Origin of the sequence: Shewanella sp. SR43-8, from assembly GCF_014163775.1 — a bacterium.
In the GTDB taxonomy this organism is placed as follows: domain Bacteria; phylum Pseudomonadota; class Gammaproteobacteria; order Enterobacterales; family Shewanellaceae; genus Shewanella; species Shewanella vesiculosa.
The window spans coordinates 173014-230684 of the sequence record NZ_JACJDX010000007.1 but is presented as its reverse complement, the minus strand read 5'-3'; the positions used below and the strand labels follow the sequence as shown (position 1 = coordinate 230684).

Sequence of the window (57671 nt, the reverse complement as noted above, 5' to 3'; positions counted from 1 at the left end):
CCTGGATGAAAGCGGTAATGAAATACCGCATTGAGATTATTGCCTTAAAAGGGGTGTGCTTGTTTGGCGTATCGGTTGTGTCGAACATCAAAGCGCAAAAACGCGCTCAGGCAAAAGAATTGGCCGAGGAAGAAAAAGCCAAAAAAGCCGAGGCGGTAAGCTATGACGAATAATCCCGATTTTACCAAAGACGTGCAATTTGATGTGTTATCGGGTTTTCTCTCCGGTTTAACGCTTAACGGTGCGCTGATTGATTTTGAACTTGAGTATGTCAACGGCACGTTAACGGTACTCATTGCCGGCGAACGGCGCAGCTATTCGCCAGAAGTGATCGCCCAAATACAGCGGGAGGTGATAAAAAATCATGGCCATTAATAAAAACAACCAACTGAAAGCACTTCATTGCTGTTACACGGCAGGGACGGGCGGCGGTAAGTCTGTTGCTGTGCAATATGCCGAAATGATGCCTAAATCGCCCTGTCTCGCGATTTTTGACCCTTATGGTGATTATGTTTACCAAACAGGCTCAAAGCTTGATATCGGCTTTGCAGGAAAGCGTGTGTATCACTATTCGAGCCGTAAAGCGTTTGCTATTGCCTTTTTTGATGCCTGGGGAACAAAAAGACCATTCCGAATTGCATACAAGCCGGCTAAACCGAGTCGAACTGAAATGCTGTGGTTCTGTGAATTGATGTGGCATGCCGCAGACGGAACACGCCGCCTTGATGTAGTGATTGAAGAGGTTGCCAAATGGTGTGATACCACGGGCAAAGAGCAAAGCGCCCTTGGTGAATGTTTAACCGGTGGCCGAAAATTTGGTTTAGTCATTCATACCGTGTTTCAGCGGTCGACCGAAGTACCGAAAACTGTGCTTAGTCAATCACCCTATAAGATCATCGGGATCCAAGAGGCTAAAGCCGATGCTAAACGCATGGCTGAAGAATGTTCGATAGAGATTGAACAAATCGCCGCCCTCGAACCGTTAACCTATATCAAAAAGTTACCAGGATGGGGCAATGTCGAACAGCTAGACTTGCGAAATGTGTTTAATTGATGTTACCGGTCACCAAATTAAAAGCCGCATTCAGCGGTTTTTTTATGTCCGATTATCACTAAATGCACCGAATTTTACCGAATACATGCCCCCATTGACCGAATCTAGCTGGTTATTTAACCAAACGTCTTGCTATTAATTCCACTGCATATTGCTCATATAACAGAGGCTTTTTAGCTATGAAAACACATGATTTTTACTTGCTAGGTGGTGCAGCACTCATTTCGGTTGTGCTGATTTATCTATCAAACAATAACGCGACAGTTCGTCGCTCAATCGGCTAAGGGGGCATTTATGGCACGTACAACCAAGCTATTACCCTCGTTTTCACTTGTTGCACCTGGCAGCACGGCAACGTTGCAATTACCACTGGGTCGCACATTTGACAAAATCCATGTTCAATACGCCGGTGTCACCCTGGCGCAGATGAAAAACATTCGCGTTGAAGTCAACGGAAAGGCCATTGTCGAATATCACTCAGCAGTTGAGTTAACCGACTTTAACAAACGCTTAGGTCACAATGTTGAAGCCGGTGTCATCGACTTTAATTTTAAACGTGATGAAATGAAAACCTTAGCCGAGGCGCGTTATTTCGGTTTAGGCACTGCCAGCTTTGACAGCCAAGGTAATCCATTCCCAGATCCAATCAATGGCGTTGTTATCAAGATGGACATTGACGCAGCCGCAGCAGCTCCAACGTTGACAGCGACCGCAATTTTGTCGAATGCCGCCCCAATCGGCATGATCACCAAAGTGAAAAACATCCCAATTTCACTTAATCCAGGCATTAACCAGATTGATAAAATTTTACGTCCGGTCACCGGTTCAATTGCAGCGATTCACATTGTCACCGCCGCAGACATTGAAGAAATGGACGTTGAAATGGACTCAATCCGAGTTTATGAAGCCAAGACGCCACTTGCTGAAAAAATCCAGCGTGATCATGGCCGTGTGCCGCAGGCTGGCATTGTATCGGCTGATTTTGTGTTAGAAGGTGATCCAGCCCAGGCATTAACCATGGCCGGCTTACAAGATTTTCGCGTGTTAGTTCATGCTAATTCTGGCACAACACCTGGCACTCTGGCTTATGTGTTTGTTGAATACTTTGACGTATTCGCCGGTATTTAAGGGGGTGACCTATGGCACCAACTTCACGAAATAGCATTAACACGCCGCTAAATAATTTAGCGGTGTTACCTAAGCAAAATTCACCATTTACCGCTGATTGGCTAGGTGGATTCAATAGTCTGTTAACCAACGGTCTTGATTCTTACATGAAGTATGAACAGATCCAGACCATGAAAGACTATACAGGTCAAGGTCAGCGCGAACTGAACACAACCACCGAAACGGTCAATCCAAACAATAGCATCACTACGGCCAACGCTGCGCAAACACTGGCAGAAAAAGCTGCAATGGGGTTAAAAATTGGCACCGGTACATTGTTTGGAGCCGTTGCATTGATTGCCATTTTGTTTTGGCTATCGCGAAAGTAACCAGGGGGCGGCATGAAACAATTTTTCACAACTGTTGCCGCCGCTGTTACTGCAGGGCTGATTATTTACGTTATGACTAAACCAAAAGAGGTCGAATAATGGGACCAGAGGGCGGATTGTCAAACAGCAGCGCAGCAAGTAGCGGCACGGGCGACCAAGTTAATAATGCCGCATTTCAAGGCGGCAATGTCTCATTTGGAATGGGCAGCGGAGGCGGGGCGAATTCATGGCTATTGATAGCAGCATTAGCAGTAGCAGTGTTGATCATCTTAAAGAAAAAATAGCCGCAGCATGGCAAAAACTCGCGCCGGCCTTGGGTGATGATTTAGCAATAATTCAGCACGAAGTTAACCAGGGCAACGCGCAGTTAATCATGTGGGGTGATGGTGAATTTTACACAGTCACCCGTGGTGAGAAAGCGGCCAACGGTAATGAGTTAGTCATTGTCGCCGCCGCTGGCCGTAACTCAGCGCCTTATTTGGACAAAATACACGAGCAAGCCAAAGCACAGGGATTTTATAGCGTCAGACTTCACACAACGCGCCCGAATGCAATGCTCAGAATGGGTAAACGTTTCGGCTATAAACCAGCTGAAACCATTTTAAGGGCGGTATTATAAATGGGTTCATCTTCTCGAAGTGCCTCAACACAGGCAACAGAAAACAACTCGACAACGTTTGGCATTCAGGGCGCAAATAACGGCCTGATTTTGAATGGTAGCGGCAACACAGTAACAGACGGCGGTGCGTTTAAGCTTGTCGGGGATATCGTGGATGCATTACCTATCTTTTTCAGCCAGGGCGCCGGCATTATCAGCGACGGTTTTAACGCTGTCTCGGATTTCACCATGTCTAGTGAACGCCAGGGTGAAAATGTCATCAATGGTGCAGTGGATATTTTTAATCGCGGAACTGATGCAAATATTGAAATGATGCGCTTAGGCTCTGACACCCTGACTGAAACAGGCGATATTTTGAGAAGTGGCCTTGATGCTGCTTATGATTTTGGCTCAGATGCGATGCAAAATGTCAGCACCAACGCTGATATATCAATGCAATTAGGTCGTGATTTAGCCAGCGATTCAATGAATAACAATTACAAATTGTCAGAACTAATCACCGATGCAACATCAAAAGCGAACGACAACAACACCTTTTTATCTGGTCGCTCAATGGACAACAGCGCCTATTTAGCCGAAACACTGGCTAAAACAGCAATGGACAGTGGCAATGAGGCCAACAAACAAGCGACTAACCAGCTTATATCAGGGTTTGAGGATATGCTCAATTTTGCCGATGGGTATAGCCGTTCAGATGGTTCTCAGCTGGCAAAAGACAACAACAACACCATGTTGTTAATGGTTGGCGGTTTCGCCGTGGTGGTATTGGGCGCGGTGGTTATCGTGTCAAGGAGACATTAAAAAATGCTTTATAGAATGACGTTACAAGCGGGTCAATATAATAGCGTTAACGGGAAAGGCCGTTATTTTTATCTGTTAACCGCCGCTGACCAGGTACGGGTTAAATTTTTGGATAGAGCGACATCAACCGTCGATTTAACAACTGATTTACGCGAGGGCATGGCCGCTGAATTTCCGTTAACAATTGATGAATTTCAAATTGTCAGTGATACCGCGCAATATGTCGAATTTTGGCTATCAAATACCCGTCTAGATTATTCAAGATTAGCAGGCGGAGGTTCAGCCGCAAACGTTAACGGCGGGACAGTTTTCTGTCCAGCGGGGAAGACACTTGCTATACCTGCCGATTTTCGCCGCAAAGCGGTATCAATAAAAGTCAGTGATGTTTGTCAAATTGGCGGGCTAGATGTTGATTTGTTTAATGGGTTTACATTAGAACCAAACGAAAAAATCAAGGCAGACTCTCGCGGTGATATTTGGGTATATCGTGAGCCTGCAAAAGTAACAATTGCAGCAGGAGCAGTAGAAAAATCAGCGCCAAAATGGCAAGATTTTGTCACGCCACCAAGCGGGCTAGATTATGAAATTAACGCAATGAAAAAGCTATCGAATGGGATTTTAGTTGCACATAAAAATGAAGTACCGATATGGTCTGATGATGACGGTTTAACGTGGACTTCATGCCGCCGTCCAGATGATGTAAGGGTGTGGGGTTGTGTGTGGTTAGAGACTGACGAGGACGCCGTTTACGTTTCAGAGGATTTCGGCAGAATTTACAAGATAACAGACGGAAAAACGCTAGAGCATGTTGTAACTGTGCAGCAAAGCGTTTTAACAGATGGAACCCCAGTAGATAAGGGGCAGTATTTTGGCGTAGGCGATGCAGGCGGGAGCGTATCGGATGATGGGCAGACAATTGTATACGCCAGTTACAATTTAACGTTTGTCAGCTTTAATGGTGGCAATTCGTGGCGAGAACTGCCTATCGCACCAATAGAGCAGTGCCGAAATGCGTTTATTTCCCAAGATAGAAAAAAGGTGTTTTTAGCATTTGCGGACAGCTTATATTATTACGATTTGACCAAAGAAGACGGATGGTTTTTTTGCTTTGACAGGGTAGAACTAGGCAATCAAAACAGTATAGCGTTTGTGGGCGATAATGGGTTTTGTGTGGGTTACGATAGGGGCGCATCAAAGGTGTGCATATTATCATCAGGTGACGGCGGAGAAACGTGGTCAGTATTTGATAAACAGTTGCCAGAAACCTTGAATTATATCAGTCGAGTTATCGCCATTGGTGCGACAGTGATTTTTTCGGGGAAAAATGAAATCGGGGTAATCAGTGACTCGACAAAGTCGGCTGTAATAAGCTGGTATTCAAGCGGGATAGTGTTAGCGGAGCCAGAAAGTGACCACCCGACAGCAATACACTATGACAAAACAGACCAAACGATAAACGTATTTCAGGGTGGAGTAGGGATGACGCCGACAACAACGATTATCAGTTATCCGATCGAAGTGGCTGGCGGTTATCTTGATGGCGTGACCGTTTCTTGGTTGGCGGAAATTAACTAATGCGCGGCCTTGCGTTTGGCCTCGCTGTTATCGCCTCCCTGGGGGCTTGGGTGTTCGTTAGAGCATCCAGGCAACCAACTCAAATGCCTGTTACCAATTCCCATGTGCAGGGAACAACCGCGACAACCCAAACCCCGAGACAACCCGACTTCCTCAATTTTGATTTAAACAATCTGTTGTTCCCCTGGGACAACATGGAGCTAGTCATCATGCCAGAACAAAAACCTTATCCAGGCTTAGGCGGCACAATGGAGCCAACCAAGGGGGTCCGCAACAATAACCCGCTAAATGTAGAGTATAGCGCCAGTAATCCATGGAACGGTCAAACCGGCTCTGATGGGCGTTTTGCTACATTTAGCAGCGTTTTTTATGGTATTCGCGCCGCAGCTAAAACGATGAAAACCTATCGTGATAAATATGGGCTAAACACGGTTCGCGGTATTGTTAACCGTTGGGCACCGCCTAGCGACAATAACCCAACCGGCAACTATATCGACTTTGTAAGCCGTAAAGCTGGAGTTTCTCAAAGCCAGGTATTAACTCAATTAGATTATGTGCAAGTTGTCGCAGCAATGATCAGTTTTGAAAACGGATATAACCCTTATGACATCAACGAAATTAGTGCAGCAGTTAGCGCCGGCTTTAATTAAAGCCCAAAGCGCCGTTATAGCCGTAGCCGTCATTTATGGCCTGTACACGCTTAATAAAATGTATCGCGCCGGCGACAAGCTAGCAGAACAAGCCACGGCACCATTGGGGCAAGCCTGGTCTGATGTTGCAGCATGGGCGGGTGGTTATCAGCCGGTCGAACTGACGTCATTAGTCATTCAGCCCTGGTACTTGGACGACTATAACCGTATAAGTCAGGACGCCTGGAACGTGCTGTATAAAGCGCCTGAATATCAATCATTGCTCAATGCACTATTTGATGACCGTTTTCTAAAAACCAAATACACACACTTGATCGGGCGACCGATAACAAAAGGGGATCTCTAATGGAAAAGCTAAAAAATTACTTAACACAATGGTCAACCTGGCGCGGTATCGCGTTAATCGGTGCAGCTGTGGCCGGTATTCATCCAGATGCAGCCAACGCAGTTATCAACCTAGGTGATGCAGTGGTATCAGGGCAGGGGCTAGGCGTGGCAGCTGTTGGCGCTGTTGGTGCCTGGGAAGCGTTTCGCAATGAGCGAAAAAAAGAAGTAACCAAGGTTTGGCGGGGCTAAGTATGGATAAAAACGAGCTAATCAAAGGCGCTGGAGCCGGCGGCTTTGGTTTGGCCGTAGTGTTCTTATTGATGAACATACAAACGGCAATCAACGAGCAACGCCTCGAACTCAGTGAGCTAATAAACAATATTGACCGGCGCGTAACCATATTGGAAACCACTCACACGATTAAAGACAAGGAGATAGCGGCCTATGTTCAACGATCTACCCACTGACTTTGCTGTTGATGTACGAACGCCAGATCCTGTTGTGGTAAGACTGCAACCAAGTAACGAACTGATTGCCGTATTAGCGTTTTTGGTTGTCGTGCTTGCAGCTTGGGTAAAACGTAGATAATTAAAGCAAAATATTAATAGTGTTATTTCGTGAGTATAAATATTATACTTAACAGGTAATCGATAAGTGAAGTCTAAAGGTTAAATGAGACATCCTATGACAGCAGCTACAATTCATGACCATTTATTAGGTATTTTTTTACCGTTTTCTACTATGAAAGCGATAAAACAAAATGCCAAAAAAGCAAATGCTAAACGCAAACTTGATAAAGGAATAAAGTTGATCCTTGAAGGGTTGCAGCTTTCTTTAGAGGGTTTAAACGAATTTCTTGAAGACACAATAGAAACACTAATGAGAGAGCAATCTCCAAGTCTATCTGATGCTGACTTAGCTGAAGCAATTGAACTTTTAGATCAGATGAGCAGCTTTAAAGCTTTGCTTCAAGAAGAAGCTGGTTTTCCAAAATTATTAATCAACGAGTGCTCTAAGTGTATTGAACGATATAATATGTATCTTAATATTGAGCGTCAAATGCATGATAATTTGGCAGTACCAACAAAAATTGATATTGAAGAGTTACATAAGGTTATAAAAAAAGAGAAAAAGGAATTTGCTATAACATGGGTAGAGGCATAAAAGTTTTTAAAACCGAATGGCCTATTTGGAATACCCCTACAATAAAGCCAATCGTTGATCAATTTAAACAATACAAATTGAATCGTAATACACCTGTAACATTTGGTAGAGATGCGCCATTAGTTAGACCAAGTGACGCTAAATTTGCTGGTTTACATCATGTGCATTTAGGTAGCTTTAATGCAATAACTTACCAGTACAGTAGAACATCTGACGATTGGTTGATTTATGCAACAGGTTTTATAAATCATGATCACTTTCTCTTAATAGACATTTTAGCACCTGATGCTCACAATAAAGCCGAAAACATTGATTTGATGAACAGGTACATACAAATTGCAAATAAGTTCAGAGAAGAACATTAAAGCCGCATTCAGCGGCTTTTTTATTACTCTTGGCGTAGCTTCTTCACAAACTCAGGCTCACGATCACGCCAGGGTTTAAAATTTCTGGTCTGATTCATTACCTTAAAAGCGGTTGGATCACGTCCAAGCGTTTCGCACATCGAATCTAATTCCCATGCAGACAGCACAAAACCCGATTTAGTGATCAATCGGTCATTGAAGATAAAATAACCATTCCATGCTAAATTACAGGGTAAATAACCAGAAGCAGCAACGTCTAAAAGCCTCAAAGCGGTTTTATTGCCAGGTAAACCTGCTTTTATCCAACGGTAAGCCGTGGCCTTGTTCACATCAAAATAATCGCAAATCGATCTATAATCATTGTTGAAAAGGGTTAAAAACTTCTCTTTGTGGCTGTGTAAATACAAATAATTGTGGGCATTCTTAAAATTTCTGATCATTTTTTTATGTTCTCATTATAATATTTTCGTATAAATAAACGAAAAAAATAATCATAAGGTTATAATCATCAAAGCTAATAAAAGTTATGTTTTTGACGGTTATTAGAATAAAACAATATCAACGTGTCAAAACATACGATTAGACTATAAACACTATATATAATGGGGGGTTAACATTGGATTATGATAAATCGACTAAAGTCAATGGCTTGCGCATATCCTATTTAACATAATATACATTGTGCGCATACTTATGTGAGGTGATATATATGCGCACATTTGCAGTTATGTTCAATAACGAAACGAATCAACAGTATGTTTCATTTACATGGGCATTCTAATCAAAACCTAGCATACATATATCAATACTGTGTTTAACATCGTGCTGAGATTGCATACTTTAATTTTTTACGGTCTGTTCCTAGCAATTATTTAATCTCAGCGAGATGATTTAATGGTTTATTGAATGCACTTTGATGTCGTTCAGTTTGTGTGGTGTGCAAATACTGTGATGTTGTGTCGATGCTCTCATGACCAGCGTCGGCCTGGACATGTGATAATGGCCGCCGGTTGATATTGATATCATGGGTGATCCCAGTGTGACGAATATTATGAGCACTGAGTTTTCGCATAAGTTGACTGTCATGTTCAAAACCATCTTTAGCGGCATTGTCTGCAGCTAAGTTAATGAGCTTGTCTATTTCGTCTCGTATATGTCGAATACCAAGATTGGCGTTGATGACACCAGATTCTCGTCCGTGGGCTGCGGCTTTGTGCCTGACAAATATAGGATGTTGATCGTTGATATTGGGTAAATCGCTGAGCTTTAAATAACGTCGATAATCAACTAATCCAGCCAGCAAGGCTTTTGATATGGCAATATTACGGGCTTTGCCGCTTTTGGAAAATGGCACATGGAAATACCAAATACCAGAATGTGGATCTTGTCTGAACTGGCTCATGATGGGCGCATAACCTGCACGGGCACTGATTTCAGATATGCGTAAATAGCAGCTATATAATAGTGTAATGAGAAATAAACTGCGTTGATGTTGTTCCGGCTGAGTGCTGGCCAATTGGCTAACGGTGCTAATAACATAAGACCACTGTAACTCGGTAAATGCGTGATGATTATTGTCTTCATCGATAGTAAATTTACGTTTTATGGCAAACCGACTGTGTTTAAGCCATAACTGAGCTGGGTTTCGCTCGGTATATTCCTCGCTAATGAGATAGCCATAAAATGACGATAATATGGCAACTTTGGTCTTAAGTGCATTATCACTTAGTTGATATGGTAAACATTTCCCAAGTTGTTTTTTGCCTATAAATGGTCGCCATTGTGGGTTTGGTGACCGCTCTCCAGAGGCTTTATTGAGTTTAAATTGCGCAACATTAAAATACCCGATTAATGCTTTTGGTGGTGATTGGCAGTAATCGATGTATTTGGCAATGTCTTTTCGTGTGACTGATATAGGCGATAATGCCACAACATCGAAACACCAATGTAGAAACGTAGTTAATTCGCTACGATAGGCTTTATAGTTATTTTCAGACTGCTTTTGCTCAAATAACCAATCAGCACAATGCTCTATTATGAGTCCTGCATCAGCAACTTTTTCGATTGATATTTTGGTAATATATTGATTTATGTAAGCATTACCTTGAAGTACATACTCTGCCGCATCAAATAGTGGCAATACTGGCGGTAACTCATCACTTATGTTCTTTGGCATATTCTTAAATATAGGTTATTGATTACATTCGTTTATTATACTATTTTTTGCCTGATGCCGATAATGTTATTTATCGGCATCAATGATGATGATTTTTTAACGAAACAGATTTCAATTGTAGATTTTAATATGGGTCATTTTAATATGTGTTTACGGCAATATGCTGGTCTGATATCAGTTGTGAAAGACAATGATCTATGGGATTTAATCTAGTACACGCCTGATGGCATTGCTTATTGTGGCAAGATGTTCGTTTTTGACAGCTCCATAGACATAACTGCCAAACGGTTTGTTTACTTGCCTTATCTAAACATTGCAGGTCGGCAGCACATAAATGGCCTGCTTTGATTAATTGGGCCACTTTATCTGCATCAATAGAGACATTTAATCTGTTCATGTCTACCCCCTTCTCTTTAACTATATCTATTAAGCGCTTATTGTAACTAGCCACGTTGATTCTGGGCTCTGTCACGTTTACCCTCTTCCCTTCTCAGTTTGAAGATTGAGCGAGTTAGATTTATCATACATTAATGAGAATGATTATCAATTATGTTGTTAGTGTTAACGTCACTTCTGCGCGGTTTGTCACAATTTAGTTAACATAAATAGTTATGTTTCAACAATGTATGGTGAGTAGAAATGATTGGCTTGCATAAGAATGGGGTCAAAAAGGTTAATAATCACATTTTACAGCAGCGTTTGGCGGTGAAATATCACACTATTAATAAATATAGGAACAGAGGTTCAATCTCAGAACAAGAAAACGTCATTTTAGTATCGAGGTTTAAGTTACCTCTGCCCTAACCTGCAAAGGTATTGATATGCAGGATGATTAAACCATTGACCTACTGGTTATCGTTATCCGCTAAAAAGTCGTATATCAAGGTACGTGTTTGTTTTTGGTAATCAAATGAGATAAATACCCGCCAAACCATATAATTACTGCTGCATGAGCCAAAGATTAAAGAGCCTTGATAAGTATTGTCTTTAATTTCGGACAATGAAACGGGGATAATCCCCATAAACATATCGCGCCCTTCTATTCTCATTGAAATATTAGTGATCGCTTGATTGCTATTCAGCGTAACTATTAATGGTTTCTCGCTAGGAGTATTAACGGGATCAATCAGTAAACCAACTTGTAAGTCGGCTACTTTTTTGTAACATTCTCCAGCAGAAAATTGACATAAACTGGTATCAATTGCTAAATCATCCTTTTCTTGTGTTTTTGGTTTGTCACAGGCTACTAAAAACATTAAGAAAATGGTCAAAATAAAAATCTGGATAATTTTGTGCACAATTTTTAACCTTTTAGGCTGAGTTAGTAACATTATCTTCCAGAGCTTGATCTAGATCAACTTTGGTATATTTTGTGAAGTATCTTTTTTGACTTAGCTCAAGTATCATAACACCGCCTCATGCTAGAGAGAATTAACATGAGGTAACACCTTGACAAATGGCTTTAAAAATAGCTTTTAAAAGCTCAATTTATAACCTCCTGTCAATCTAACTGGTAAAGCTCGCTTTACTAAATATTAAAAGTATAAGTAATAAGCCGTGGAAGCATTATGATGAACCATTCCCAGTCTACAGGCGCTGATTACAATTACACTATTGTTCGCCAATTCGCATTAACCACAGTTTTGTGGGGAATCTTTGGTATGGCAGTAGGTGTATTTATTGCTGCTCAGTTAATCTGGCCGCAACTGAACTTCGACACACCTTGGTTAACGTTTAGTCGTTTACGACCTTTACATACCAATGCTGTGATATTCGCGTTCGGAACATCAGCTCTTTTCGCTACATCTTACTATGTTGTGCAACGCACTTGCCAAGTCCGTCTATTTGCGCCTAAATTGGCCGCATTTACGTTTTGGGGTTGGCAAGCCGTTATTATTGCAGCTGCTATCACTTTACCAATGGGGTTTACTCAAGGTAAAGAATATGCAGAATTAGAATGGCCTATCGATATCGCGATTACGATTATTTGGGTCAGCTATGCAATTGTTTTCTTTGGCACAATCGCTAAACGAACTACGTCCCATATTTATGTGGCTAACTGGTTCTTTGGTGCCTTTATCATTACTGTTGCAGTACTTCACATTGTTAACTCAATGGCAGTACCAGTAAGCTTATTTAAGTCTTACTCTCTGTACTCTGGTGCAGTCGATGCGATGGTTCAGTGGTGGTATGGTCATAATGCGGTAGGCTTCTTACTTACTGCTGGTTTCTTGGGGATGATGTATTACTTCGTGCCTAAGCAAGCTGGTCGCCCAGTTTATTCATATCGTTTATCAATTGTTCACTTTTGGGCATTGATTGCGTTATACATCTGGGCCGGTCCTCACCACTTACATTACACTGCCCTACCTGACTGGACTCAGTCATTAGGCATGGTAATGTCATTAATCCTATTCGCACCTTCTTGGGGCGGTATGATTAACGGTATTATGACCCTGTCTGGTGCGTGGCATAAGCTTCGTACAGACCCTGTATTACGTTTCTTAGTTGTTTCATTGTCTTTCTATGGTATGTCTACCTTCGAAGGCCCAATGATGGCAATCAAAACAGTTAATGCTTTATCTCATTATACTGACTGGACTATTGGTCACGTTCACTCTGGCGCGCTAGGCTGGGTTGCAATGGTGTCTATTGGTTCGTTATATCACTTAATCCCAATTCTTTTCGGTCATGGTCGTATGTACAGCATGAAGCTGGTTAACGTTCATTTCTGGTTAGCGACTATCGGTACTGTATTGTATATCGTCAGTATGTGGATTTCAGGTGTTATGCAAGGTCTTATGTGGCGTGCGGTTAACGCAGATGGAACTCTAACTTACAGTTTCGTCGAGAGTTTAGAAGCCTCTTACCCATTCTACTTTGTACGCTTTATTGGTGGTTGTTTCTTCTTATCCGGTATGTTGCTTATGGCCTATAACGTTATTCGTACCGTTAAAGCGTCTAAAGATTCATTACCTGCTATTGCAGAAGCTTAAGGAGCCGATTCGATGAAATTTAATCATGAATTAATTGAAAAGAATGTCGGTCTGCTTGCTATCTTCACCGTTATCGCCATTAGTTTTGGTGGTTTAGTGCAGATTACTCCGCTGATATTTCAAAAAGACACAACTGAACCAGTTGAAGGTCTGATTCCGTATACAGCTTTACAAATTGAAGGTCGTGACATTTATGTTCGTGAAGGTTGTTACAACTGTCACAGCCAAATGATCCGTCCTTTACGAGCTGAAACTGAGCGCTATGGTCACTACTCTGTTGCTGGTGAGTCTGTTTGGGATCATCCATTCCAGTGGGGCTCTAAGCGAACAGGTCCTGACTTAGCACGTGTTGGTGGGCGTTATAGCGACAGATGGCATGAAGTTCATTTAAACAATCCTCGTGACGTTGTACCGCAATCAAACATGCCTGGTTTCCCTTGGTTAGCTGAAAATGTGCTAGACGGTGAACTGACCGGTGACAAGATGACAATCCTGCGTAACCTGCATAAAGGCGGCTACAAAGGTAATGATCTTTACACTGATGAAGAAGTTGCTGGCGCTAAAAAAGCGGTTGAAGGCAAGACAGAAATGCAGGCGCTGATCGCTTATTTGCAATCTTTGGGTCACGCACTCAAATAGGAGGCAATAATGGATTACGGTACTTTTCAAGGTATTTTGACCATAATTGTTATGGTGACTTTTGTGGGGATATTTTTCTGGGCATACAGTAAGCACAGCAAGTCAAAATTTGACGAAGCGGCGAACTTAGTGTTTACAGAAGAAGAACTTGCAAAAATGTCGAAAGACTCGGGAGATCAGAAGTAATGATTATGAGTAACTTCTGGAGCATTTGGATTTCTGTACTGACGATTGTGGTCATTGCTGGTTGTTTTATCCTTCTTAAGGTAGTTAATAATAACTACACTGGTGTAGAAGAAGGTAAATCGATGGGCCACAGTTTTGATGGTATTGAAGAACTGAACAACCCACTACCAAAGTGGTGGGCGTACATGTTCTACTTAACCATCGTTTTCGGTGTGATCTATTTAGCTCTATATCCAGGCCTAGGAAACTATAAAGGTCTGTTTGGTTGGACAAGTTCTAACCAAAGTATTGGCACTGACAAAGGCATTAAAGCTGACTCAGCGGCAGCGATTGAAGCAGCAAAAAATGATAACCGTTTATCACAGTATGACCGAGAAGTGGCTCACGCTGACGAAAAATACGGTCCTATTTTTGCGGCTTACTTAGCGACTCCGTTAGAAGAGTTGGTAAAAGATCCTGAAGCATTAAAAGTGGGCGGACGTTTGTTTTTACAAAACTGTTCACAGTGTCATGGTTCTGATGCTCGCGGCTCTAAAGGCTTCCCGAATCTAACAGATGACGATTGGTTATATGGTGGCGATTTAGCCACTATTAAAACCACGTTAATGAATGGTCGTAACGGTATGATGCCGCCTAAAGGTGGTTTACCTATCGAAGACAGCGAGATTAAAGGTCTAGCTGAATACGTCATAAAACTATCTGGTGGTGAACATGACGAAGCGTTAGCAGCCCAAGGTCAAGGTTCATTCATGAAAGGTTGTTTTGCATGCCATGGTATGGATGCAAAAGGTAACAAGTTCATGGGCGCGCCCAACCTAACTGATAACATTTGGTTATATGGCGGAAGCCGTGGTGTGATTGCTGAATCTATCATTAATGGTCGTGCCGGTGTGATGCCAGCATGGAAAGACATTCTTGGTGAAGAGAAAGTTCACGTCATTACAGCTTACGTTTATAGCTTATCAAACAAATAGTTAGTTATAAGTAATATTAAGGCCTCGAGATTATCGAGGCCTTTTTTTTAAGTGATTATTAAGCCATTACGGGGTAAAATGTCCCCCGAATTATTACCACTATTTTAGGATGTATTATGTCGGATCAACTCCCTTGGTATAAGCAATTTTGGCCTTGGTTTTTAATCATCTTGCCTTTGTGTGCCGTTATTGCCAGTTTAACGACCTTAAAGATTGCTTTAGATAATTCTGACTCATTGGTAGCAGAAGATTACTATAAGCAAGGTAAAGCGATAAACATGGATTTGCGCAAAATAAAATATGCTCAACAAATTGGCATGAAATTTTTAGTCACGGTTGCAGATCAAGAATTAAAAATTACCCAACAAGGTGGTCCGGAATATCGTGCAGCGCTGAATGTGCAGTTTTACCATCCGACAATAGAAGCCAAAGACTTCAGTTTAAATGCTACTGCTGACGCAAATTACGTGTATCACATCCCATTAGATTCTGCGATAACAGGGCCTTGGGAAGTACGCATTGAAGGATTTGATGCCAAATGGCGTATCCAGCAACGAATTGATATTAAAGATGATGTTGAATATTGGCTCAATTAATAACACATTGACTGCGTATCTGATTAAAAATTATTAAATGAAGTTGGTATAGCCACATGACATCTTGCTTTCACTGCAATGAGCCAGTTCTTACGGGAGATCAGTTTACTACGATAATAAATGGGCAAGCACAGCCTATGTGCTGCCCAGGTTGCCAAGCCGTATCGCAGGCCATAATGGATGCAGGCCTGAGCAGTTATTATCAATTTCGCAGTGAACCTGGAAATCGTCAGACGGCACTGGTGCCAGAACAGTTGTCGCAATACAGTGCCTACGATCTACCGGAAGTGCAGCAAGATTTTGTCCATAAACAAGGTGCTATTGATTCAACCTCTTTGTCTATCGACGGTATTACCTGTGCTGCTTGTGCCTGGTTAATTGAACATAAACTCAAACCGGTTGCGGGTATCACTAATGTGCTGGTTAATTCCACCACACAACGGGCGTTAGTCAGCTGGGACAGTGAACGTATTCAACTCAGTGAAATTTTACAAATTATCAGTAAAATTGGTTATCAAGCTGCACCCTACCAAGTTGATGATCAAGAAAAACAATCTAAAGCAGACAGTCGTAAATTCTTACTTCGCTTAGGGCTTGCAGGTTTTGCGACCATGCAAGTGATGATGTTTGCCCTCGCCTTATACACCGGATACTTTACTGATCTGGATGTTCAATTTCGTGACTACTTTCGCTGGGTAAGTTTAATTTTTGCAGCGCCTGTAGTGCTTTACTCAGCTCAACCCTTTTATTTTAGTGCTCTTCGTAGTTTATTAAGTGGCAAACTTAATATGGATGTGTCTGTTTCAATTGCAATTTTAGGTGCTTATATCGCCAGTTGTATTGCGACTATGCAAGGCAATGGCGAAGTGTATTTTGAATCAGTATCCATGTTTACCTTCTTTTTATTATTAGGTCGTTACTTTGAACAAGCTGCAAGGCAAAAAGCTTCTGTTAGTTCGAGTAATTTGCACAAACTGGTGCCGCTGACAGCGCATTTATGTCATGAAGGTGAGATCACTGAGATTGCCGCTAAACAATTGACCATTGGCGATATTATTTTAGTCAAACCAGGCGAAGTGATTGCCGCTGATGCCGAAGTGGTAACCGGACAATCAAGCGTCAATGAGGCTATGCTTACCGGTGAACAAATGCCGATCAGTAAACGCGTTTTAGATAAAGTCTATGCCGGCACCATCAATATCGAGCAACCTATTGAAGTGCGAGTGACAGCCCTTGGGCAAGATCAACTAGTTGCAGAGATCATTCGTTTACAAGAACTTGCATCAAATAATAAACCTACCATTGCTTTAATTGCCGACCGTTTAGCGCGATACTTTTCCGGTACGGTTTTATCCATAGCGGCAATAACATATGTCGTCTGGTCGTTCGTATCTCCAGAAGACGCTTTTTGGATTACATTATCCGTGTTGGTCGCAACCTGCCCATGTGCCCTCGCCCTTGCCACGCCAACTGCCGTTACTTGCGCAACCGCTATTTTCACTAAGTTAGGTGTGATCCCACGAAAACCAGGTATTTTTGAAAAACTGACCAAAATTAATCATGTGGTGTTTGATAAAACTGGCACGCTTACCTGTGGCCAATTATCAATTGGTGATGTACAAACCTTTGCTGGATATTCATCAGCGCAAGTACTGTCTATTGCAGCGGCCATTGAACAAGGATCTCTCCACCCGATTGCATTAGCGTTTAGCCCTTTTTATGATAATCAACATCAAGTAGACACAGTTGAACATCATATTGGTTTAGGCATTCAAGCCAGTATGAACCAACAGCAAGTGTCTATTGGAACGGCACAATTTGTTAGCCCAGATATGTTACCGATATCGGTAAAAGCCACTCAAAGTCAGTGGATTTACCTTTCTATTGATAACGAGCTAATTGCCAAAATAGAAATGCTTGATAAGTTACGTGTTGATAGCCTCGCGACAGTTAATGCGCTAAAAGCTGCCAATATAAAATTGAGTATTGCCAGTGGTGATAATTCCGGACATGTTGAGTTTTTAGCACATAAAATTGGTATTTCAGATGTGCATTCAGGTTTATCGCCTCAAGATAAGTTAGGCTTAGTGAATCGCTTACAGCAAGATGCTAATGTAGCCATGTTTGGCGACGGTATTAATGATGCGCCAGTACTTGCCGGTGCAAATTTGTCAGTAGCGATGGGAAGCGGAAGTGCAATTGCCAAAAACAGTGCGGACTTAATTTTACTCGGCGATCACCTATCACGTTTTAATGATGCTATTTATGTCGCTAAGCAAACCCAGCGCATCATTCATCAAAATCTTTTATGGGCTTTCGCTTATAACATTATTATTTTGCCATTAGCGGTTACCGGACATGTTGCTCCGTATATTGCCGCTATTGGTATGTCTGTTAGCTCATTGATAGTGGTGAGTAACAGTTTACGCCTTCTTAGGATCAAATTATGAGTATCATTTACGTATTAATACCTATTGCGATGTTGTTTGTATTAATTGCAGTTTCAATTTTCTTTTGGGCGGTAAAGTCTGAACAATTTGATGATCTTGATAGACAAAGCGTGTCGATTTTATTTGATGAAGACAGTACCAACAATAAAGGTAACGTCAGTGTAACCAGTGATATCGATAAGCAACCATCAAACAGTGATACTCATATCGCTGCTGTAAAAAATAAGCCAGAACCCATGGCCTCAGACACTGCACATAAACCAGAGTAAAGCTTGTGATTGAATATAATCTTGGTGGTGCATTTATTGTTGGCTTAATGGGGGCTGCACATTGTTTTGGCATGTGTGGCGGATTAATTGGTGCTTTTTCAGCCAACATTCCCACTAATGGCCAAAGTCGCCTAGGCAATCAACTGACGTTTCTTTTTAGCTATAATCTTGGGCGTATTTTTAGTTATACCATCGCGGGGGCCATTGTCGGTGGCAGTGTGTCAGCCTTAGGTCATTTATTTGATGCTGATAGCTATCTAATATTCCTGAGAATTTTTGCTGGAGTCATGATGATATTGACTGGGCTTTATATTGCTCAGATATGGTTCGGCATTGTGCATATTGAGAAAGTGGGTAAATTGTTGTGGCAATATATACAACCGCTAACCCGTAAATTTATACCGATAACTCACCCGCTACAGGCTGTTATGGCGGGTATGGTTTGGGGCTGGTTACCCTGTGGACTGGTGTACAGCACACTCACTTGGTCTGTTGCATCAGGTAGCGCATTACAAGGCGCCTTGATCATGTTGGCGTTCGGTTTAGGCACTTTACCTGCTTTATTTGCTGCGGGTTTAGCGGCGAAAACCTTGGCGCAATGGGTACAAAAGCGTGCAGTGAGATTATTCAGTGGTGGCTTATTAGTGGTATTTGGTTTGCAAACACTTTACATCGCTTTTCAACAACTCATATAGTTCGGTCACTGTTATTTTATGATATTGTAACAGCCAATAACAAAACCACTTTAGCTGATATGCATTAGCAAAGGCTGAATTTAATTGTTATTTAAATCAATTGCTTGACGTGTGATTTGTACATTTAGTTACTGTGAAAATAAGATAATATAACAAGCATTAATGCGTAGATTGTTGTCAGTGAACTCGCAATTAATACACATTTTCATAACGTATTGAGAGCTAACATGGTGTGATAAATAGACTTCTGTTTACTAATATTACTCTATATCGTCGGAGTACCTTATTAGTTCAGAATGGTATAACATATAATTGTCTTCATAAATTGAGAATGGGTATGTCTTCAGATTTGATAAAAGCTCGTCCATCCACAACTGGTTGCGCCATTCATTGCCATGACTGCAGCATGGAAGCCTTGTGTATTCCTTTTACGTTAAGCAATGATGAGCTTGATAAACTAGATAACATTATTGAACGTAAAAAACCCATTCAAAAAGGTGACCTTATCTTCAAGTCTGGTGACACACTTAAGTCACTGTATGCTATTCGTTCTGGTACGATTAAAAGCTATACCATTACAGAACAAGGCGACGAACAAATTACCGGATTCCATCTTGCCGGTGATGTGATTGGTTTTGATGGTATTCATGCCCTACGACATCAAAGCTTTGCGCAAGCATTAGAAACGTCAATGGTTTGCGAAATTCCTTACGATACCCTAGATCAGTTATCAGGCACTATGCCTAAACTACGTCAGCAAATCATGCGATTAATGAGTAATGAAATTATGAGTGATCAAGAAATGATCCTCCTACTTTCTAAGAAAAATGCCGAAGAACGTTTAGCCGCATTTATTAATAATCTTGCGAATCGTTTTGGTAATCGTGGTTTCTCTCCCCATGAATTTCGTCTCACTATGACTCGAGGTGATATTGGCAACTATTTGGGATTAACGGTAGAAACGATTAGCCGTTTATTAGGCCGATTCCAGAAATCAGGATTAATTGAAGTTAAAGGCAAATACATTTCGATTGTGGATCATGCAGCATTAAGTACTCTTGCCGGAAATGCGCGGATTGCCACTTAAATTAAATTTGTATGATCTATCTCATAGTTTATTCATTAGGAAACGGTAATACTATCAACAAATAAACAAGTAAAAAACTCAACAGCTTTGGAGGTTATATGAAGGATTATAAGAAGATATTAGTGGTGATTAATCCTACAACGGATCATCAACCCGCATTGGCACGTGCTGTTGAATTAGCGACAAGAAGTCAGGCAGATATTACTGCATTTTTATCTATTTTTGACTTCTCTTACGAGATGACCTCAATCTTATCTAGCCAAGAACGTGAAGCGATGCGTCAAGGTGTAATTGATCAACGTGTTGCTTGGTTAGAAAATGCGATTAGTGGTTTTAGTCAGTCTAATATCAAGATTAATACTGAAGTTGTTTGGCATAATCGTCCCTTTGAGAGCGTGATTAATCATGCAATGAAAGGTCAGTATGATTTGATTGTTAAAAGCACCCATGAACACGATAAATTAAAAGCTGTCATTTTTACTCCGACAGATTGGCATTTAATGCGTAAATCTCCAGTGCCTGTGCTGCTGGTTAAAGAACACGACTGGCCAGTTGAAGGCAAAATTGTCTGTGCCGTTAATGTGGTGAGTGAAGATGAAGATCATCAAACCCTAAACGGTAAAATTATTAACCATGCGCTTGATTTAGCTAAAAAGTTCTCTGCTAGTGTGCATCTGGTTAATGGTTATCCTGGTACGCCAGTTAACTTAGCCATTGAGTTGCCCGATTTTGATGCAAATGTGTATAACAACACTGTGCGTATGCAGCATGAACAAAGAGTACAATATTTAGCTCAAGCTTATAATATTCCTCTTGAAAATTGCCATGTAGAAGAAGGTTTACCAGAAGATGTTATTCCTGAAATGGCAGCAAAGTTAGATGCAGAGTTAGTGGTATTAGGTACTGTTGGTCGCACTGGTTTTTCAGCGGCATTAATTGGTAACACTGCAGAGCATGTTATCGACAGCATAAATTGCGACTTGTTAGCGATCAAACCCGATGGTTATAAATCACCTTTACAAGATTAGTGTTCATTAGAATGGGTTAACTACTTTACCCTGACCTAGAATACTGGAATAATACGCGCCCTGAAACACTTGGTTACTGGGCGCATTTTTATGTCTGAAGTTGAAGTAGATACAATCGTTAAAAAAAATATTACTCGTATGAATAAACTGCAAAAGCGTCTGCGACATAACGTTGGTTCTGCCATTGCAGATTATAATATGATCGAAGATGGTGATCGGGTCATGTGTTGTCTTTCTGGCGGCAAAGACAGCTACACCATGTTAGATATTTTATTAAATCTTCAACAACGTGCCCCAATTAAATTTGAAATTGTGGTGGTTAATCTAGACCAAAAACAACCTGGCTTTCCGGAACACGTTTTACCAGCTTACTTAGATGAGATAGGCGTTGCTTATCACATTCTCGAAAAAGATACTTACTCTATCGTTAAAGAAAAAATCCCTGAAGGCAAAACCACGTGTTCTCTTTGCTCTCGTTTGCGTCGTGGTACTCTTTATGGCTTTGCTCAACATATTGGTGCAACAAAAATTGCATTAGGTCATCATCGTGACGATATTATCGAAACATTATTTTTAAATATGTTTTTTGCTGGCAAACAAAAAGCCATGCCACCGAAGCTCTTGTCTGATGACGGTGCCAATATCGTCATCCGTCCTTTGGCTTATTGTCGTGAAAAAGATATTCAAGAGTATTCGACACTGAAATCGTTTCCTATCATTCCTTGTAACTTGTGTGGTTCGCAAGAGAATTTAAAGCGTGGTGCCGTTAAAGACATGCTACAAATGTGGGACAAACAACATCCGGGTCGTCTTGAAACTATCTTTACTGCAATGCAAAACACCTCGCCATCGCAAGGTGTAGATCGTGAACAGTTTGATTTTGTATCACTAAAACGTAATCCAGATGTAGTTAACACTGGCGATGTAGCGGATGCAGACTTACCAGCGTTTGATTTTGTCGATATCAGTAATAATGGTCATATTAATTTAGACATCAGCAATCGAATCGATGTAGTGGCAACATTTAAACCCTAGTAAACATGTTAACGCTCGCGATTTAAATGAAAGGCGTTGATGAACATCAACGCCTTTATTATTACTGGGTCACCAGAGGGCTGATAATGCTAGGCTTTTGAGTAAATGAAATCTGTTTTAGCTGATTTATTTGTTCAACTGTTAAGGTATATTTTTCCTTAGCAATCGTTTCCACATCATCGATAACGACTTTCACTGTCTGGTTTTGCATATCTGTAAACTCAAACGATAATCCATTAATCGGTTTACGGAAATACTTCATCGGGAAACCTTGTAAACCATCAAGCAGCTTATTCATATCCTCTGTTAAGGCTAACAGTTCAGTTTGAGTGAAACCTTGCTTGGTTTCTTTCGCTCTAACTTGCATGGCAATCGCACACTGTTTAGCCTCTCCAGCCACCTTAATATTGACTAACCCTCTATCAGACTTTAACTGTGGATCATAAGGAATAAATAATCGCTGTTGTTTGCTATACGTTAATGGATATTGGTCATTCTCGGTAGTAATACTGCCTGACACTATGGTGCAATCTGGGGTGATTGGAACGCTAAATGCTAACTCAACTAATGGATAGTTTTGCTTATTGACTTGCTTTAATCGGTCATAAAAACCTTTGTATTCTAAAGACACGGTTTCAGCGCTACTGCTGTTGATTAAAAAAATAGACGATATAAAAATAAATCCGTTAATTAACGTACGATTACGCATTCGCGTTATTCCCTTGTAGATATTGTTTATTATGTTTTAGCATTTCGAGTAATTCATCAATGTACTCATCTTTTCGTTCTGAATAATTAATTAAGCCATAGACTAACTTTTCAGCCGTAGGTTTAACTTTCTGCGCACGTAAATCAGCACGAATAGACCGAAATACGCGATATGCTGGATGGGTATTTAAATTAATCATGTAGGCAATAATAGAATCCTTGGGCGAATCAAAAACTGCAACTTCATGAGTTTTGCCATCGGTTCTTGCTAATGGAACTAAACCACAACCTTCAGTGAAACACCATTGACCAAAAAAGTTAAACCCTTCGATAGCAAACCGGGAACTGCCCCACCCGCTCTCATTAGCTGCTTGTATTAGCACCATATCAATAGGAATAATATCGATGCGCTTTAACAATGGCGTCAAGGTATTACGAGTAAATGATTTCACGTCATATTGGTATTTGTTTAAAAGTGATGTAAGCCTATTATTATCCGCTTCACTTAATCCTAAACCATTATCAATTTGCTCAATAACAGCCAATAAAAATTGACGTTCGTGAATAATAATTTGATTTTGAGCTTCTATAGCAGGACGAAAATAATTAAAGAAAGTTTGTTTTTTAGTAGGAATATCATTTATTTCAGCAAACTTAGGTACTTTACCAAGGTCAATGTTACTTAGCTGCTGTGCTGCTGAGTCTACCGAGATCTGTGTCTGACTAGGGATAATCCATAGCCTAATTGCTAACAGTGCTAAAACGGCTAAGCCTAACGCAAATGTCACTTGACCTATAGTGCCTATTTTCAACAGTACCTGCCTTATCAAAATGCATTTTCAATTTATAAATATAATTAATTATAACCTTAAAGGTCGATAGGATACAGTAAAGCACTTTTGTGATTAGCGTGATCCAAATCTGAAAATGACATTTGTGATTGTCTCAGATAGCAAAACCTAAAAATAATTACACTTTAATGACCATATACAGTTAAAATTAATCGACAGTGACAACGGGGCAGTGTTTCATTAACTGCGTATCGTTTTATTCAACAACTCAAGGACTTGAGCTAAAATTATGTTGAATCAACAACTCAATAATTATCATCATGTTGTCGCCATTGGTGGCGGACATGGATTAGGCCGTATTCTAGCTGCATTATCTTTTTTAGGCCCAAGATTAACCGGCATTGTTGCCACCACTGATAATGGCGGTTCTACCGGACGACTTAGACAGGATCAGCAAACTATCGCCTGGGGCGATTTACGTAATTGTCTTTCACACCTTGCATCACGGCCTTCGTTAGGTTCGATGTTGTTTGATCATCGCTTCACCGGCGACAATGAACTTTCTGGCCATAACTTAGGTAATCTGGTGTTACATGCACTCGATCAGCTTTGCGTAAGACCTCTTGAAGCTGTTAATTTAATTCGAGGTTTACTTAAAATTGAAACCCAAATTATCCCTATGTCTGAAGCCTCGACTCACCTTGTTGCGCTGTCCCATTGTGGTAACAAAGTATTTGGAGAACTCAACGTTGATGGCATGAGTGAGGCACCGATTGCTTTATCATTAGAGCCCGAAGTAGAAGCCACTTTTGAAGCATGTAGCGCTCTAGCAAAAGCGGATTTAATTATTATTGGTCCAGGCAGTTTTTTAACCAGTATACTTCCACCTTTATTACTGCCACAAATTGCCAAGAGCATTCGTGACTCGAACGCACATGTGATGTTAATTGATAACTTAACCGCGGAGTACTCACCTGCAAGTACTTTTAGTATTGAAGATAAAATTGCTTGGTTCAATCAGGTAATAGGTAAAAAAGTCATTGCTGATGTTATTCAGCATGGTAAAGAAATTGATCTTTATCACTCAAATATCGACGGTGTTCGTTTTAATTGTTTCCCATTAGTCAGTCAACATCATCCTGGGCTTCATGATAAATTGGCATTAGCGGCAGCGATTGGCCAAGTTTGCGACTTACACCATAAACCTGTTGACTGCATAGCCTAAGTTCAAGTGGCCTTTGTTGCTGAGTTTGACTGACCTTGTCATGTCACTATAAAAAGGCATAAAAAAGGGCTACTTAAAGTAGCCCTTTTTGTGTCTCATGCATTCAATGCTAGATAACTTGTGCAATCGCCTTACATACTGCAGCCATATTATTTTTTGTTAAGCCTGCGACGCTAATACGACCAGAACCGACAATATAGATAGCAAACTCGTCTTTTAAACGAGCCACTTGGCTTTTGTTTAAACCAGAAAAACTAAACATACCATTTTGGCGCGAGATAAAACTGAAATCTTGTTGTACGCCTTCAGATTTTAAACTCTCAACAAACAAAGTGCGCATTTCGGCAATACGTTCACGCATCAGAGTTAATTCGGCTTGCCATTCTTGACGCAGTGCAGCATCAGATAAAATGGTGCTAACGATTAAGCCACCGTGTGCCGGAGGATTAGAATAATTTGCGCGAATGGTTTTTTTAATTTGGCTAAAACTTGTCACTGCATCTTGTTGAGTTTCTGCAACTATAGTTACCGCGCCTACACGCTCATTGTATAAACCAAAGTTTTTAGAAAACGAATTAGCAATTAATAACTCTGGTACCACAGCGGCAACGGCACGCAAACCTTGAGCATCTTCTTCAATACCTGCACCAAAACCTTGGTAAGCAAAATCAAATAACGGCAATAATGATTTTTCTAAACAAATATTAGCGACTTGTTGCCACTGCTCCAACGATAAATCGATACCGGTTGGGTTATGACAGCAACCATGGAGTAATACTACGTCACCAACATTTGCAGTGGATAAATCGGCTAACATCGCATCGAAATCCATATCGTGGCTTTCAGCTTTATAGTAACGATATTCTTTAACCGTTAATCCAGCTGTTTCGAAAATATTTTGATGATTGGCCCAAGTAGGATTACTGACCCAAATGGTGGTTGATCCAGTATTTCGAACTAAAAATTCTGATGCTACTCGTAACGAACCTGTTCCACCTGGGGCTTGAGCTGTAACCGCACGTTTATCAGTAATAATAGTGCTTTGAGGTCCAAACAATAATTCTTGAACGACCTGATTATAGGCTTGCACACCTTCAATACCCAGGTAGTTTTTTGTCTTTTCGGTTTCAAGTAAAATGGCTTCAGCTTTTTTTACAGAAGATAGAATCGGCGTTTGCCCTGCTTCGTCTTTATAAATACCTACCCCTAAATTAACTTTGTGAGGCCGAGTATCAGCTTTGAAAGCATCTGTTAAGCCTAAAATTGGGTCTGCTGGAGCAAGCGTGACTTTAGAAAAGATCATTACTACTATCCTAAGTGAAGTGGATGGACAAAATTTATTTAGTTATACCACTGTATGCAAGCGCTGAGTAGTGAGACTTTTAATAGTTGCGACAAATTTGATAATAAATTACATATTCATCAAATTTAAGCCCATTTATTATCATTATTATCAACATTAAGGTTTAGTAAAACTGAATATAATCAGCCTAACTAGACACTTGTTATAGGTACGTCTTTAAAAATCACTCACAGGCCAGTATTTAATGCCTCACTTAACTGATTAATAAAAAGCCCAGTATTGCGATTAATTAATATCAATGGCTACATTTATATAAGCGTGAGATACCAAGGTAAAATACACATAAATGTGATTTGGGTGAGTGATTATTGCAGATATTAAAATTGTTACAGGCATAAAAAAAGGAACCCGAAGGTTCCTCTTTTTAAGCGACAAACTAATTACTTAGTTTAACGCTTCTTTTGCTTTTTCAACTAAAGTTGCAAAAACAACTTTGTCGAAAACAGCGATGTCAGCCAAAATCTTACGATCGATTTCAATAGACGCCTTTTTCAAGCCGTTAATGAAACGGCTGTAAGACAGACCATTTTGACGAGACGCTGCATTAATACGTGCAATCCATAACTGACGGAATTGACGTTTTTTCTGACGACGGTCACGGTAAGCATATTGACCAGCTTTAGTAACTGCTTGAACAGCAACACGGTAAGTACGGCTACGAGCGCCATAATAACCTTTAGCTAGTTTAAGTACTTTCTTGTGACGAGCACGTGCGGTTACACCACGCTTAACTCTTGGCATTTTCTATCTCCTAAATTAAGCGTATGGTAGTTGACGCGCGATTGCTGGAACGTCAGATTTAGCAACTAAACATTTAGCACGTAAGTGACGCTTACGCTTAGTGCTTTTCTTGGTCAAAATGTGACGTAAGTGTGCTTGCTTGCGCTTGAAACCATTAGCGGTTTTCTTAAAACGCTTCGCTACACCCTTGTCTGTTTTCATTTTAGGCATTTCTAAAACTCCGCATTGGGACGTTAATAAACGTAAGGCGAGCAAAAGCCTCAAGAGACTTTTGCTACTTTAGGTTGCCCTACTATTTCTTTTTAGGTGCTAGCACCATAATTGCTTGACGGCCTTCCATTTTCGGGAAAGATTCGACAACCGCATATATTTCCAAATCAGCCTTAATACGGTTCAAAAGATCCATACCTAGGTTTTGGTGTGCCATTTCGCGACCACGGAAACGCAGCGTAATTTTCGCTTTGTCACCATCTTCCAGAAAACGAATCAGGTTGCGTAGTTTTACCTGATAGTCGTTTTCATCAGTGCCAGGACGGAATTTAATTTCCTTAACCTGGACCTGTTTTTGCTTCTTTTTTTGTTCTTTTTGAGCTTTCGCTTTATCAAAAAGGAACTTACCGTAGTCCATTATACGACAGACAGGAGGCTCAGCATTGGGACTGATCTCTACTAGATCAACTCCGGCTTCATCTGCAACGATCTGAGCTTCTTTTATAGTTAATATACCAATTGGCTCACCATCTAAACCTGATAAACGGACTTCAGGTACACCAGTGATTTCATCATTGATTCTATTAGGGGCTGGCTGTCGCCCTGCTGTTCTTTTGATCTTTATGACCTATTCCTCCAACAATTTGAGACTACGGAGCGAAATCTGTTGACGTATCATCGCGGCGAAATCTTCTAGTTTTAACTTGCCTATATCGATACCGTCACGTGTACGCACCGCTACTTCCTTATTTTCCATTTCTTGATCACCAACGACCAATAAATAAGGCACACGTCTAAGTGTGTGTTCGCGTATTTTAAAGCCTATTTTCTCATTCCTCAAGTCAAAAGATGCTCGAATACCCTGTTCTTTAAAGAATTTAACGATTTCTTCAACATAATCAGCTTGTTTGTCGGTAATATTCATTACAACAACTTGCATTGGAGCAAGCCATGTTGGGAATTTGCCGGCGTATTCTTCTATCAATATACCTATGAAACGTTCTAAAGAGCCTAAAATAGCACGATGGATCATTACTGGCGTTTGGCGACTGTTGTCTTCTGCGACATAAGTAGCACCTAAACGAGTCGGTAATGCATAATCGAGTTGTACTGTACCACATTGCCATGCACGATCTAAACAGTCATGCAAAGTAAATTCGATTTTCGGGCCATAAAATGCACCTTCGCCCGGTAATATTTCATATTTAATATTATTATTGGCAAGCGCTTGCTTTAAAGCATCTTCTGCTCGGTCCCACATATCGTCATCGCCAATCCGTTTTTCAGGACGCGTAGACAATTTAACCACGATATTTTCAAAACCAAATGTCGCGTATGTGTCATATACCATTTGAATACATGCACTAACTTCTGCTTGAACTTGGTCGTCAGTACAGAAAACATGTGCATCATCTTGTGTAAAGCCGCGTACGCGCATTAAACCATGAAGAGAACCCGATGGCTCATTACGATGACAACAACCAAACTCAGCCATACGTAACGGTAAGTCACGATAAGATTTTAACCCTTGGTTAAAAATCTGCACATGACCAGGACAGTTCATTGGCTTGATTGCGTATTCACGGTTTTCACTGTTAGTGGTGAACATGGCTTCGGCGTATTTATCCCAGTGGCCAGAACGTTCCCATAACACTCGATCCATCATAAGTGGACCTTTCACTTCTTGATAAGTGTATTGGCCTAACTTTTGACGAATGAACTTCTCGAGTTCTAAAAATATGCTCCAACCATCGTTATGCCAAAACACCATTCCTGGCGCTTCTTCTTGCATATGGTACAAATCTAATTGTTTACCAATTTTACGGTGATCGCGCTTAGCCGCTTCTTCTAGACGGACTAAATGTGTTTTGAGCGCTTTTTTGTCTGCCCATGCTGTACCGTATATACGTTGCAACATTTTATTGTCAGAATTACCACGCCAATATGCACCTGCCACGCTCATTAACTTAAAGTTTTGGCAAAAACGCATGTTTGGTACATGAGGGCCACGACACATGTCGATGTATTCTTCATGGTGATAAAGCGCTGGTGTTGCATCTTTACTGATGTTGTCATCAAGAATCGCAATTTTGTACTCTTCACCGCGAGCGGTAAATGCATCACGAGCTTCTTGCCAAGAGACAACGTTTTTGACCACATCGTAGTTAGTTTTTGCAAGACTAAGCATGCGTTTTTCTAAGGCTTCAATGTCTTCATGGGTCAGTTTATGGTCTAAATCGATATCGTAATAAAACCCGTTGTCGATTGTGGGACCAATCGCCATTTTAGTTTCAGGCCACATTTGTTTGATCGCGTGACCAAGTAAATGCGCACAAGAATGGCGAAGGATTTCAACACCTTCTTCGTCTTTAGCCGTAATAATAGCTAATTCAGAATCTGCAGTAATTAAGTCAGTTGCATCTTTCAGTTCACCGTTAACGCGGCCAGCAATACACGCTTTTGCTAAACCAGGGCCGATGTCTAATGCAACATCAAGAGTCGAGACAGGCGTAGCAAACTCACGTTGGCTACCATCAGGCAGTGTAATAATAGGCATTAAATTTCCTTTTCCAGTGGTGACCCACACGTAGGGCCACATGGTAATTAAGTATGTTCTATTTGAACGAGAAACACGTTAATGAAATCAAGACAGTACAGGAGTCTTAGTTACCCAAAAACGTAATCGTTTATTTTATGCGATAAGCGCTTTAGCACGCAACCACACAATAGTGATTTAGTGATAAAATTCAGGTTTTATGCTGGAAAATAAGGTTAATACAAGCTATTGCAGGGTTAATCAAAAAAACCATTTTTAAGATTATTGACGGATATCACCAAGCATAAGAAAAATAATAGTCTATAGCCGCTTTAATGAATGATATAAATTCACTACACAACCAGTTGAAATAAAATACTTTATACATAAAATTGTAAGCTTAACTTTATTTTAAATGAATTAATTTTTAACCATGAGAATCATTCTTATGGATGATCCAAATGTTGAAATGCTCACTATACTTATTAAAACGAGTTAGTCAGTGAGGAGTACTCGCTATGAGATTACTTTCGCGTGTCATCAGTTGCCCCCACTGCGGGCATCATCAACATGTTGCTTTAGATACCAGTTCTGGTGATCAAGAATATTACGATAATTGCCGTATGTGCTGCAATCCGATATATATTCGGATGCATCTTGATGATAATCGTAAAATGATAGAACTTCATATCGACGCTGACGATGAACAAATTTACTGATCGATGATGGCTTGCATAAAATGAAGCAAGCCATATCGTTTTAACAGCTTATGCAAGTTGCTTTTTTGCGAGCACTCTTTCGACCGTATCAACGATCACTTGAGTTTGGCTGTCAATTTCGATATTGATTGTGTCACCAACACCGTATTGATTTAGATTGGTTAGTTTTAACGTTTCAGGAATTAAGTGCAAAACAAACCCACTGTCATTGACCTTTCCTACGGTTAAACTACAACCATTAATTCCCACAAAACCTTTATAGAAAATGTAGTTCATCCACTGCGGATCAACTTGGAGCTCTATATTATAATGTTCAGCGGTATTGCTAACCGCTTTAACTGTCGCCAAAGTATGCACATGACCAGATAGTATATGTCCACCTATTTCGGTGCCAAACGTCAACGAACGTTCTATATTCACTGAGTCACCAACCTGGGTATTGCCTAAGTTAGTCACGGCTAATGTTTCTTCCATTACATCAAAAAAAACCTTATCATTTAGTATCTTGGTTACCGTAAGGCAAACACCATTATTGGCTACGCTAGCACCTGTCACTAATCCTTGTGTTAACGCTGGTGTCATAGCGACTTCAAAGGTTTTAAGGCCGGTCGCATTGTTAATTGATACCACTTCACAAGTGGCTTGAACTATACCAGTAAACATAATTCTCTCGTTCCGTTATAGGTTTTTTAATGAATAATACAGGGTTTCAAATATCACGCTTAATCAAATTGGCGCTGCCAGTGCTGATAGCACAAGTTACACAAACCATGATGGGCTTTATTGATACTGTCATGGCTGGTCGCGTCAGTGCCGTCGATATGGCTGCTGTTGCGGTAGGAACCAGTCTTTGGTTACCGGCAATCTTATTCGTTCAAGGTTTATTAATGTCTTTTACGCCTGTCTTTTCTCAACATCATGGGGCGAATAATCAGCAAGCCATTCCCAAAATACTGTTTCAGGCAGGATATATTGCCATAATTGGCGGTATTGGTGTGATGTTCTTTCTTGCATCTTCTACTTATTTACTCGATTTAATGCATTTAGAACCTAAACTGCATGAATTAACGGTTGGATATATAGATGCTATTTTATGGGGCGCTATGCCGTTTGTCTTGTATCAAGTGCTTCGTGGTTGCAGTGAGGGGATCTCTTATACAATGCCAACCATGGTTATCGGGTTTATTGGATTAGCCGTCAATATACCGGCCAATTATGTGTTTATCTATGGCGGTTTTGGTATTCCTGCAATGGGTGGTGCCGGTTGTGGCGTCGCTACCGCACTGGTGTTTTGGGCAATGCTAGCGGCGATGATTATTTATATGTTGGTTGATAAAACCTTTAAAGAACTTAAACCGTTTCAACAGTTTTATCGTCCGCACTTGGCGAGCATGTGGTCGATGATTAAACTGGGAATGCCAATTGCCTTGGCATTATTTTTTGAAGTGAGTCTATTTGCCGTGATCGCGTTATTTCTTGCCCCATTAGGCGCTAATGTTGTTGCAAGCCACCAAATCGCGCTTAATTTCTCTTCAATCATATTTATGCTGCCACTATCTATTGGTATTGCGGTCTCCATTCGTATTGGTTACTACCTTGGCCGTGGACAACCTGAAATATCGGCTCTTGTGGCCAAAGTAGGATTAGGTTTGTCTTTATCATTAGCCGTGTTAACCGCCCTACTGACAGTGATGTTTAGGCATGAAATAGCCTTGTTATACAATGACAATCCTGAAGTGGTTGCTTTAGCGGGTAGCCTAATGATGTTAGCTGCATTTTATCAAATCTCAGACTCAATCCAAGTTGTCGCAGCTGGTGCACTCAGAGGTTATAAAGATACTCGAAGTGCATTTTACATTACCTTGTTTTCCTATTGGTGTGTTGGTATGACTACCGGATATGTATTGGGCTATACCGATATGATTCGACCATCAATGGGGGCTCATGGATTTTGGATTGGATTAATTGCAGGATTAACATCAGCAGCAATTCTGTTTGCAATTAGGTTAAAGTACATTCAAAAGAAAGGCTTGGTATTTAGCCAAATAGGGTAATAACTGTAAATTATCAACGTTAAGCATGTAATTTTGCTTAACGTTGAAGCAAGTTGCACAGCAAATCACCATTTAGGCATAAATATGTTTTTTTTGCTTGCAAGCAGTAGGCTATCCAACTTACTATAGCGGCCGCTTTGAAGCGAAATGTTTTGAAGTGATACTGTAGTAAACAATACACCCGTAGCTCAGTTGGTTAGAGCACTACCTTGACATGGTAGGGGTCGGTGGTTCGAGTCCACTCGGGTGTACCATTTCTTGCTTTATCTCCTCGTTTTAAAAGACTTTTTCAAGTCAGTCATATTACTAGAATTAACCAACCCTTTACCAAATCTGATTAACCTTGTGACAATTTGTATTTTTTGATCTGCAGATTTATAGGGTTTCCTTGCATTATAAATTGGTAATTAGCAGTATGTAGATATAAAAAAGGCACAAATCACTAACGAGCTAAATATGTTTGTACAAGGTGTTTTGAAAACAACCTTTAATACTATCCTCATCTCCCCCAGCTTTGATTCTTAGGCCGTTAGTTAATCCTGTTCAGCCAAAAAACAGTCAAATTATTTGTCTTGTATGCTAATGGACATTCAATAACGTTGATACTCATGAGTCTATACACTTAGAACCCCGATTGTTGACTAAGATGATTTATCTACAGTCAAAAATCGGTCTAAGCAAGCATGAGCGACTACAAGTAAACTCATCTATGAAATTCTCAAGCGTTCAATCTTTAAACTGGATAATAAGATTATATTGGTCGCTTAACCTGATAAGCAGCTCTTTACTCATGGATACAGATTTAATGCTTTGTTGCTCACTATGCTTTGCCATATCACTAATGGCGACAACGCTTCGACTTATTTGTTCAGAAACGACCGATTGCTCTTCTATTGCTGTTGAAATTTGTGCATTTAAACCAGCTATTGCCGAAACTACATTGGTAATATTTTCGAAGGAATCACCAGTTGCATTAGCTAAAGCAACACATTTTTCCGATTGTTCATTACTTGAATTCATTGCTTTAATGGCTAGAATGGACTCCCCCCTTAACTCACCTAAAAGTTGACCAATCTCATTGGTTGATTGTTGAGAACGCATTGCTAGCGCCCTAACTTCATCGGCTACAACCGCAAATCCTCTTCCTTGTTCTCCCGCTCTTGCCGCTTCAATAGCCGCATTTAGTGCTAGTAAATTAGTCTGATCAGCAATACTGCTAATTTCACTAAGAACAGCTTCAATTGATTTAGTACCTTTAACTAAAAGATCTATTGAATGGTCTACATTACTAAGTTGCTTTGATAACTCCTCAATAGTGGCAACCGTTTGAGTAACAATTTCTTGCCCTTTATTACTGCTATTTAAACCTTGCTGGGAAGATTGCGCAGCTCTACTTACAATACGAGCGACTTCTTGTATTGTTGAAGACATTTGATTAACCGCTGTCGCAACTTGATTGGTTTCACTCGTTTGTCTATTTAAGATGTTTTTAACGTCTTCGCCGCAATAAGAGGAGTCTTGCGCCAAGGCTGTCACTTTTTCTGAATCATCAGATACTCGACCAACTACCGCACTCAATTCTGCTTTACGCATTTTTAAAGCTAATTCTATGATGCCGGTTGCATCGTTATTACCTGAATATATGAAGCTCATTAGAGGATTATCAAACACAGCTTTTGCCGTTTTAACCACGCGAGAATATTTAGTCCTCCATGAGGAAAAAATAATTATTCCACAGAGTGATACAGCTAAATTTGGTAAAGTAAACCACAATGAACTGTTTGCAAAAAATAAGGAACTTAAGGATAGCGCCATAAGAATGATGAATATAATTTGCACCCATAATGTTGAGTCTTTACTGAAGCTAATTTGCTTAAAGGGTTTACCCGCTGCAATTTTTCCGTATACAGAATCTGCTCTATGTTTTACATCACTGTCTAAATAAGTACGCACAGATTCATATTCAAACGTTTTACCCGTTTTGTCCTTTATTGGTGTTACAAAAGCATTTACCCAGTAGTAATCACCATTTTCACATTTATTTTTAACGGGTCCCATCCAGGAATTTCCAGCTTGAATATAACTCCACATGTCTTTGAATGCCGCCTTAGGCATATCGGGGTGCCTGACCATGTTATGTGGCTTACCCATCATTTCATCTAAAGAAAACCCAGAGATATCACAAAAACTTTTGTTGGCGTACTTTATGTAACTGTTCAAATCTGTTGTAGAAAGGAGAATTTCGCTAGACGAAAAAGTTTGTTCTTTACTCATGTAAGTTACTCATTAGTTAGCTTGTGTGAAATGTTTACTGTGGCAATACTTTCAGGCGTCTTTTACAAGCAGTGAAATAATATTTTCAGATGTGAGTGGCTTACTAAAGTAGTAGCCTTGACCATAATCACAGTTAATATTGAGGAGATGTTTGATTTGTTCCTCGAGTTCAATTCCTTCAGCCGTTACCATTAGATTTAAAGAACTCCCCAGCGATACAATGGTATTAACCAAAACCACTTTGATTTCATTGAAGTTATTATTATTGATCCCGCTAACGAAAGACTTGTCGACTTTTATGGATGTAATAGGATAATTAGCTAAATACTGTAGTGATGAATAACACGTGCCAAAGTCATCTAACGCTATACCAACGCCTATTTTCCTTAAATTCGCTAATGCTTGATCTAACATTAGTGAGGGCTCAATCAGTGTTTGTTCAGTAAGCTCTATCTCTAAACAACGTCCATCTAATTGATACGTTTCTAAAAGTTTTTCAATGGAACGTGAGAATGTCGGATCTTTCATCTGGTAAGGAGATATGTTTACCGCAACATGAAGCTCTTTTCCTGTTAAATCCTGCCAGTGCTTGATTGCTTCAAGGGATGTTTTTAACACAAAATCGCCGACCTTATATATAAGGTTTTTTTTCTCGAGAATAGGAATGTAATCTTCTGGAACTAAATGACTGAAGCGAAAATTGTTCCATCGCAGCAATGCTTCAAAACCAATTATATTTTGAGATTTGATTTCGAATTTTGGTTGATAAACAAGATAAAATTCATTATTTTCATAAGCTTGCTGCAAAGCTATTTCTAATGCGTAGTATTCAGCTGTCTGAATAAACATCGCATCCTCAAAATACGAATAAGAGCTTTTACCCAAACTTTTTTTCGCATCATACATAGCGAGATCAGCATTGCGAATTAATTGATCACAATTACGCCCACAGTCTGGATAAATGCTTATGCCAATACTCGCGCCAATTTGTACACTCTTTCCGTCGATAGGCTCAATGCATTCAATTGCGAGTAATATTTTTTCAACTATATTGGTCAGTGACTCACTATGAATAATGTCAGGTATGATAACCAGGTACTCATCGCCACCAAGTCGACCAATTGTATCTTCGACTCGTAATAAGTCTCTAAGTACATTGGCAATACAAATAAGTAACTTATCGCCGAATTCATGACCGTGGAGGTCATTGGCCTTTTTGAAATGATCTAAGTCGATAAACAACACACCAAATTTATTATTACTTAGATTTGCCCGACTAATAGCTTGGTCCAGTCTATCGTTTATTAGTTTCCTATTTGGTAAGTTGGTCAGTAAATCATAATTAGCTTGATGTATTAACTTCGCTTCATTTTGTTTCTTCTCTGATATATCCCGAATAACGGTAATAGCCACTTTGCGATTATTCAGCTCTGCTAGATTCAAACTTATCTCAACTGGAAATTCTTTTTCCTGCTTATTTAGTGCATATAATGTCTTTCCGAGCCCCATCATTCTCGCGCTCGAATGGTTGAAAAAAAGTGCTATTTTCTCGTGATGATTAACAAACCTTTTCGGCATGAGTGTAGCAATGTTTAATTTTACAAATTCACTTTTTGAGTAACCAAAAAGGTCTTCTGCACTCTTATTCACTTGAGAGATAACTCCGTCTCTATCGGAAATTATCATTGCATCAGGAGATGATTCTAAAAGCTTGTTTGACCATGCAAGTTGGCTCGATACTGCTTGTTTTTCATTTGTTATATACCTCTGAAATGTATAAAAAACTATTAACAAACATGATGCCAGTAAGACTAAAATGAGTAATTCAATACGTAAATATTCTAATGAACCGTTATAAGACGTTTGTGTAATATTGTTAGCTTTACTTTCAGCCGTATTTGTCAAAAATTCTAACTGCTTATTAATTTTTTTTATGTTTTGCGTATTTTGTTGTAGCTGGTTAAGTAATAAACTCTTTTCTTCATTAAGTCTAATTCTAGCAATAATTTGTTCTCTGACAGAGAGCCAATCTAAGTAAACCCGTTTAACCGTATCTACCCTACTTTTATCTCCAACAAATTCTTTACCCAGTAGATCAAATGCTCGATTAACTTGATTATCATAATGGTCATTTTGACTAGCTATATTTTCCAGACCGTGCTTGTTAGGAATGTATATTAAATCAACTAGTGACAGTTGACTTAAAAGCGTATGTTTCCTTATGTCACTAACTGCTTGTGCAACGCGACTATAATTATTGAATGACTTATTTAAGGTGATTACACTCTTTGTGTACAATAAAAATATAGAAAACGTACAAGCAAGTGCTAAGATCAAAAAAACGACTATATATTTCATATTTCTTTTTTTTGCTAAGACACATTCAGAGCTTTTTTCACTTTTAATTTTATAAGCCATTGAAATAACCTCATTAAATTTAATGTTTACAATCAGTACATTGAAAAACTGATCGAAGACTTTAAAAATAAGCTCAATCTTTGCTGCTGTTTTATATTATTTACAGCCACCTATAACTGTTAAAAAATATTCATTCACCAGTGTAACTTTGCCGCGCAATTATTTAGCTATAAGATAATATTCTTTATTACTAGCTGCCATTATTGCTGTAGAACTTATTTTAAGCGGCTAGGCCTGGCGAAAAGTCTTACTCTTAACTTAAAGATGCGTCGTCACTTCGCACATGATATTTGCATATGTAAACAACCATATAGCTGATCATCTCATCATTGCCTGCCGGTTCATACCGTAGATCACCATAACGTTGTAACAACTAATTCATATCCATTCTGCTCCTTTTTGAAAACGCGGAAAGACCCAATTTTCAATGGCTTGATGAACTAATTTAGTGACTAAACTTATAAAGAAAACACACAACCCCTTATCATTGGCATTGCATTTTTTTAGAGTAGTTATGTTAGTAACTTATCTATAACAATACACTCAAAAAAACATCCAAACTATTATTTTTAAGGGATAAAATTCATATTGCGATTTTTGTATGATTACTAACATTATGGTTTGTAGGGTTTGTGTAGCTCAAACTGTTATAATTGCGTAATTTGTATGCCCCAGTAACTTTATTTGCTGTAGATTATTGGCATATTATATTCATTCAATTAGAAAATATTAGTTTCTAGTGCGTTGTATCCAAAATGAAGTACGTTGAGTGTAATAGTATTGATGTCTATATTGATAATTTAAATGGACTGGACGTAGAAGCAACGCAGGTTGGTAGTGGACGTTTTTTTAGCACAAATAGAAATGTTAAGCTCCCGCTGATTGAAATCAACCATTGGCGTATTAATACCAGCATCTTATATCATGGAGCTTTAGCACAGGATAAAATTTATCTCTCTTTCCCCATAGAAAGGGAATCACAAATAATAGATGGCAAGGTTTTCGGTAGCGACTCTATTTTAGCCGTTTTACCCGACGAAGATCTATTGGTTCTTCATCCTAAACTTGTTGAAACAATGGATTTTTTAATCCCTTTGGCAGTATTGCAAGATTACTATAAATACCAAAACCTTACTGATACTTTACCATCATTAAAAAACCTGAGAAATAAAACTACATTTTCAAATATTGAGAATTTAAAAATAAAACAGCTTATTAATTATACGTTAAGTGTTATTGACCAAGTAAGCCAATGGAATTATCTGGCCGCAGTAGACGCTCAGGATACGATTTTAGTAAACATATTAGAAATTTTGGGTGAATCTGGTGGCAAAAAGATAATCTGTAGTTCAAAACATAGAGTCGTTGTTGTTAAACGGGCGTTAGCTGCTATCCATAAAGAGCCTAAATCCAATTTAACTATCGTAGAATTATCTAATATCTGCTTTTGTAGTATAAGAACTTTAGAATATTCCTTTAAGTCTATCCTTGGATGTTCACCCAAGGCTTATCTTATAAAAAGAAGACTAAACCTTATTAAGCATGAAATAAAATGCAGTCCAGAAAAAAGTATTAGTAGAATCGCTATCGATTTTGGGGTAGTTAATGCAGGACGATTTTCCAATGACTATTTTATGTATTTTGGCGAGTACCCTTCGGATACACGGAATAAATAATATCAACTGTCATAGGCTCATTTTATGGCAGTGCACACTTTACCAATAATGATATAAGTTAGGCCCTGTATGCAGTGGCACACTAATTATGTGCCACTTAACTAGAGATGAGTATGTTCTTTACTTTATGAGTAGCTGCTATTGTGAAAAGCAATCCCTCTAGAGCAAAGTCAGTATGATTAAGATGGTAATGTACTGACCATTTACTTTTGACCAACGTGGATCGTACGCTTACCAAAGCTTTCACCATTAAGTAGACCTATGAATGCATTTGGGGCATTTTCTAACCCTGTGATAATCTCTTCTCGATATTTAATCTTGCCGCTTTTAACCCAAGCAGTCATCTCTGTCGCGAAATCAGGATACAGATGGCCAAAATCATCAAAAATAATGAAACCCTGCAGTTTTATTTTCTTGCGCAGGATCTGCCCCATCAGCCAGTTCATCCTGTCTGGCCCCTCTGGCAAATTGGTAGCATTGTATTGCGATACCAGCCCGCAAAGTGGGATTCGGGCGTTCGGATTCAATAGCGGAATAACAGCATCAAGGACCTTACCACCGACACTTTCAAAATAGACATCAATGCCCTTTGAGCTCACCTTAGCAAGTTGGACAGCAAAGTCAGCAGCCTTATGGTCGATGCAGGCGTCAAAGCCCAACTCGTCTACTGCATAGGCACATTTTTCCGCACCGCCCGCAATTCCAACCACATGGCAGCCAAGTAGCTTGCCAATTTGACCAACAGTGGCGCCGACAGGACCGGTCGCAGCTGCCACAACAATGGTTTCGCCTGCTTTTGGTGCACCAATCTGCTTCAGGCCAGCCCAAGCAGTAAACCCAGGCATGCCTAAAATACCCAGCGCCCATGAAAGATGCGACGAAGACTTACCGAGGTTAGTAAGCCCAACGCCATCAGACACAGCATAGTCCTGCCAACCATTGTAACTAAGTACAAAGTCGCCTGGAGCAAAGCCATCGATATTGGAATCAACAACTTGAGACACTGTGCCGCCTATCATCACCTCGCCTAACTCGACTGGGTCGGCATAAGATGGTGCATCGCTCATCCGCCCCCGCATATAGGGATCAAGCGAAAGGAACTCAGTCCGCAGTAGCATTTGTTGGTCGCCAGCAACAGGGATGGTAGTCTCAATCAAAGTTAACGTGTCTTCCGTAGGCTCGCCTGAGGGACGTTGGCTTAGAACCCATTGTCGATTCGTTGTGTTTGTCTGTGTCATGTTCTATCTCCTTTAAAGTGACGCTTCGAGAATCCGGCGCACATCAGTTGGGGTGATGTCTTTATGTTCGCCAAGGGCCGTCATGCCATGTTCCTGCAAGGCACTAACGATAACTTCAATTTCTGGGGCGGCAATATCGTAGTCGCTCAAGTGAGTCTTAATGCCTAGTTGCTCAAAGAATGCACGTGTAGCATCTATCGCAGCGTCAATTCGTACGGCATCAGAACCTTCGTTGATCCCCCAAACATTACGAGCATATTGCAGTAGTTTTTCGTGCTTGTGGCCACGCTGATCATTCAATAATGACGGCAATATAACTGCAAGTGTACGAGCGTGGTCGGTATCATTGAGCGCGGTAATCTCATGTCCGATCATGTGTGAAGCCCAATCTTGTGGCACTCCGGCACCGATTAATCCATTCAAGGCCAGCGTGGCGGTCAACATCAAACTTGCGCGGATGTCATAATCTTCTGGTGTCTCTAGCGCTTTAGGGCCAAGCTCAATAATGGTGCGCAGTAGAGACTCGGCAAAACCATCCTGTACGTGTGCGCCGCTGGGGTAAGTCAGATACTGCTCGACGATATGAACAAAGGCATCTACTGCACCATTGGCAATCTGACGAGCAGGCAGCGTATAGGTAAGCTCAGGATCGAGAACAGAAAAAATTGGGTAGCAATGAGGACTTCTAAAAGGAAGCTTGGCTACCTTCTCAGGGTTAGTGATCACTCCACCATTATTCATCTCTGATCCTGTTGCAGGCAGTGTTAGCACAGTACCGAACGGCATAGCCTTGGTCACTTTTGTACTGCCAGCAGTAAGGATTTCCCAAGGGTCACCGGCATAAAGCGCCGCCATGGCAATGAATTTAGTCGCATCAATAACAGATCCGCCACCCACGGCAAGCAAAAAGGTGATGTCGTTATCAGCGATTGCTTTAACGGCATTAAGGGTAGTGGCATAACGAGGATTTGGCTCTATACCGCCGAACTCGACTAATGTGCGATCAGCTAGTGCTGTTCGTACTTGTGTTAACACGCCGGTCCGTTCTGCGCTACCGCCGCCATAGATAATCAATACTTTTGCATCTGCTGGAACATGATCGTTCAGGTCTGCGATGCGGCCTTTACCAAAGAGGATTTTTGTGGGGTTATGAAAGTCAAAGTTTTTCATATTAGGATTCCTTCTGATTAAATGTGAAGGCGTACGCTTATGCTGTCATACGTCGATTTTTCTGTGTCTAGTATTCGAATATCGGTAAACCTGATGACAAATATACTGGAAGGGTTTGCGCTCCCAGCCATTACAAGAAGACTTAGCAACAACATCGTAAATATCGCTATTTTGCCGTTCATGGCAATTGCCTAAATGGAATAAAATGCGTTGATCATATTCACTTGCTTGATATCTACATTGTTATTCTTTACTAAATGGTCAACTATAATTGAATGAGTAAATTATCTAAAGTAACCACTTAGATATGTCAATGCGATATTTAAATATAAAACTCGTCATTACCTATGATTTAAGACATTTATATTTATAGATAATATTTAAATATATTTTCAGCATGACACTAACCATATTAAAGCAAGGTTATAAAAATCACTGTTAGTGCTGTGTCTTAAATAAACCAAATTATATTTTACTGTTTAGTTACACTAACATACCAATGTTAGCCTTTCCAATTAGGCCAATAAATCTTAATAATTGTAAACAGTTCAGACTAAAAGGATGTAATTGAGTACATTCAGTTAACAATACTGACGATTGGGATTAAGTTTTTTTTAAGCATGAAAATGATGATAGGTACTAACAATAATCAGCGTATGTTATTAGCCACATAAGATTAACTTAATAATAACTCTTAAATAGATAAATAGATAAATAGATAAATAAGCATCTTTGTTTTTGAATAAATCCTAACGCGCGTGAAAATCAACAGTTTCAATACTGCTTATTTCATCATCCATACAGAAATGTGGGCAGCCCAACACGCGGCCATGTTTCTCGATAGCCTCGACCTGTGTTTATTGTATATCGTAAAAGTAGGCTTTAAGTCATTCTAAAGGTGGTCTAGTTAGCGAAAAAGGTGTTGATTTTCGGATTTTTTCCTCCGATCCGTCGCGGATTGCCTCAGTAGCATATTGTGATTTAGATTTGAAAAATACTAGCAACAGCCCTTCTTCACGCCGAATCGCTCACATATAGCATCAATAGTGAGAGTGCCATAGCTGCTCTACCACATTAAATCTAATATTGCTTGTAGCAAGCGTTCTTTGCCATCACTTTTGCGGCCCATTTCCAGTACCTATCAATACGTTGACATTATTGAAATTGACTATTATCTATTCGTCTCGATACGCTAATTGGGCCAACTATTTAACCTCATCTTTAGAAACCGAAAACAATATAGCAGCTCCTATTATACCGGCAATTAATGAACCGAAAAGGATACCCAGTTTTGCTTGTTCAATTAAAGCGGGTTGTCCCTCAAATGCTAATACTGATATAAATAATGACATTGTAAAGCCTACACCCGCCAAAAAACCGATACCAATGATATGAGAAAATGTCACACCATCAGGCAATCTTACCGCACCTACCTTTAATCCCAACCAGGCAAAAAAGCTAATACCAATCCCCTTTCCTAAAACCAATGCGAGTATTATCGCCAGTGTGACCACAGTATCTTTAAATTCAGGAATGACCGTAGGTAACATTACGCCTGCATTTAAAAAAGCGAACAAAGGTAGAATAATCAAACTGACAGGTTTATCTAGTGTATATCCCCAGCGTAATATTGGCGCTGTCGTTTGCTTGGCAATATCTTCGGCCTTTACAGCCAGTGCGTGTTGTTGTTCATTTTCAAGGATAGGAGTATCTTCACTGTCTACGTCCTTAAAATCATGGATGACATTTTGCATTTTACGGCGAAACCAGATTTTGTTGGTATACGGACGTGTCGGCACCATCATTGCGGCTAACAGACCTGCGGTGGTTGCATGTACGCCTGATTGAAGAATAAACCACCAAAGAAAAAAACCGCCCACTAAATAAAAGACAGGTTTCCTGATACCAAGAAGGTTTATAAAAAACAGGACTAATAGCGTGAGCCCCGCCCATAGAAGTGACTGGATAATAATTTGGTCGGTATAAAATAAACCAATAACAGCTACTGCTCCCATGTCATCAACAATGGCTAAACCAGTAAGAATAATGTAAGCCGCTCGAGGGGCTTTAGCGCCTAACAGTGTGAGAATACCTATCGCAAAAGCCGTGTCTGTGGCCATAGGCACACCCCAGCCTTGATAAGCGTTGGACGACTCACTAATCCAAATAATACTAGAATATATCAGTGCCGGAAGCACCATGCCCCCCAGTGCCATAACAATAACTAATCCAGCATCTTTTAAATCGCTTAGCGCTCCGACCAAGCATTCATATTTAATTTCTAGCCCTAAAATGAAAAAGAACAACACCATTAAACCGTCATTGATCCAGTAATGTAATGAATGACTTATAGCCCAATCGCCAAGAGAAATAGTTAGCTCAAGTGTACTTAGGGCTTCATAACTGTGTTGCCATCCTAAATTAACCATAAGAATGGCTGCTATTGCTGAAACAAGTAATACGATTCCAGCTACGATCTGACTATTGATAAATGACTCAACAGGCAATGAGAACTTAAGAAAACCACGCTCTAATGGAGCATGATCACGATTTTCTTCCTTTATTTCGTAACTCATAACTTGTCTCCGCAACGTTACTGTGTGCTTTTCAACCACATAATGTGGCCAGATCCCTTTAAAATCAAAAGAGTAAACTGGTAATAAATACGATACCATCTTTTTATCAACACGGCTTTGTATGCCGCTATTAGCGTTAAAACTCAATCCGAATTCACATTATGCCGTCCAAATCAGCGCTCAAGCCACAGTTAAGGACAAGTCGTAACCTGTTTAACAGGCTTAGATGGCCTCGACAACGATTCGGTATATTTACCATCACTTTGATTGCAACATGCACGTTAATATTGTTAGTGTGAGTGAACAGCTAGACATCAATATCAACCAATTAATGGAGTGCAACTAATGGGATCGCATAATACTGATCAACATAAGCACAGTATCGCTACTTTTGCAGCCTTAAAAACCGCTATCGCAAATGATGAAGAGCAGTTGGTAAAAGATTTATTAGCAAATGAACCGATGCAAGAGCTTGAGAAAAGCTATCTAATTGATTTAGCAAATATAAACAATAATCAAACTATCTTAACATTACTGAAAGATATCCCTGAAATATAGCTACAAGGTGAAATATAGCCTGTTAGTACTCGCTCTATTTAGATAACCATTTTCACTAAAGAGAATCGCCGCATATGGCGGCGCAACACTTATCTAAGCCATAGCTAAATATCATTTTTCACAGGCTTACTATTCACTTTCCTCTTCTCTTTTTTCGATAGTCGCGCTTAATTTTTGATATACACCAAGCGAAACAATCAAAATCGCTGATACCATAATAAGTAACGCCGGATAGAGTAAAAGGCTAAGGTCTTTCGTTCCTGCTTTGAATATAAACACCAGTCCTTCAATACTGACGGCGATGGTAATAATGACAATAATTTTTGTAATTGTTCTTCTTGCCTCTTTGGGATCTCGCAGCTCTTTATCCTTAAACACTTCTTCTTCCATCATGTACTGTGCAACATCGATAATCGCTGCAGCTATGATAATAGCGGCGACAGATTGAAGCATTAATGGAATAAATCCAGAGTCATACTCTATGCCAGAAATGACCTCGTAAATAGACCACAGCATAATTATCAAAGATAAGATGATAAGAGTGACAGCTGCGAACAGATGAACTCCAGCAAAAATCTTATTGAACAGTTTTTTCATATTTTTGACCTGTAATAATTTATCGACCAAGGTGGCTCATTGCGTTATTAATGTGCACGCATAAATGAGGTTATGTTATTCATCTAATACAGTGCTGATGACATTTACCTATGATGGAATTGCACTCACTTATCGGCACAAGCTTGATCTAGATAAGGTCACTATAGATTGAGAACAGATGGCAAAACATCATATGAACTCAAGTGAACACTAAGTTGACTGTAAATAACCAGAAAACATGGATAGACCCAATGGAGCTTGAGAGGTAACTTAGTATTGCTTGCCTACCCTGTTAATCGTTCAAGGGTAACACACTCGAGTTTATGAAGGGGTTACAGTAATAAAATGCAGTCACTTATCAAGGATTAGGATCTGCATTATGTTGTTTAAGACTCTATTTTCCAGCAATAAAAATGGTCGTTAGGGCAATTGTTGTTTATCGCAAGGTAGCCTAATTCGACCTTACCAAGGAAGGCACTTGCACTATTTTATTGGCTGGTAATAGTAAGCTTCCACTGCTAATTGTTAATTGTAACTAAGCTATTTAGGTCGTCCAATAGAGAAGCTGCCATTAATGACTGGCGTGATTTATAGCTTTTATGGCGACCAAGATTAATAGCCCATTTAACAATGTGTAACGTATTAATCATTGGTCACCTTAATAGAGGATAGATATGATATCAAATATCTTTAATGTAACATGATTACTTAAACCTTGAACTCGCTGACTTAAATGCTGCACTGAGCGAATCCCAGGCGCTATCAATGCCGACTTTTACGTCTTCCCAAGCATCATCACTGGCTTTTTTAAGCTCATTAAGTTTTTTATTGGCAGATTGTTTCATCGACTCAAGTTCCTCTATTCTTTGATAGTATTCCAGTTGCTCATCAGCAGCTTTACCATCGGCTTTTGCTTTCAGTCTATCAATTTGGGCACTCCACTCATCGAGTTGCGCCTGCAATTTTTTTTCGTATGCTTGTTTCTTACTCATAATGATTGTCCTTTTAATGACGTGGTTAAAACAGCTTTAACGACTGAAGTTTTTGCTTGATTTAAATACTTGGCTTCAGAATATTGGATTTTTATCCTGAAAATATACGTTAACATGCATGGCAACATAATGCTCATTTATGCCTCATTTGCCCTTGTATGATGCCACAGGGCGATCAAGCATTATTTAATGGATCTATTTGTCATCCTTGAACGTAAAAACTATCTCTTTCGAATTATCTCAAAGCAGTAATATGATCATTTTCTACGATGGCAATTGCCCACTATGCAGCATCGAAATGCAGCAACTAAAACACGCTGATATTCATCAAAAAATCATCCTTGAAGATCTTAATGCGCTTGATTTTAGTCTTCGATACCCAAGTATTGATGTCAATCAGGCAATGACGTATTTACAAGCACAAACACTATCGGGTGAGATGATTTACGGCCTTGATGTGACTTGTCAGGCGTGGGAGATTGTTGGAAAACATCGCTGGTTAAAACTTATCCGCTTACCCATCATTCGCTTATTTGCCGACCTTGGATATCGCTTTTTTGCAAAGTATAGGCATTCTATTAGTAAATTTTTAATGCCCAATTCAAGCTGTTCTAACGGCCAGTGTCATAGGAAACTAAAATCTGACAAACGATAAACACAAACGTGTTGCATGTAGCCAACAGCGCACACTCAGAAAAATTGATATCTAAAAAGTTAATCAGCCCATTAAGATTGATAGGGTCACACTATTTTACTGTTAAGGACTTCAAATGCATTTTACCCAAGAGCGCATAGACGCGCTTGATAAACACACCCGTACCCATTTGATTAATTCACTCTCTGGTTTTAAAAGCGCTAATTTAATTGGCACTCAAGACTCACAAGGCCTGACTAACTTGTCTATTGTCAGTTCCGTGATACACCTAGGCGCAAATCCGCCGCTGGTGGGGATGATAGTGCGCCCACATACTGTACCTCGTCATACTTTTGAAAATATTTTACAAACGGGTTGCTATACAATTAACCAAGTTAATCAAGCAATTTATAAGCAGGCTCATCAAACATCTGCCCGTTATGATAAAGACGAGTCGGAGTTTGCGCTAACGGGACTAACACCTGAATACTTAAATAATTTTACCGCGCCATTTGTAAAAGAAAGTCGTTTAAAATATTCGGTAAAATTTATTGAGCATCAACATTTAGCCGTTAATGGTACTGAGCTGGTGATTGGTGAAATTATCGATGTGTATGTTGATGAAGCAGCACTTCAAAGTGATGGCTTTTTAGACTTGCAAGCAATAGACACAGTGGCGATTACAGGATTAGATAGTTACCACACTAGCAATAAACTTATGCGTTTACCCTATGCTAAAAAGTGATTCAGCTATGTATTCCGCCAAGGTAAAATAGCCTTTAGTCAGCAATAAACAATATGTTAATCAAACCGTAAATCGTAGATTAAAAGCAATGTAAACAGCATATTGGCTAACATGCTGCTTACATTATTCAATCATTGCATGGCATAAAAAATCCCATTCAAATCGGTAACAATTTAAATGGGATCCATTAAATAAACCGGTACATTTTTACTGAGCTAAAAATTGTTGGTTAACCGCTTCCGCCATTAATTTTGGTGGGATCAAGCCTTGGCTCAACACAAAATTATTAAACGCTAAACGATCGAACTTGTCGCCTAGGGCTATTTCAACTCCGGCGCGGATCTCCAATAATCGTGATAAGCCATAAAAATAACTACCAGCCTGGCCAGGCATTCTCATAGTGTATCGATCAACTTCTTGTTTTACAGCCGCTTCTGAAAACACCACATCGTTGCGTAACAATGAATATGCGTTTTCTTTTGTTGTCAGACCTAAGTTCAACATCGGGTCTAACATCGCGCGAGCATTACGCAATAACCTATGTTGCAGGGCAATAAGCTGTGCTTCAATAGGCAGGTACGGCAACATTTCCGCTTCGGCATACAATGCCCAACCTTCTACGTTAACGCTGTTAAAAGCATAATATACTCGTGCCAGTGAAACGCCCTGCTCCAACATGACCGCAAATTGTAATTCATGCCCAGGTCTGCCTTCATGGGCACTTAATGTATAAGCAACCGCATTAAAATTAAAGTCATCGTATGCAGCATCACCCGTTAATGCAGGGTTACCGGTTGTCAGAACAAATTGGCCTTGCTCACCAGTATTGCCAATAAACGGTGGCGGCAACATATGCGGCGCAGGACTACCTGCCGCTTCGGCATCACTTGCAAGTCGCATGATCATATCGCGTTTAGGTAAATCAACCACATGATGTTTACTGATCAAGGCCTCAAGTTTTTTATTGGTTTCACGATAATAATTTTCAATTTTATCCTTGGTTAATGATTCTTTTTTAAGTGCTTTAATCACGTCACGATAATCACTTGATGGCATATTAAATTTTTGTGCAACCAATGGCGCTAACGCCTGCATATTCGCTTTGGTTATCATGTAACTTGCTTTAGCGCGTTCAATTAACAACTCAGGGTCGATATCGATGCCAACGGTTTTGAGTTTTAAGGCATAAATTTCTTCGGGTAATCTAAAGTCATCTCGTGTGTTCGGAATAACCGTTTTTTCAGCCCATTGGCGATAGTCTTCAATTTGCTGCTTTAATAGCAACATATTCTCATCGGCTTTTATGAATTCATTTTGTTCAAATAACTGCTGTAAACCTTGTAATAAAGTGTCTGTTCTCGCTAGGGCTTGGTTAACTTCTTCTTTTGTCGGCCCAATTAACTTTTTGTTGGCTAACGCCGCTTCAAATAAGGTTTTGGCTTGATCCGTTAAGGCTGCTTGCCCTGTTTTGCCGACATAACACGCAAGACGGGTATTAGCCGCTTGTTTGCGAGTATCTGACATTTGATCATCTAATAATGCCGACACACCTCTGAATATAATCAGGGGGACATCAACCCAAGGCAGCATGTATTTATCGTCTAAATTACCCGCGGCAATGGTCTGATCAATATTGTCGATAATAATGTTAAGGTCTTGACGAACTGGCAATGATTTTTCAGTTTTCACCGCTTGTAGCAAGGTTTTCTTACTGGTTTCAAGCGTCTCTATATATTTATCTTGCTGTGCCTTAGTGATATTACTACACAGACTATCGGCTTCAGTAATCCCTATTGAACTGGCCATTTCTGGCTGAAATTGACTGGTTATCTGTATTTGTTTGTTTGTGTATTGATTACTGACATCAACCCAAGAGTTGGCTGATGACGTCAATGGAAATAAAGCGAGCAGTGGAATCACTGAAGTAAATATTTTACCTGACATCTGTTTAATCCCTTGTTATTTTTATTCTGAAGTTAACCATTATAGCCGAATTAAACCACGACGCGACATGCCATCAGTTAAGTTATCACCTTAAGCAGTATTAGATTATAAGCGTTAATTATCAATATATTACTTTGTATTTATGGTATCAATATCTTCGTTATTATTGTCTGGTTACAAATAAAAACACCGCAACCTATAAGGTTGCGGTGTTTAAGCAGAACGTTATCAGCGTTTACCGTTTACTTAAAAAGCAAAATCATCGCTGCTCAGTGCCATCATTGAGTCAACGCCATTTTGAATACATGCTGCATGGCCTTTTGCTCTTGGTAACATACGTTGCATATAAAACTGAGCGGTTTTTATTTTAGCTTCATAGAACGCTGTTTCACTTGTATCTGTAGCCAGTTTATCTTGAGCGACTTTTGCCATTTTTGCCCAGAAAAACGCTAAGGTTACATAGCCGGCATACATGAGGTAATCAACTGAAGCACCGCCAATTTCATCAGGATTTTTCATCGCTTTAGCACCGATCAATACAGTAAGTTCATGCCACTCTTTAGCATAAATCATAATGGGTTTAATAAACTCTGCCATCGCAGGGTTGTCCATGTTCTGTTGACAGAATGCGGTCACATCTTGAGAAAAAGGTTTTAACACTTCGCCTTGGCTGCCAATAATTTTACGAGCCAGTAAATCTAAGGCTTGAATACCGGTTGTGCCTTCATATATACAACTGATTTTGGTATCACGCATTAACTGTTCCATGCCCCACTCTTTGATAAAGCCATGGCCACCGAACACCTGAACGCCAAGGCTGGTACATTCAAAACCAAGTTCAGTGAGAAAGGCTTTTGCAATTGGGGTTAATAATGCCAATTTTGTCTCAGCATCCGCTTTAATTGCCTCATCTTTTTCAGCATGGCCAATATCCACTAACTGAGCCAAATATGAAATTAATGCACGGCCACCTTCAGCAATAGACTTTTGAGTTAGCAACATTCTACGTACATCTGGATGAACAATAATCGGATCTGCAGGGCCATTAGGGTTTTTAACCCCGCTAATAGAACGCATCTGTAATCGATCTTTGGCGTAAGCTAGCGCACCTTGGAAAGATGCCTCTGCTGCGGCAACACCTTCACTCGCTACACCGATACGGGCTGCATTCATGAAGGTAAACATGCATTTAAGGCCGCGATTAGGTTCGCCAATTAAATGGCCTGTAGCGCCATCAAAGTTAATCACACAAGTCGCGTTACCATTAATACCCATTTTGTGCTCTATTGAGCCACAATTCACCCCATTTCTATCTGAAATGGTGCCGTCAATATTGACATTAAATTTAGGCACAATGAATAAAGATATGCCTTTATTGCCTTCTGGGGCGCCAGGAATACGAGCAATAACAATATGCACTATGTTGTCTGACAGATCGTGTTCACCCGCCGAAATAAAGATTTTAGTGCCCGTTAACGAATAGCTGCCGTCATCTTGACGCTCAGCCTTGGTGCGCAACATACCTAAATCTGTGCCACAGTGCGGCTCAGTTAAGCACATGGTGCCAGTCCACTTACCTTCAACAAGTTTGGGCATAAACTGTTGCTTTTGTGATTCAGTGCCGTGGGCTTCAATGGTGGCTAATGCACCATGACTGAGTCCTGGGTACATGGCAAAACTATGATTCGCACTGGAAAATAGCTCAGCGATACTAATATTTAGCGAATGTGGTAAACCTTGACCACCAAATTCTTCAGACTGAGATAATGTTGGCCAACCGCCTTCTACATACTGGGCATACGCCTCTTTAAAGCCATCAGGTGTGGTTACCGCGCCGTCTTTCCATGTACAACCCTGCTGATCGCCAATTTGATTTAATGGCGCAACAACCTCTTCTGTTAGTTTTGCAGCTTCATTGATAATGGCATCAACCATATCAATAGTGGCATCTTGATAGCCTAAATGCTCATAGTGGCCTTCACAGCCGAGCAATTCTTGCATCACAAACTTAACATCACGAATGGGGGCTTTGTATTCAGGCATTGTTGCTCTCCAACTATTATCTATAAGTGTTAGGGGCTGTTAATCTTTTGTGGCTAAATTTTATTTAACACAGACGGCTAATGGTTTATTTAAGCATGTAGAACAAATGTTAGACAGAAAGTCTCTAAATAAGTAATACCTTATGAAAACCTGATTTATATAAAAATAAACCCTATCGATTAGCCACTACCAGATACCGGTGTGAAGAGTCGCTTATCTAGATAGATGAAGGCATCTAACAAGCTCCGCCTTAACTATCATTGCCGGTAACGTCTGCAAAATTTATCTCAAAAAACAACAACCTCTGCGATTAAGTGATTATTTAAATGATTTTCCATATAAATAACCCGTCATATTACTGATGCTAAAGTAACAAGATGTATTATCCAAATGCATATTAATTATAGCTACACATTCACCTTACTAATAGTACCTCTAGCTTAACAAGCCAATGGCACAATATTGAGCATTAATCTTGATCACTTGCCCGATAGTTTACTTATCTACTGTGCCTTTGTGGCGCGACTTGCGCATATATAGCAGCTTTATTAGCCTATAACAGTGCACTATTCATTATGCGAATAGTTCATCATTAAAATAATCGATTGGTTTAATTTTAATACAGCATCTAGCATCGTTTGGAGCTAAATTAGCATAGTCGCAGGGTTTTATTTGAGCAAAGAGTGGGCAAGACTGGGATCAATCTTAATGTTCTTCCCTGTGGTTATTGACTCATACTGTTCTACGAAAATGATCGTTGAGATTATCAATAACAATGATTAATCGTGGAGCAATACCATTTTCCCTCAATGAATCAACAAGCTTGTGCCTGGATTAAAATATACATTTTAAAACAATTCAAAATCCAACTAATAAGAGTATCAAACATGTCTATAGAATCGATATTACAACAGCGAACTTCAGTAAGAGCCTTTGTTGACCAACCTGTGGCAGATGACACATTACAGAAAATTTTCGCCAGTGCGCAACTTTCCCCGTCCAATTGTAATGTGCAACCATGGCAAGCTTGTGTGGTATCTGGGGCAACTAAAGATAAACTGAAACAACGATTGATAGAAACTTTGATGAGCGGCGCATCACCAAACCCTGATTTCAATTGGTTACCGCAATATCAAGGCATTCATCGTGAGCGTCAATTTGGTTCAGCTAATGCGTTATACAGCGCAATTGGGGTCGCACGCGAAGACAAAAAAGCCCGTCAAATGGCCATGTTACGTAATTGGCAATTTTTTGATGCGCCACATGCGGTGTTTTTTACCATGGATAAATACTTAGACATTATGGGGGCTGTCGACTTAGGTATTTATGCACAAACGTTATCGCTTGTGATGGCAGAACATGGCATATCAAATTGCATGCAAGGCGCGCTAGGACAATTTCCTGATCCTGTTAGAGAAATACTTAACCTGCCAGATGAACGCGGAATTTTGTTTGGCATGTCTTTTGGTTATGCCGATGATAGCGCTGCGGTAAATAACACCAGAACAGACCGTGAGTTGCTTGAGAATTCAGTCACATTCTTCTAATAATGCATCACCTGTACCGTTTAACTAGGCCTCAATAGGCTTTAATTTGTGCTGAGATTGAATATGAAGCTAATGCATCAGTATATTGCAGTGGATAAGGTCAATATACATTATGTTGAAACTGGCCATATGTCCGAAACAAAACCTTTATCGACCATGGTATTTTTACATGGTTTTCCTGAATATTGGGGCTCATGGCAAAAACAGTTAAACTATTTTTCAACTCACTATCATGTTATTGCGCCTGACTTACCCGGATATAACCTAAGTGATAAACCCAGTGAACTAGACTTTTATACTGTCCCCAATTTAATCGCGTTTATCGCTCAGTTTATTGCAGCCATAAGCCCTACAGAGCCTGTCATTTTGGTTGCTCATGATTGGGGCGGCGCTATAGCCTGGCCATTAGCCGCTTTTTATCCTCACTTAATAAGCAAACTGATTATTCTTAATGCCGCTCATCCGAGTACCTTTACCCGAGAGATGATCAATAACCCTATTCAACGACAAAAGAGTGCTTATATTCATCAGTTGATTAGTCCATCAGCTGAAACACTATTAATCGAGGATGATTATCGCTATTTAACTGAAAAAATAATGGTTAGCTCACAAGAGGCAATTTTTACTGAACAGGTACTCGCACATTACAAAAAAGTGTGGGGCCAATACGGAGCCATTAGTGGCATGCTGCAATACTATCGAGCTATGCCACAATTAGCACCCAACGACACAGATGATGGCATTGAAAAAGCATTAGCCGATGAGACGTCAATCATCACAGGGCAAATCAAAAAGACGGCTGACATAAGGATCCCCAATATTCGAATTAATCAGCCAACGTTAGTGCTTTGGGGTGAACAAGATTTAGCGTTCGTTAACGAAACCCTCAATGACATTGAACGTTATGTTGCAGATTGCACAATTAAACGTTTTGCAAATACCAGTCACTGGCTGCAACATGAAAGACCCGATGAAGTGAATCGCGCCATTCATGCATTCGTCAATCAACCAAGTTTACCTATGAATCACTTGCATGAGTCACTTGCATGATTCACTTACATGACTAAAGACTCAAAATAGCGAGTATTAAGCCATCATTATTATTCAATATGGATAACGAATGGGTCACATGCCGTAATCTAGACACTAATGCTGCGGGAAAAGTAAAAAATATCACTTATGCCAATGCTTTAGGTAATAACCATGTTATTTACTGGCAGGTTTTTAGTTGCTATGTTGGGCATAACATATTGATAGCAAGGCTAGGTATAAACAAACAACAATTAAAGGCCTTAGGGGCAAATATACCGATTACCCCTTGCCTAGCCCATTAAACTAAATTATTGTTTAATAAACAATTAGCAACCATATTTCAGGTGAAAAATGCAATTAATTAACGTCACAATTGAAGACAATGTCCATATCATCAGTTTGAACAATGGCAAGGTAAATGCAATCTCACCAGAGGTGATAGCACAGATTCATGCCGCCCTAGACGATGCTGAACAGCAAGCTGCTGTGGTGGTGATAACTGGCCAAGCAGGAATATTCTCAGGCGGCTATGACTTAAAAACAATGAAGCAAAGTTCAGATTCTGCCATTGCCCTTGTGACTGCGGGCTCCGGCTTGGCATACAGAATGTTGGCGTTCCCTACCCCGATCATCGGCGTGTGTACTGGTCATGCAATCGCCAAAGGGGCATTTTTATTACTCAGTTGTGATTATCGTATTGGTTGTACCGGTGACTTTAAAATTGGCTTAAACGAAGTCGCTATTGGCATGACAATGCACCAAGCTGGGATTGAAATTGCCCGAAATCGCATTCCACAAAACTACCTCAGCCGTGCAGTGATCAATGCTGAGCTGTTTGCTCCTGAATCTGCTGTGCTTGCAGGATTTCTTGACCAAGTGGTGCAAGCAGACGTTCTCATGAGCACAGCAATGAGCGTTGCTAAACACATGCAGACGCTCAATATGAAAGCTCATCATGGTACTAAACTAAAAGAGCGCCAAACAATACTCGCGTCGCTAAGTGATGCAATTGAGCTGGATAAGCAAATCACATTGAATCTATAAGGAAATAGTCATGACTTCTGAGCAAGAGTACAACACGCTAACCGTCAATATTAGCCATAAAGTGGCCCATATCGTCCTAAACAGACCTGACTCGTTGAATTCAATGAACGTCGATTTTTGGCATGAGTTCCCAAGGGTTATTGATGATATTAATAATAAATCAGCAGCTAGAGCGATTGTTATTTCATCAACAGGTAAACACTTTAGTGCTGGTATGGATTTGGCCGTATTCAGTGCCAATGGCCCAAACGACAATATCGAATTAGGCCGAAAACACGACCAACTACGTCGATTAGTGCTAAAGTTACAAGACTGTTTTAGTGTGTTAGAAACGGCTCGGATGCCTGTATTAGTGGCGATTCAAGGCGGCTGTATTGGCGGCGCGGTTGATATGGTTACCGCCGCCGATTGCCGCTACTGCACACAAGATGCGTTTTTTAGTATTGAAGAAACTAAACTCGGCATGACTGCTGATGTTGGTACGTTACAGCGTTTGCCTAAGTTGATTTCAATCGGTCTAGTGAAAGAGCTTGCTTATACGGGTCGCAGAATGCCAGCAGAAGAAGCTAAACAAGCCGGTTTGGTCAATCAAGTGTATGACGACCAACAAACGATGATCACCGCAGTATTAGCCATAGCAGCCGAGATCGCCGCCCGCTCGCCTTTAGCGGTAACAGGCTGTAAAGAGATGATTAATTATGCCCGCGATCATAGTGTTCAAGACAGCTTACAATATATGTCGGTCTGGCAAAGCGGCATGTTCCAACCACAAAACGATATGATGGAAATATTCACAGCTAAAGCGCAAAATCGTGCGCCCGAGTTTGCCGAGTTAACGCCCATTGATCCGATAAAAATATTCTAAATATTGGGGAATACTGTGCTATTTGCGTTTAAATAAAATGTAGAGTGAATTTATTTGAATCAAATCACACCGCAAATAGCCCAAACATCCATCAGAGACATTATGACAAAACCACTGATAAACCTAGTTCATGCTAATGGCTTTCCAGCGGGAAGCTATAAAACATTATTAGCAGAATTTACTCGCGATTATCGCACCGTAGCCCATGATCAGTTTGGGCATAACATCCTCTATCCGATACACAGCAACTGGCAACACCTAGTCACAGAACTGGTTGAATTTATTAGAAAGCAGGATGAAAAAGTCATTTGTGTCGGCCATTCTTTTGGCGGGGTCATTTCTTTTATCGCAGCTTGCCAGCATCCGGAATTGTTTCGCGGTTTAGTGATGTTAGATCCACCGGTGGTGACTGGCGCATTGTCACATTTACTGAGTTTTATCAAACGTACACCGTATATTGATAGGCTATCTCCTGCTGGTAAAGCCAAAACTCGCCAAAATCACTGGCCAGAAAAAACAAACTTGGTTGATTATTTTTCACATAAGTCATTATTCAAAAACTTCGACTCTCGTTGCTTGCAAGACTATGTGCATTCTGGCGCAGTTTCACGTAACAAGCGTTTAGAATTAACCTTCTCACCGGCTGTCGAAGCGGATATCTTTAGGCACTTACCGACTAACTTAGTGACATATAAAAACAAACTAAAGGTGCCCGCAAAACTGATTTATGGTGAAAAGACTACCATCTTCCCGATTAAACATTTTGTTCGATTTGCCAAACTTAACGACATCGAATTAATGACGCTACCTAACGGCGGCCACATGTTCCCGCTAGAGCAGCCAGAAAATACCGCGGCGATGATCAAAAATATTATTAAAGATTGGTAAGCGTAGGCTATTGATAATGTAAGTCTATTGATAATTTTAAGATATTGATAATAGTCGATTATCGATAAAATTCTTGATAAGAATCGATGTCGATAATCTTGTGATTGAACTTCATGGTGATTGTCGTAAAAACATTGATAAAAGTACTAAGATTACCTTGTTGATTAACAATACTATTGCATAAAGGGCCCCTCAATATGATTAAGCCAATTACCTTGTTAACTGCTTTCACTTTGGGGATGAGTCTCTCTTGCCCATCACAAGCATTACCTTTAGATAGAATTCAATTACCCCAAGGCTTTAGCATCGATATCTACGCTGAAAATATTGAAAATGCTCGTCAAATGGCACTAGGCGATAACGGCACTGTATTTGTTGGCAGCCGTAAAGCGGGTAATGTCTACGCACTTATTGACACTAATCATGATTTTAAAGCGGACAAAAAAATCATAGTTGCGACCGATTTATTTATGCCCTCAGGGATAGCGTTTCATCAAGGCAGTTTATATGTCGCAGAAGTAGACAAAATCTGGCGTTACCCTGATATTGAAAAGTCATTACCCACCATCCCTAAAGCAGAATTAGTGTTTGATAAACTGCCGAATAAATCACACCATGGTTGGAAATTTATCGCCTTTGGCCCAGACGGTAAATTGTACGTTCCTGTAGGTGCGCCATGCAATGTGTGCGAAAGTGAATTGCCCTTTGCCAGTATTCTAAAATTGGACCCAGACTCTCAACTTGCAGATAACCAACTAACAGGTAGTCAACAAACACAGACCAAGAAAGCAGGCTCTACACAACAAGACTCTATGCAGACCACCATAGTCGCGCAAGGTGTACGTAACAGTGTTGGCTTTGATTTTCACCCTGTCACTGGCGAATTATGGTTTACCGATAA

The 57671-nt window shown here is 40.1% G+C and carries 60 protein-coding genes, 1 tRNA gene and 1 pseudogene (2 of these 62 only partly in view); 41 read left to right on the top strand and 21 right to left on the bottom strand.

Features of this window, described 5'->3' with window-relative positions:
- The 16 genes from H5114_RS11085 to H5114_RS11010 form a co-directional block, all read left to right on the top strand.
- Positions 1 to 173, top strand: partial view of a hypothetical protein gene (locus H5114_RS11085; protein ID WP_182722940.1) — the final stretch only. Its footprint begins 358 nt before the window's first position; the window shows 173 of its 531 coding nt (coding positions 359-531); its start codon lies off the left edge, out of view; its stop codon occupies positions 171 to 173.
- Positions 163 to 375 carry a hypothetical protein gene (locus H5114_RS11080; protein WP_182722939.1) on the top strand — a complete coding sequence of 71 codons (213 nt, stop codon included), beginning with the start codon at positions 163 to 165 and terminating at the stop codon, positions 373 to 375. Before H5114_RS11085 ends, H5114_RS11080 begins: the two co-directional genes overlap by 11 nt.
- Entirely contained in the window at positions 365 to 1054 is a 690-nt protein-coding gene (locus tag H5114_RS11075; RefSeq protein WP_182722938.1) for a hypothetical protein, read from the top strand. Before H5114_RS11080 ends, H5114_RS11075 begins: the two co-directional genes overlap by 11 nt.
- 294 nt (positions 1055 to 1348) lie before the next feature.
- Positions 1349 to 2182: a major capsid protein P2 gene (locus tag H5114_RS11070; protein ID WP_182722937.1), complete on the top strand. Its 834-nt coding sequence runs from the start codon at positions 1349 to 1351 to the stop codon at positions 2180 to 2182.
- An 11-nt stretch (positions 2183 to 2193) separates the two neighbouring features.
- Positions 2194 to 2550, top strand: coding sequence for a hypothetical protein (locus H5114_RS11065; protein ID WP_182722936.1), 357 nt, complete (start codon positions 2194 to 2196; stop codon positions 2548 to 2550).
- 98 nt (positions 2551 to 2648) lie between these two features.
- On the top strand, positions 2649 to 2834 hold the full coding sequence (locus tag H5114_RS11060) for a hypothetical protein (protein WP_182722935.1): 186 nt from the start codon (positions 2649 to 2651) through the stop codon (positions 2832 to 2834).
- Positions 2777 to 3169 carry a hypothetical protein gene (locus tag H5114_RS11055; RefSeq protein WP_259395279.1) on the top strand — a complete coding sequence of 131 codons (393 nt, stop codon included), beginning with the start codon at positions 2777 to 2779 and terminating at the stop codon, positions 3167 to 3169. Before H5114_RS11060 ends, H5114_RS11055 begins: the two co-directional genes overlap by 58 nt.
- The gene (locus tag H5114_RS11050) at positions 3170 to 3970 is read left to right on the top strand and encodes a hypothetical protein (RefSeq protein ID WP_182722934.1); all 801 of its coding nucleotides are present in this window, start codon (positions 3170 to 3172) and stop codon (positions 3968 to 3970) included. It abuts the gene before it with no gap.
- Between the two features lie 3 nt (positions 3971 to 3973).
- A complete protein-coding gene (locus H5114_RS11045; protein WP_182722933.1) occupies positions 3974 to 5545 on the top strand; it encodes a hypothetical protein in 1572 nt (523 codons plus the stop codon).
- Positions 5546 to 5628: 83 nt separating this feature from the next.
- Complete coding sequence (locus H5114_RS11040; RefSeq protein ID WP_182722932.1) at positions 5629 to 6195, top strand: hypothetical protein; 567 nt, start codon at positions 5629 to 5631, stop codon at positions 6193 to 6195.
- The gene (locus H5114_RS11035) at positions 6149 to 6541 is read left to right on the top strand and encodes a hypothetical protein (protein ID WP_182722931.1); all 393 of its coding nucleotides are present in this window, start codon (positions 6149 to 6151) and stop codon (positions 6539 to 6541) included. The genes H5114_RS11040 and H5114_RS11035 overlap by 47 nt, the downstream gene beginning before the upstream one ends.
- Complete coding sequence (locus tag H5114_RS11030; RefSeq protein ID WP_182722930.1) at positions 6541 to 6771, top strand: hypothetical protein; 231 nt, start codon at positions 6541 to 6543, stop codon at positions 6769 to 6771. The genes H5114_RS11035 and H5114_RS11030 overlap by 1 nt, the downstream gene beginning before the upstream one ends.
- A gap of 2 nt (positions 6772 to 6773) precedes the next feature.
- On the top strand, positions 6774 to 6989 hold the full coding sequence (locus H5114_RS11025; RefSeq protein WP_182722929.1) for a hypothetical protein: 216 nt from the start codon (positions 6774 to 6776) through the stop codon (positions 6987 to 6989).
- Positions 6967 to 7110 carry a hypothetical protein gene (locus tag H5114_RS11020; protein ID WP_182722928.1) on the top strand — a complete coding sequence of 48 codons (144 nt, stop codon included), beginning with the start codon at positions 6967 to 6969 and terminating at the stop codon, positions 7108 to 7110. Before H5114_RS11025 ends, H5114_RS11020 begins: the two co-directional genes overlap by 23 nt.
- Before the next feature lie 96 nt (positions 7111 to 7206).
- A complete protein-coding gene (locus tag H5114_RS11015) occupies positions 7207 to 7686 on the top strand; it encodes a hypothetical protein (protein ID WP_182722927.1) in 480 nt (159 codons plus the stop codon).
- Positions 7671 to 8051 carry a type II toxin-antitoxin system YafO family toxin gene (locus H5114_RS11010; protein ID WP_182722926.1) on the top strand — a complete coding sequence of 127 codons (381 nt, stop codon included), beginning with the start codon at positions 7671 to 7673 and terminating at the stop codon, positions 8049 to 8051. The genes H5114_RS11015 and H5114_RS11010 overlap by 16 nt, the downstream gene beginning before the upstream one ends.
- A gap of 23 nt (positions 8052 to 8074) precedes the next feature.
- Here H5114_RS11010 and H5114_RS11005 read toward each other — a convergent pair whose 3' ends face one another.
- The 4 genes from H5114_RS11005 to H5114_RS10990 all read right to left on the bottom strand — a co-directional run bounded on the left by H5114_RS11005 (position 8075) and on the right by H5114_RS10990 (position 11525).
- Complete coding sequence (locus tag H5114_RS11005; protein WP_182722925.1) at positions 8075 to 8491, bottom strand: hypothetical protein; 417 nt, start codon at positions 8489 to 8491, stop codon at positions 8075 to 8077.
- A gap of 428 nt (positions 8492 to 8919) precedes the next feature.
- Positions 8920 to 10227: a site-specific integrase gene (locus H5114_RS11000; protein WP_182722924.1), complete on the bottom strand. Its 1308-nt coding sequence runs from the start codon at positions 10225 to 10227 to the stop codon at positions 8920 to 8922.
- 139 nt (positions 10228 to 10366) lie between these two features.
- Positions 10367 to 10624 (bottom strand): hypothetical protein, encoded by a 258-nt coding sequence (locus H5114_RS10995; protein WP_182722978.1) that lies wholly within the window; start codon positions 10622 to 10624, stop codon positions 10367 to 10369.
- A 448-nt stretch (positions 10625 to 11072) separates the two neighbouring features.
- Positions 11073 to 11525 carry a hypothetical protein gene (locus H5114_RS10990; RefSeq protein ID WP_182722923.1) on the bottom strand — a complete coding sequence of 151 codons (453 nt, stop codon included), beginning with the start codon at positions 11523 to 11525 and terminating at the stop codon, positions 11073 to 11075.
- A gap of 270 nt (positions 11526 to 11795) precedes the next feature.
- On the opposite strand from H5114_RS10990, the gene ccoN reads away from it, so the two are divergent.
- The 11 genes and pseudogenes from ccoN to ttcA all read left to right on the top strand — a co-directional run bounded on the left by ccoN (position 11796) and on the right by ttcA (position 22182).
- The gene (gene ccoN / locus H5114_RS10985) at positions 11796 to 13223 is read left to right on the top strand and encodes a cytochrome-c oxidase, cbb3-type subunit I (RefSeq protein WP_124014875.1); all 1428 of its coding nucleotides are present in this window, start codon (positions 11796 to 11798) and stop codon (positions 13221 to 13223) included.
- A 12-nt stretch (positions 13224 to 13235) separates the two neighbouring features.
- Complete coding sequence (gene ccoO / locus H5114_RS10980; RefSeq protein ID WP_124014874.1) at positions 13236 to 13862, top strand: cytochrome-c oxidase, cbb3-type subunit II; 627 nt, start codon at positions 13236 to 13238, stop codon at positions 13860 to 13862.
- A gap of 9 nt (positions 13863 to 13871) precedes the next feature.
- Entirely contained in the window at positions 13872 to 14048 is a 177-nt protein-coding gene (locus H5114_RS10975; RefSeq protein WP_124014873.1) for a cbb3-type cytochrome c oxidase subunit 3, read from the top strand.
- 5 nt (positions 14049 to 14053) lie between these two features.
- Complete coding sequence (gene ccoP / locus H5114_RS10970) at positions 14054 to 15022, top strand: cytochrome-c oxidase, cbb3-type subunit III (protein WP_124014872.1); 969 nt, start codon at positions 14054 to 14056, stop codon at positions 15020 to 15022.
- Between the two features lie 116 nt (positions 15023 to 15138).
- Entirely contained in the window at positions 15139 to 15618 is a 480-nt protein-coding gene (locus tag H5114_RS10965) for a FixH family protein (protein ID WP_124014871.1), read from the top strand.
- 56 nt (positions 15619 to 15674) lie between these two features.
- A complete protein-coding gene (locus H5114_RS10960) occupies positions 15675 to 18068 on the top strand; it encodes a heavy metal translocating P-type ATPase metal-binding domain-containing protein (protein ID WP_182722922.1) in 2394 nt (797 codons plus the stop codon).
- Positions 18065 to 18214, top strand: a pseudogene (gene ccoS / locus H5114_RS20725) (cbb3-type cytochrome oxidase assembly protein CcoS); the annotation flags it as partial. The gene H5114_RS10960 and the pseudogene ccoS, both read left to right, overlap by 4 nt.
- Before the next feature lie 128 nt (positions 18215 to 18342).
- Positions 18343 to 19032 carry a sulfite exporter TauE/SafE family protein gene (locus tag H5114_RS10950; protein WP_182697356.1) on the top strand — a complete coding sequence of 230 codons (690 nt, stop codon included), beginning with the start codon at positions 18343 to 18345 and terminating at the stop codon, positions 19030 to 19032.
- Between the two features lie 337 nt (positions 19033 to 19369).
- Positions 19370 to 20119: an electron transport transcriptional regulator EtrA gene (gene etrA, locus H5114_RS10945; RefSeq protein ID WP_124014868.1), complete on the top strand. Its 750-nt coding sequence runs from the start codon at positions 19370 to 19372 to the stop codon at positions 20117 to 20119.
- Between the two features lie 98 nt (positions 20120 to 20217).
- Positions 20218 to 21147, top strand: coding sequence for a universal stress protein UspE (uspE, locus tag H5114_RS10940; RefSeq protein WP_182722921.1), 930 nt, complete (start codon positions 20218 to 20220; stop codon positions 21145 to 21147).
- 90 nt (positions 21148 to 21237) lie between these two features.
- Positions 21238 to 22182 carry a tRNA 2-thiocytidine(32) synthetase TtcA gene (gene ttcA / locus H5114_RS10935; RefSeq protein ID WP_124014866.1) on the top strand — a complete coding sequence of 315 codons (945 nt, stop codon included), beginning with the start codon at positions 21238 to 21240 and terminating at the stop codon, positions 22180 to 22182.
- 61 nt (positions 22183 to 22243) lie between these two features.
- Here ttcA and H5114_RS10930 read toward each other — a convergent pair whose 3' ends face one another.
- Positions 22244 to 22891: a DUF2987 domain-containing protein gene (locus H5114_RS10930; RefSeq protein ID WP_124014865.1), complete on the bottom strand. Its 648-nt coding sequence runs from the start codon at positions 22889 to 22891 to the stop codon at positions 22244 to 22246.
- Positions 22884 to 23702: a glucosaminidase domain-containing protein gene (locus H5114_RS10925; protein ID WP_182697354.1), complete on the bottom strand. Its 819-nt coding sequence runs from the start codon at positions 23700 to 23702 to the stop codon at positions 22884 to 22886. Before H5114_RS10925 ends, H5114_RS10930 begins: the two co-directional genes overlap by 8 nt.
- A 268-nt stretch (positions 23703 to 23970) precedes the next feature.
- Between H5114_RS10925 and yvcK the strand changes: the two genes are divergently transcribed.
- Positions 23971 to 24906 (top strand): uridine diphosphate-N-acetylglucosamine-binding protein YvcK, encoded by a 936-nt coding sequence (gene yvcK, locus H5114_RS10920; protein ID WP_124014863.1) that lies wholly within the window; start codon positions 23971 to 23973, stop codon positions 24904 to 24906.
- 109 nt (positions 24907 to 25015) lie between these two features.
- Here yvcK and H5114_RS10915 read toward each other — a convergent pair whose 3' ends face one another.
- The 5 genes from H5114_RS10915 to thrS all read right to left on the bottom strand — a co-directional run bounded on the left by H5114_RS10915 (position 25016) and on the right by thrS (position 29777).
- A complete protein-coding gene (locus H5114_RS10915) occupies positions 25016 to 26209 on the bottom strand; it encodes an amino acid aminotransferase (protein WP_182697353.1) in 1194 nt (397 codons plus the stop codon).
- A 444-nt stretch (positions 26210 to 26653) separates the two neighbouring features.
- A complete protein-coding gene (gene rplT / locus H5114_RS10910) occupies positions 26654 to 27010 on the bottom strand; it encodes a 50S ribosomal protein L20 (protein WP_025823422.1) in 357 nt (118 codons plus the stop codon).
- A 15-nt stretch (positions 27011 to 27025) separates the two neighbouring features.
- On the bottom strand, positions 27026 to 27220 hold the full coding sequence (gene rpmI, locus H5114_RS10905; RefSeq protein ID WP_011496149.1) for a 50S ribosomal protein L35: 195 nt from the start codon (positions 27218 to 27220) through the stop codon (positions 27026 to 27028).
- An 82-nt stretch (positions 27221 to 27302) separates the two neighbouring features.
- Entirely contained in the window at positions 27303 to 27845 is a 543-nt protein-coding gene (infC, locus tag H5114_RS10900) for a translation initiation factor IF-3 (RefSeq protein WP_124014861.1), read from the bottom strand.
- Between the two features lie 3 nt (positions 27846 to 27848).
- Entirely contained in the window at positions 27849 to 29777 is a 1929-nt protein-coding gene (thrS, locus tag H5114_RS10895; RefSeq protein ID WP_124014860.1) for a threonine--tRNA ligase, read from the bottom strand.
- A 497-nt stretch (positions 29778 to 30274) separates the two neighbouring features.
- On the opposite strand from thrS, the gene H5114_RS10890 reads away from it, so the two are divergent.
- Positions 30275 to 30475, top strand: a complete 201-nt coding sequence (locus H5114_RS10890) for a CPXCG motif-containing cysteine-rich protein (RefSeq protein WP_124014859.1) — start codon at positions 30275 to 30277, stop codon at positions 30473 to 30475.
- Positions 30476 to 30523: 48 nt separating this feature from the next.
- On the opposite strand, the gene H5114_RS10885 is transcribed toward H5114_RS10890, so the two are convergent.
- Complete coding sequence (locus H5114_RS10885; protein ID WP_124014858.1) at positions 30524 to 31138, bottom strand: riboflavin synthase subunit alpha; 615 nt, start codon at positions 31136 to 31138, stop codon at positions 30524 to 30526.
- 29 nt (positions 31139 to 31167) lie between these two features.
- Between H5114_RS10885 and H5114_RS10880 the strand changes: the two genes are divergently transcribed.
- Together H5114_RS10880 and H5114_RS10875 are read left to right on the top strand one after the other, a co-directional pair.
- Positions 31168 to 32529: an MATE family efflux transporter gene (locus H5114_RS10880; RefSeq protein WP_124014857.1), complete on the top strand. Its 1362-nt coding sequence runs from the start codon at positions 31168 to 31170 to the stop codon at positions 32527 to 32529.
- Positions 32530 to 32706: 177 nt separating this feature from the next.
- Positions 32707 to 32783 (top strand) — tRNA-Val (locus H5114_RS10875).
- Positions 32784 to 33255: 472 nt separating this feature from the next.
- Here H5114_RS10875 and H5114_RS10870 read toward each other — a convergent pair.
- Both H5114_RS10870 and H5114_RS10865 read right to left on the bottom strand, forming a co-directional pair.
- Entirely contained in the window at positions 33256 to 34803 is a 1548-nt protein-coding gene (locus H5114_RS10870) for a PAS domain-containing methyl-accepting chemotaxis protein (protein WP_182722920.1), read from the bottom strand.
- 51 nt (positions 34804 to 34854) lie between these two features.
- Entirely contained in the window at positions 34855 to 37221 is a 2367-nt protein-coding gene (locus H5114_RS10865; protein WP_182722919.1) for an EAL domain-containing protein, read from the bottom strand.
- A 755-nt stretch (positions 37222 to 37976) separates the two neighbouring features.
- On the opposite strand from H5114_RS10865, the gene H5114_RS10860 reads away from it, so the two are divergent.
- The gene (locus H5114_RS10860; RefSeq protein WP_182697349.1) at positions 37977 to 38897 is read left to right on the top strand and encodes a helix-turn-helix domain-containing protein; all 921 of its coding nucleotides are present in this window, start codon (positions 37977 to 37979) and stop codon (positions 38895 to 38897) included.
- A 203-nt stretch (positions 38898 to 39100) separates the two neighbouring features.
- Here H5114_RS10860 and H5114_RS10855 read toward each other — a convergent pair whose 3' ends face one another.
- From H5114_RS10855 to nhaA, 3 genes are all read right to left on the bottom strand, one after another.
- The gene (locus H5114_RS10855; protein ID WP_182722918.1) at positions 39101 to 40135 is read right to left on the bottom strand and encodes an NADP-dependent oxidoreductase; all 1035 of its coding nucleotides are present in this window, start codon (positions 40133 to 40135) and stop codon (positions 39101 to 39103) included.
- Positions 40136 to 40147: 12 nt separating this feature from the next.
- A complete protein-coding gene (locus H5114_RS10850) occupies positions 40148 to 41305 on the bottom strand; it encodes an iron-containing alcohol dehydrogenase (protein WP_182722917.1) in 1158 nt (385 codons plus the stop codon).
- A gap of 1205 nt (positions 41306 to 42510) precedes the next feature.
- The gene (gene nhaA, locus H5114_RS10845) at positions 42511 to 44028 is read right to left on the bottom strand and encodes a Na+/H+ antiporter NhaA (RefSeq protein ID WP_259395278.1); all 1518 of its coding nucleotides are present in this window, start codon (positions 44026 to 44028) and stop codon (positions 42511 to 42513) included.
- Positions 44029 to 44226: 198 nt separating this feature from the next.
- Here nhaA and H5114_RS10840 point away from each other — a divergent pair, with 198 nt between their 5' ends.
- Entirely contained in the window at positions 44227 to 44439 is a 213-nt protein-coding gene (locus tag H5114_RS10840; protein ID WP_182697345.1) for a hypothetical protein, read from the top strand.
- 129 nt (positions 44440 to 44568) lie between these two features.
- Here the strand turns inward: H5114_RS10840 and H5114_RS10835 are convergent, their stop codons facing one another.
- Entirely contained in the window at positions 44569 to 45066 is a 498-nt protein-coding gene (locus H5114_RS10835; RefSeq protein ID WP_259395277.1) for a hypothetical protein, read from the bottom strand.
- A gap of 674 nt (positions 45067 to 45740) precedes the next feature.
- Positions 45741 to 46028: a coiled coil domain-containing protein gene (locus H5114_RS10830; RefSeq protein WP_182722916.1), complete on the bottom strand. Its 288-nt coding sequence runs from the start codon at positions 46026 to 46028 to the stop codon at positions 45741 to 45743.
- Positions 46029 to 46281: 253 nt separating this feature from the next.
- Here H5114_RS10830 and H5114_RS10825 point away from each other — a divergent pair, with 253 nt between their 5' ends.
- Both H5114_RS10825 and H5114_RS10820 read left to right on the top strand, forming a co-directional pair.
- Complete coding sequence (locus H5114_RS10825) at positions 46282 to 46683, top strand: thiol-disulfide oxidoreductase DCC family protein (protein ID WP_182697342.1); 402 nt, start codon at positions 46282 to 46284, stop codon at positions 46681 to 46683.
- A gap of 115 nt (positions 46684 to 46798) precedes the next feature.
- The gene (locus H5114_RS10820; RefSeq protein WP_182722915.1) at positions 46799 to 47407 is read left to right on the top strand and encodes a flavin reductase family protein; all 609 of its coding nucleotides are present in this window, start codon (positions 46799 to 46801) and stop codon (positions 47405 to 47407) included.
- 207 nt (positions 47408 to 47614) lie between these two features.
- Here H5114_RS10820 and H5114_RS10815 read toward each other — a convergent pair whose 3' ends face one another.
- Complete coding sequence (locus H5114_RS10815) at positions 47615 to 49351, bottom strand: DUF885 domain-containing protein (protein WP_182722914.1); 1737 nt, start codon at positions 49349 to 49351, stop codon at positions 47615 to 47617.
- A gap of 246 nt (positions 49352 to 49597) precedes the next feature.
- Positions 49598 to 51394: an acyl-CoA dehydrogenase C-terminal domain-containing protein gene (locus H5114_RS10810; protein WP_124014845.1), complete on the bottom strand. Its 1797-nt coding sequence runs from the start codon at positions 51392 to 51394 to the stop codon at positions 49598 to 49600.
- Positions 51395 to 52281: 887 nt separating this feature from the next.
- Here H5114_RS10810 and H5114_RS10805 point away from each other — a divergent pair.
- The 6 genes from H5114_RS10805 to H5114_RS10780 all read left to right on the top strand — a co-directional run.
- Positions 52282 to 52941: a nitroreductase gene (locus tag H5114_RS10805; RefSeq protein WP_182722913.1), complete on the top strand. Its 660-nt coding sequence runs from the start codon at positions 52282 to 52284 to the stop codon at positions 52939 to 52941.
- A 63-nt stretch (positions 52942 to 53004) separates the two neighbouring features.
- Positions 53005 to 53991: an alpha/beta fold hydrolase gene (locus tag H5114_RS10800; protein ID WP_182722912.1), complete on the top strand. Its 987-nt coding sequence runs from the start codon at positions 53005 to 53007 to the stop codon at positions 53989 to 53991.
- A 333-nt stretch (positions 53992 to 54324) separates the two neighbouring features.
- Positions 54325 to 55017, top strand: coding sequence for a crotonase/enoyl-CoA hydratase family protein (locus H5114_RS10795; protein WP_124014842.1), 693 nt, complete (start codon positions 54325 to 54327; stop codon positions 55015 to 55017).
- 10 nt (positions 55018 to 55027) lie between these two features.
- Positions 55028 to 55882, top strand: a complete 855-nt coding sequence (locus tag H5114_RS10790) for a crotonase/enoyl-CoA hydratase family protein (protein ID WP_182722911.1) — start codon at positions 55028 to 55030, stop codon at positions 55880 to 55882.
- Between the two features lie 102 nt (positions 55883 to 55984).
- The gene (locus H5114_RS10785) at positions 55985 to 56770 is read left to right on the top strand and encodes an alpha/beta fold hydrolase (RefSeq protein ID WP_124014840.1); all 786 of its coding nucleotides are present in this window, start codon (positions 55985 to 55987) and stop codon (positions 56768 to 56770) included.
- Positions 56771 to 56967: 197 nt separating this feature from the next.
- A protein-coding gene (locus H5114_RS10780; RefSeq protein WP_182722910.1) for a sorbosone dehydrogenase family protein crosses the window boundary here: on the top strand, positions 56968 to 57671 show its 5' portion. 472 nt of this gene lie beyond the right edge of the window; 704 of the gene's 1176 nt are visible here — the first part of the coding sequence; the start codon lies at positions 56968 to 56970; its stop codon lies beyond the right edge, outside the window.

Excerpts from the sequence above, each read along its gene's own strand:
- H5114_RS11080 (WP_182722939.1), top strand. The coding sequence starts at position 163 with ATGACGAATAATCCCGATTTTACCAAAGACGTGCAATTTGATGTGTTA.
- H5114_RS11075 (WP_182722938.1), top strand. The coding sequence starts at position 365 with ATGGCCATTAATAAAAACAACCAACTGAAAGCACTTCATTGCTGTTAC.
- H5114_RS11070 (WP_182722937.1), top strand. The coding sequence starts at position 1,349 with ATGGCACGTACAACCAAGCTATTACCCTCGTTTTCACTTGTTGCACCT.
- H5114_RS11065 (WP_182722936.1), top strand. The coding sequence starts at position 2,194 with ATGGCACCAACTTCACGAAATAGCATTAACACGCCGCTAAATAATTTA.
- H5114_RS11060 (WP_182722935.1), top strand. The coding sequence starts at position 2,649 with ATGGGACCAGAGGGCGGATTGTCAAACAGCAGCGCAGCAAGTAGCGGC.
- H5114_RS11055 (WP_259395279.1), top strand. The coding sequence starts at position 2,777 with ATGGCTATTGATAGCAGCATTAGCAGTAGCAGTGTTGATCATCTTAAA.
- H5114_RS11050 (WP_182722934.1), top strand. The coding sequence starts at position 3,170 with ATGGGTTCATCTTCTCGAAGTGCCTCAACACAGGCAACAGAAAACAAC.
- H5114_RS11045 (WP_182722933.1), top strand. The coding sequence starts at position 3,974 with ATGCTTTATAGAATGACGTTACAAGCGGGTCAATATAATAGCGTTAAC.
- H5114_RS11040 (WP_182722932.1), top strand. The coding sequence starts at position 5,629 with ATGCCTGTTACCAATTCCCATGTGCAGGGAACAACCGCGACAACCCAA.
- H5114_RS11035 (WP_182722931.1), top strand. The coding sequence starts at position 6,149 with ATGACATCAACGAAATTAGTGCAGCAGTTAGCGCCGGCTTTAATTAAA.
- H5114_RS11030 (WP_182722930.1), top strand. The coding sequence starts at position 6,541 with ATGGAAAAGCTAAAAAATTACTTAACACAATGGTCAACCTGGCGCGGT.
- H5114_RS11025 (WP_182722929.1), top strand. The coding sequence starts at position 6,774 with ATGGATAAAAACGAGCTAATCAAAGGCGCTGGAGCCGGCGGCTTTGGT.
- H5114_RS11020 (WP_182722928.1), top strand. The coding sequence starts at position 6,967 with ATGTTCAACGATCTACCCACTGACTTTGCTGTTGATGTACGAACGCCA.
- H5114_RS11015 (WP_182722927.1), top strand. The coding sequence starts at position 7,207 with ATGACAGCAGCTACAATTCATGACCATTTATTAGGTATTTTTTTACCG.
- H5114_RS11010 (WP_182722926.1), top strand. The coding sequence starts at position 7,671 with ATGGGTAGAGGCATAAAAGTTTTTAAAACCGAATGGCCTATTTGGAAT.
- H5114_RS11005 (WP_182722925.1), bottom strand. The coding sequence starts at position 8,491 with ATGATCAGAAATTTTAAGAATGCCCACAATTATTTGTATTTACACAGC.
- H5114_RS11000 (WP_182722924.1), bottom strand. The coding sequence starts at position 10,227 with ATGCCAAAGAACATAAGTGATGAGTTACCGCCAGTATTGCCACTATTT.
- H5114_RS10995 (WP_182722978.1), bottom strand. The coding sequence starts at position 10,624 with ATGAACAGATTAAATGTCTCTATTGATGCAGATAAAGTGGCCCAATTA.
- ccoN (WP_124014875.1), top strand. The coding sequence starts at position 11,796 with ATGATGAACCATTCCCAGTCTACAGGCGCTGATTACAATTACACTATT.
- ccoO (WP_124014874.1), top strand. The coding sequence starts at position 13,236 with ATGAAATTTAATCATGAATTAATTGAAAAGAATGTCGGTCTGCTTGCT.
- H5114_RS10975 (WP_124014873.1), top strand. The coding sequence starts at position 13,872 with ATGGATTACGGTACTTTTCAAGGTATTTTGACCATAATTGTTATGGTG.
- ccoP (WP_124014872.1), top strand. The coding sequence starts at position 14,054 with ATGAGTAACTTCTGGAGCATTTGGATTTCTGTACTGACGATTGTGGTC.
- H5114_RS10965 (WP_124014871.1), top strand. The coding sequence starts at position 15,139 with ATGTCGGATCAACTCCCTTGGTATAAGCAATTTTGGCCTTGGTTTTTA.
- H5114_RS10960 (WP_182722922.1), top strand. The coding sequence starts at position 15,675 with ATGACATCTTGCTTTCACTGCAATGAGCCAGTTCTTACGGGAGATCAG.
- etrA (WP_124014868.1), top strand. The coding sequence starts at position 19,370 with ATGTCTTCAGATTTGATAAAAGCTCGTCCATCCACAACTGGTTGCGCC.
- uspE (WP_182722921.1), top strand. The coding sequence starts at position 20,218 with ATGAAGGATTATAAGAAGATATTAGTGGTGATTAATCCTACAACGGAT.
- ttcA (WP_124014866.1), top strand. The coding sequence starts at position 21,238 with ATGTCTGAAGTTGAAGTAGATACAATCGTTAAAAAAAATATTACTCGT.
- H5114_RS10930 (WP_124014865.1), bottom strand. The coding sequence starts at position 22,891 with ATGCGTAATCGTACGTTAATTAACGGATTTATTTTTATATCGTCTATT.
- yvcK (WP_124014863.1), top strand. The coding sequence starts at position 23,971 with ATGTTGAATCAACAACTCAATAATTATCATCATGTTGTCGCCATTGGT.
- H5114_RS10915 (WP_182697353.1), bottom strand. The coding sequence starts at position 26,209 with ATGATCTTTTCTAAAGTCACGCTTGCTCCAGCAGACCCAATTTTAGGC.
- rplT (WP_025823422.1), bottom strand. The coding sequence starts at position 27,010 with ATGCCAAGAGTTAAGCGTGGTGTAACCGCACGTGCTCGTCACAAGAAA.
- rpmI (WP_011496149.1), bottom strand. The coding sequence starts at position 27,220 with ATGCCTAAAATGAAAACAGACAAGGGTGTAGCGAAGCGTTTTAAGAAA.
- thrS (WP_124014860.1), bottom strand. The coding sequence starts at position 29,777 with ATGCCTATTATTACACTGCCTGATGGTAGCCAACGTGAGTTTGCTACG.
- H5114_RS10890 (WP_124014859.1), top strand. The coding sequence starts at position 30,275 with ATGAGATTACTTTCGCGTGTCATCAGTTGCCCCCACTGCGGGCATCAT.
- H5114_RS10885 (WP_124014858.1), bottom strand. The coding sequence starts at position 31,138 with ATGTTTACTGGTATAGTTCAAGCCACTTGTGAAGTGGTATCAATTAAC.
- H5114_RS10880 (WP_124014857.1), top strand. The coding sequence starts at position 31,168 with ATGAATAATACAGGGTTTCAAATATCACGCTTAATCAAATTGGCGCTG.
- H5114_RS10870 (WP_182722920.1), bottom strand. The coding sequence starts at position 34,803 with ATGAGTAAAGAACAAACTTTTTCGTCTAGCGAAATTCTCCTTTCTACA.
- H5114_RS10865 (WP_182722919.1), bottom strand. The coding sequence starts at position 37,221 with ATGGCTTATAAAATTAAAAGTGAAAAAAGCTCTGAATGTGTCTTAGCA.
- H5114_RS10860 (WP_182697349.1), top strand. The coding sequence starts at position 37,977 with ATGAAGTACGTTGAGTGTAATAGTATTGATGTCTATATTGATAATTTA.
- H5114_RS10855 (WP_182722918.1), bottom strand. The coding sequence starts at position 40,135 with ATGACACAGACAAACACAACGAATCGACAATGGGTTCTAAGCCAACGT.
- H5114_RS10850 (WP_182722917.1), bottom strand. The coding sequence starts at position 41,305 with ATGAAAAACTTTGACTTTCATAACCCCACAAAAATCCTCTTTGGTAAA.
- H5114_RS10840 (WP_182697345.1), top strand. The coding sequence starts at position 44,227 with ATGGGATCGCATAATACTGATCAACATAAGCACAGTATCGCTACTTTT.
- H5114_RS10830 (WP_182722916.1), bottom strand. The coding sequence starts at position 46,028 with ATGAGTAAGAAACAAGCATACGAAAAAAAATTGCAGGCGCAACTCGAT.
- H5114_RS10825 (WP_182697342.1), top strand. The coding sequence starts at position 46,282 with ATGATCATTTTCTACGATGGCAATTGCCCACTATGCAGCATCGAAATG.
- H5114_RS10820 (WP_182722915.1), top strand. The coding sequence starts at position 46,799 with ATGCATTTTACCCAAGAGCGCATAGACGCGCTTGATAAACACACCCGT.
- H5114_RS10815 (WP_182722914.1), bottom strand. The coding sequence starts at position 49,351 with ATGTCAGGTAAAATATTTACTTCAGTGATTCCACTGCTCGCTTTATTT.
- H5114_RS10810 (WP_124014845.1), bottom strand. The coding sequence starts at position 51,394 with ATGCCTGAATACAAAGCCCCCATTCGTGATGTTAAGTTTGTGATGCAA.
- H5114_RS10805 (WP_182722913.1), top strand. The coding sequence starts at position 52,282 with ATGTCTATAGAATCGATATTACAACAGCGAACTTCAGTAAGAGCCTTT.
- H5114_RS10800 (WP_182722912.1), top strand. The coding sequence starts at position 53,005 with ATGAAGCTAATGCATCAGTATATTGCAGTGGATAAGGTCAATATACAT.
- H5114_RS10795 (WP_124014842.1), top strand. The coding sequence starts at position 54,325 with ATGCAATTAATTAACGTCACAATTGAAGACAATGTCCATATCATCAGT.
- H5114_RS10790 (WP_182722911.1), top strand. The coding sequence starts at position 55,028 with ATGACTTCTGAGCAAGAGTACAACACGCTAACCGTCAATATTAGCCAT.
- H5114_RS10785 (WP_124014840.1), top strand. The coding sequence starts at position 55,985 with ATGACAAAACCACTGATAAACCTAGTTCATGCTAATGGCTTTCCAGCG.